The organism is Afipia sp. OHSU_II-C1 (genome assembly GCF_000497575.1).
Lineage (GTDB): Bacteria > Pseudomonadota > Alphaproteobacteria > Rhizobiales > Xanthobacteraceae > Afipia.
In genome coordinates, this window is sequence record NZ_APJI01000006.1 from 113,629 (window position 1) to 171,299 (window position 57,671).

The window sequence follows — 57,671 nt, forward strand, 5'->3', positions numbered from 1 at the left end:
TTGCTCGACGGGCGGCTCGCGCCGTCGATCGACGACGTGCTCGATCTCGCAGAGCCCGTTCTGAAGCACCGCATGGCGCTGACATTCTCGGCGCGCGCCGAAGGCCGCACCGTGACCGACGTTATCAAGCAGTTGAAATCACGGATCGGCTGATGGCACCACGGCCGCAACCCGCACTCCAGGAGATCGAAGCAGTCCGACGCGCAGATGGTGAAAGCCGTTCGCTCGCCGCGTCGCTGCCGCGTCTCGTGCTGGAAGCGCGGCGCATTTCGGCCAACGTCATCCACGGCCTGCACGGCCGCCGCCGGGCCGGCACCGGCGAGAACTTCTGGCAGTACCGCCGCTTCGTCTCCGGCGAAGCCTCGCAGAACGTCGACTGGCGCCGTTCTGCCCGCGACGATCATCTCTACGTCCGCGAGCAGGAGTGGGAAGCCGCGCACACCGTGTGGCTGTGGCCGGACCGCTCAAAGTCGATGGCGTTCGCCTCGAAGACCGCGCGCGACAGCAAGCTCGAGCGTGCCCTGGTGGTCACCTTCGCGCTGGCCGATCTCCTGGTGTCCGGCGGCGAACGTGTCGGCATTCCCGGACTGATGTCGCCGAGTTCGAGCAGCAACATCGTCGACAAGATGGCGCAGGCGATCCTGCACGACACCGCCACCCGATCCAGCCTGCCGCCATCGTTCGTGCCGTCCGCGCTCGCGGAAGTCGTGGTGCTGTCGGATTTCTGGTCGCCCCTCAGTGACATCCGCGCCATGCTCGGCGGCCTCTCCTCGTCCGGCGCGCATGGGACGCTGTTGCAGGTCGTCGATCCCGCCGAAGAAACGTTCCCCTATTCCGGCCGCATCGAATTCGTCGAGCCCGAGGGCGGCGAGGTCATCACCGCGGGACGCGCCGAGACCTGGGCCAAGGATTATACCGCGCGCGTCGCCGCCCATCGCGCCGCGATCCGCGAGGAATCCAGCAAGCTCGGCTGGCTATTCTCGACCCACACCACCGATCGCTCGGCCGCCGAACTGCTGCTGTATCTGCACAGCGGCATGATGGTCACCAAAGGCAGTGCCGGCCGCGTCGCTATAACAGCGGGGCGCACCTCATGATGGGCCTGCCGCTCTCGTTCGCCGAACCGTGGCTGCTGGCGGGCCTGCTGAGCCTTCCCGCACTATGGTGGCTGCTGCGCGTGATGCCGCCGCGCCCGCGCCGCATCGATTTTCCGCCGACGCGCCTGCTGTTCGATATAGCGCCGAAGGAAGAAACACCCTCGCGCACGCCGTGGTGGCTGACACTGCTGCGCCTGCTCGCCGCTGCGCTGGTGATCCTCGCCGCCGCCGGTCCGGTCTGGAATCCGAGCGAAGGCGTGACGCGCTCCAGCGCGCCGCTGGTGCTGCTGCTCGACGACGGCTGGAGCGCCGCGTCCAACTGGGATGCCCGCATCAGGACCGCGGACGAGCTGGTTACCAACGCGGAATCCGACCGGCGCGCTGTGGCGCTTGTGCCGCTGTCGGACGCCACCCGCGACATCACGCTGATGCCGGCCGGAACCGCGCGGGTGGCGCTACGCCAGTTCGCGCCGAAACCCTATGCCATCGAGCGCGTCGAGACGCTGCCGGCGCTGGCGCGCTTTCTTGCCAAGACCGGCGACAGCGAAATCGTCTGGCTTAGCGACGGCATCGATACCGGACGCGGCAGCGAGTTCACCGAAGGCTTCGCGAAAACGATTCAGGATCGCGCGCTCACGATCTTTGAAGGCGGCACTTCGCCCGCGCATGCATTGGTCGCGGCCGAGAATGCGGCCGCGAAAATGACCGTGAAGGTGCTGCGCGCCAGCAGTGGCGGTGGAGATATCGGACTTGTCCGCGCGCTGGACCAGAAGGGTTCGCCGATCGGCGAAGCGAAGTTTGCGTTTGGCGCGCAGGATCGCGAGACCGAGGCGAGCTTCGATCTGCCGGTGGAATTGCGCAACGACATCACCCGGCTTGAAGTCTCGGGTGAGCGCTCGGCCGGTGCGGTGCAGCTGCTCGACAAGCGCTGGCGCCGCCGCGCCATCGGCATCGTCTCCGGCGCGACCAGCGATACCGCACAGCCGCTGCTGGCCTCCACCTTCTATCTCACACGCGCGCTGGCACCGTTCGCCGACGTGCGGCTGGGCGAGCGCGGCTCGCCCGCGGTGGCCATCGGACAGTTTCTCGACCAGAAGCTGCCGATGATCGTGCTTGCGGACGTCGGGACCCTGACGCCGGACATCCGCGACCGCCTCAACACATGGATCGCGCAGGGTGGCGTGCTGGTGCGCTTCGCCGGGCCGCGTCTCGCCGCCGGCGACGACGATCTGGTGCCGGTGAAACTGCGGCGCGGCGGACGCAGCCTTGGCGGCAGTCTGACCTGGGAGAAGCCGCAACCGCTGGCGTCGTTCGCCGCCGACGGTCCATTCGCGGGCCTCACCGTGCCGAAGGATATTACGGTGACGCGTCAGGTGCTGGCCGAACCCGATCCGGCGCTGGCCTCGCGAAGCTGGGCGTCGCTCGCCGACGGAACCCCGCTCGTGACCGGCGAGCATCGCGACAGGGGCATGCTCGCCCTGTTCCACATCAGCGCGGATATGCGCTGGTCGGACCTGCCGTTGTCTGGCACCTTCGTCGAGATGCTGCGGCGAATCGTCGATATGTCCGGCTACACGGCCAACGTGGGCGCAGGAGTCGCCACTGAAGCCGGAGCGGAGACTGTTGCGCCGATCCGCACCCTCGACGGCTTCGGCGCATTCGGTCCGCCGCCTTCGACTGCAAAGCCGGTGCGCGCCGACTACCGCGACCGCGCCACGCTCGATCATCCGCCCGGTCTCTATGGCCCTGCCGACGGTCCTCTCGCTGTAAACGCGCTTGCTGCCGCCGACCGGCTCGCGCCGCTCGATACGTCCGCGTTGAAGGCACGCCGCGCGACCTACACCAATGCCGAGCCGCGCGACCTGCGCGGCATCCTGCTCTCCACCGCGCTAGCGCTGTTCCTGATCGACGCCATCATCGTCGCCATTCTCGGAGGCGGGCTGGCTGCACTGTTCCGGCGCCGCGCCGCAGCGGCAGCACTCGCCATCGCATTTGCGCTTGCTTCCGTCAGCGGCGTGCCCTCGTCGTCTTACGCACAGGCCCCGAAAGCTCCTGCGAAAAGCGCGCCCGCGAAACCTCCCGCAAGCAGCGCCGCCAATGACGACTTCGCCATCAAGGCTGTTGCGCAGACGCGCCTCGCCTATGTCCTGACCGGCAACGCCGATGTGGATTCGATTGTGAAGGCCGGCCTGTCCGGCCTGACGCTGTTTCTCGCACAACGCACCGCGTTGGAAGCCGGCGAGCCGGTTGGCGTCGATCCGGCGCGCGACGAACTCGCCTTTTTCCCGCTGGTGTACTGGCCGGTGATCACCGGCGCGCCGAAGCCGTCGCAGGACGCCATCAACAAGCTCGATGCCTACATGAAGCAGGGTGGCACGGTGCTGTTCGACACGCGCGACGCCATTGAGGCGCCGCCGGGTCCCGGCGGTGAATCTCAGACGCCTGGCATGCTGACGTTGCGTGAAATTCTCTCATCGCTCGACATTCCCGAGCTTGAGCCGGTGCCGCGCGAACACGTGCTGACCAAAACATTCTACCTGCTGCGCGACTTCCCGGGCCGCTTCAACTCAGGCCAGACCTGGGTCGAAACGTTGCCGCGCGTCGAGGACGAGGATGCCGCAGACCGTCCCGCACGCGGCGGCGATGGTGTCTCGCCGATCATCATCACCTCGAACGATCTTGCGGGCGCATGGGCGATGCGGGCCGACGGCCAGCCGATGCTGCCGCTGACGCCGGGCGATCCGCGCCAGCGCGAAATGGCCTTCCGCGCCGGCGTCAACATCGTGATGTACACGCTGACCGGCAACTACAAGGCTGATCAGGTACACGCACCGGCGCTGATCGAACGGCTGGGGCAATAATCCATGCAGTATGGCATTGCATTCGCCCCCCTCGTTCCCACACTCGTGTTGTGGATCGGTCTTGCCGCGATCGTCGTGATCGCGGCTGTCCTGATGATTGCGCGTGCGCGCGGCGCGGCGATACGCGTTGCCGCACTGGCGCTGATCCTGCTTGCGCTGGCCAATCCGTCGTTCACGCGCGAGGAGCGCGAACCACTCACCTCGGTCGCCGCCGTCGTGGTCGACAGGAGCCCGAGCCAGAATTTCGGCGAGCGGACACGCGAGACCAACGAGGCGCGCGAAGCACTGGTCGCCCGTCTGAAGGACATCAAGGGACTTGAAGTGCGCATTGTCGAGGCCGGGCAGGCCGACGGCGAAACCGACGGCACCAAGCTTTTTTCAGCGGTCACATCGGCGCTGTCCGATGTGCCGACCGACCGCGTGGCCGGTGCGTTTCTCATCACCGACGGACGGGTGCACGACATTCCCGCCAATGCTGCCGCCATCGGCTTCAATGCACCGGTACATGCGCTGGTGACCGGGCGCAGCAACGAGCGCGACCGCCGCGTCGCCATTGTCGCCGCACCCCGTTTCGGCATTGTCGGCCAGACCCAGACCATCACCTATCGGCTCGACGATCAGGGCGTGACCAACCAGACCGCCCGGGTCGTGGTCCGGCGCGACGGCGACGTGCTCAGCGAACGCGCGGTGCGCAGCGGCGAACAGGTCAGCGTGACCATCGAGATTCCGCATGCGGGACCGAACATTGTCGAGATCGAGGCCTCGAAGCTCGACGATGAACTGACACCGGTGAATAACCGCGCGGTAGTGTCCATCGACGGCGTGCGCGACAAGCTACGCGTGCTGCTGGTGTCCGGCGAACCGCATTCGGGCGAGCGCACCTGGCGCAACCTGCTGAAATCGGATGCCAGCGTCGATCTCGTGCACTTCACCATTCTGCGCCCCCCGGAGAAGCAGGATGGAACGCCGATCAACGAACTGTCGCTGATTGCGTTTCCGACGCGCGAACTGTTCCAGCAGAAGATCAACGAATTCCAGCTCATCATCTTCGACCGCTACGCGCGGCAGGGCGTGCTGCCGATCTCGTATTTCGACAATATCACGCGCTATGTGCGCAACGGCGGCGCGGTTCTGGTTTCGGCGGGACCCGATTATGCGAGCCCGACCAGCATCTGGCGCACGCCGCTCGATGCGATCCTCCCCGCAGAGCCGGTCGGCGTCAGCGAACAGGCTTTCACGGCGCGCCTGAGCAATATCGGCAAGCGCCATCCGGTGACGCGCGGACTTGAAGGCTCCGGCAGCGAGCCGCCGCACTGGAGCCGCTTCTTCCGCCTGATCGACACGCGCAACCCCGCCAACCCGCCGATCATGGAAGGCGCCGACGGCAAGCCGCTGTTGCTGCTGTCACGGCAGGGCGAAGGCCGCGTCGCGCTGCTGCTGTCCGACCACATCTGGCTGTGGGCGCGCGGCTATGAAGGCGGCGGCCCGCATCTCGATCTGCTGCGGCGGATGTCGCACTGGCTGATGAAGCAGCCGGATCTCGATGAGGAAGCATTGCGGCTGAAAGTCGAGGGCCGCGATCTCGTCGCGATGCGCCAGACCATGGCTGATACCGTGCAGCCGGTTACCATCACATCTCCGTCCGGCGTGACGCGCCAGGTGACGCTGAACGCTGGCGAACCCGGCGAATGGCGCGCCTCGATCAGCGCCGACGAGCTTGGCCTCTGGCAGGCCACCGACGGGTCGCTGAAGGCGCTGATCAATGTCGGCCCGGTCAACCCAAAGGAATTCGCGGAAGTCACATCGACAACAGAGGCGCTGCGTCCGCTGCTTCAGGCGACCGGCGGCGATGCGCGCCGCGTGGCCGACAGCGGCAGCATCGACCTGCCGCGCGTGCTGCCGGTGCGCGCCTCGACCGTGTTTCGCGGCGAAGGCTGGCTCGGCGTTAAAATGCGCGATGCGAGCGTTGTGCGCGGCATCGGCGTGCTGCCGATCTTCGCCGGCCTGATTGGTCTGTTGCTGCTGCTCGGCGCATTCGCCAGCACCTGGCTGCGCGAAGGCCGCTAGTGGGCCATTGGCCGACTGGGCCAATGAACAAGTTGGCCAAAAATCCAGAGGTGGCGTGCGGGAAGTTACGCGGCTGAACGCCGGGCCATCGCGACCGACAGCATCGAGATCAGCTCCGATAGCGGAACATGGATGCTGACCGGCTTCAGCTTGAGCTGGAAAGTCATGATCGCTTCGTGGCAGCGAAGCCCCTTCCCGCCCTTGACTAAGCCCAGATCCCGAATGAGCTTGTAGGTTTTACCGTCCGCCATTCGCACAAGACGGACGTTCTCAAAATACTTGAGCATTCACGCTCTCCTCGTGCGAATGAGAACAGCCGTTCGTTACGATTCGGTCAACCATGACAGCCATGTAACGGTCGGCGCTCTGTGTCCTTTTGGTCGCGCGCCGCCGCTTTCGGCCAGGCCCGGAGCCTCCTGTGTTGACACCCCGGCTTCGACCAGCGATGTTATATTATAACATTTGGAGCCGGCCTTATCGGGGCTGACCGGATGGGTGTGGGGCGTATCGGCTTATGAACTGGCTGCGATCGAAGGCAAAGAGGCTGTCGCTGCTGGCACTGTTCGCGCTGGCGCTGCAACTCGGCCTGTCGTTCGGCCATTGCCACCACGATGTCGCCGTTGCCGGTATCGCGGCGAGCCAGTCGCAAGCATCGACGCCCGATACAGACCACGACCAGGATGTCCATCGCGACCTGTGCGCCATCTGCGCAACCATGGCGATGGCCAACACCCTCGTCGCAGCAGTTCCGCCCTCGCTGACGATGCCGCTGACGGTCACGGCGCTCCGGACCGCCTTCCATTATGAAACCATCGCGGACGACGCCCGCCGCGGCGCATTCCGCTCCCGCGCCCCTCCGCAAGCCTGACTCGAATTGTTGTCCGATCCCGATGATCCCGCGCAGCGGTGATCGCGGGACATTCGAGGTGAGCCGCCCGGTCCCACACGATGGATCGGAGGCGGCATCAGGATCAAAGCATCATCATGTCGTACAAGTATCTTCGCGCCTCGCTGGCCGGCGGCTCCGCCGTCGCGATGGCGCTTCTCGTCAACGGCGCCGCGCGCTCGCAGCAGGGCGATCCTGCTACCGGCGAAACGCTGCCCGAAATCGTCGTGCAGGCGCCGAGCCCGATCCAGCGGCCGCATCGGCATAGCGCGCAGCCGGGCCGCACCACGGCCGCAGCGCCAGCCGCTGCCCCTGCGCCCAACCCCGAAACCTTTGCGGGCACACTGCCGATTGTCACCGATCAGTTTGCCACGGTCACCGTGGTGCCCAATGAGGAAATCCGCCGCAGCGCCGCCGCGACTCTCGGGGATCTCCTGAACAACAAGCCCGGCATCACCGGCTCGTCTTTCGCGCCCGGCGCATCGAGCCGTCCGATCATTCGGGGGCTCGACGTCAATCGCGTCGGCATTGTCGAGAACGGCATCGGCAGCAACGGCGCATCCGATCTCGGCGAAGATCATTTCGTGCCGATCGATCCGCTCTCAACCAATCAGGTCGAGGTCATTCGCGGACCTGCGACACTGCGCTACGGATCGCAGTCGATCGGCGGCGTGGTCAGCGCCAGCAACAACCGCATTCCCGAAACGCTGCCGTGCAGCGCGGTGCCGTCGATCCAGACTTACGGCTACAACGTCAAGGCGCCGCAACTCTCGCCGTCGAACCCCTGCGCCAGTTTCGAAACACGCTCGTCGCTCTCCAGCGTCGATCTCGGACGCGAGGGCGCGGTGCTGCTTGATGCCGCAGGCAACAACGTTGCGATCCATGCCGATGCGTTCGCGCGCAAGACTGAAGACTACAGCATTCCGAATTCGCCCTACCGCTTCGACCCGGCACGGCCGTTCACCGGCAAGCAGCCGAATTCATCGACACAATCCGACGGCGCGTCGATCGGCGGCTCCTATTTCTTCGCAGGCGGCTTCATCGGCGCAGCGATCCAGCAGAACAACAGCATTTATCACATCCCCGGCGAGGACGGCGAAGATCACCGCACCCGCATCAGCGCGCGGCAGACCAAGCTGACGGTGAAGGGCGACTATCACCCCGACAGCAAGGCGATCGACGTGATCCGGTTCTGGGCCGGCGCCACCGACTACAAGCACAATGAAATCGGCCTTGCCGATCCGGCTGATTTTTCAAGCGACGGCGTGCGCCAGACCTTCACCAACAAGGAGCAGGAAGGCCGCGTCGAAGTGCAGTTCGCGCCGCTCAATCTGCGCTTTGCGGCCTTGACCACTGCGGTCGGCGTGCAGGCCTCGCATCAGGAACTGACCGCGCCGAGCCCCGACGATCCGGGCAGCCCGCTCAACGGCCTGTGGGACCCGAACAAGAACACCAAGGTTGCGGGCTATATCTTCAACGAGTTCAAATTCAGCGAGATCACCAAGGCACAGGTGGCAGCGCGCGTCGAGCATGTGAATTTGAGCGGCACCACACCGGCTTTCATTCCGGAGCTGTTCGATCTTAACGTCAACCCGGCCGACATCGGCCCGGCGACACCGCGCAACCTGAACTTCACGCCGAAGAGCGGCAGTGTCGGCCTGATCCAGAATCTTCCCTGGAATCTCGCGGCCAGCATTACCGGTCAATACACCGAACGCGCGCCCAAGCCTGCGGAACTGTTCTCGCGCGGCGGCCACGACGCCACCACAACCTTCGATATCGGCAACCCCAATCTCGGCATCGAGACCGCGAAATCAGTTGAAGTCGGGCTGCGGCGCGCCACCGGACCGTTCCGGTTCGAACTCACCGGCTACTACACACGCTTCGACGGCTTCATCTATCGCCGCCTCACCGGCAATACGTGTGAGGATGTGACGTGTCAGGCCGGTCCGGGTCTCGAACTCAATCAGGCGATCTACTCGCAAAAGAACGCCAACTTCCGCGGCGCCGAATTCCAGTTCCAATACGACGTGTTGCCGCTGTGGGCCGGACAGTTCGGTGTCGAAGGACAGTACGACATCGTGCGCGCCACCTTCACGGACGGCACCAATGTGCCGCGCATTCCGCCGCAGCGGTTAGGAGGCGGCATCTACTACCGCGACGCCAACTGGCTCGCGCGCGTGAACCTGCTGCATGCCTTCGCACAGAACGACATCGGCGGCATCGAGACCTCAACACCGGGCTACAACCGCCTACGGGCCGAACTGAGCTACACCACCAAGCTCGCCAAGAGCGACTGGTGGGGCGCGCAGCAATTCACCTTCGGCGTTGTCGGCGATAACCTGCTCAACGAGGACATCCGCAACTCCGTATCCTACAGCAAGGACCAGGTCCTGCTGCCGGGCATCGGCGTGCGCATGTTCGCGAATGTGAAGTACTGAGCGATCTCACCCACATGGTCGTCCCCGCGAAAGCGGGGACCCATAACTCGGCGTCTCTGTTCTGCAAGGAAGCGCAACGGCCCGCGCACACCTCCACCTTTAGGGAGTATGGATCCCCGCTTTCGCGGGGATGACATCGGATGTGCGGCTCAGCGGGGAGAGGGAGCAAACGTCCAGTCCGGGCGGACGGCGCCGCTGACGCCTTCAAAAGCGCCCTCGACGAGTTCGTGCACCAGGAGCCGCGTGTGATCGACCGGACCCGGCATGGTCGCCCGGCCCTTCGGAATCCGCTTGAATCCAACGCGGCTGTAGTAAGGTTCATCGCCAACCAGCAGCACCAGCCGGTGTCCCTTCGCCTTCGCGTCCTTCAACGCGCGGTCGAGCAGTGCCCGGCCCACGCCGCGGTCGCGGAACGGCGGCTCGACAGTCAGCGGACCGAGCAGCAGCGCCGGCGTGTTGCCGATGCAGACCGGCAATTGCCGCACCGAGCCGACCATCAGCGTGCCGATCCGCGCGGTAAACGACAGATCGAGCAGATGATCGACATGCTCGCGCAGCCGATAGGCGCTGAGCGCGTAGCGGCCGGGGCCGAACGTACGCTCGTGCAGGCGCTCGATGGCCTGCTCGTCGCCGGGGGTTTCGGCCAGGATGGTCAGGGAAAGGTCGGACATGATGGACCGCGAATTAGCATCTGGCGTGGGCACGGTCTACGGCTCACCGGATCGACTGAGCTGAAATCTCCGCCCAATCACGGGTTCACCCGCCGTCATACCGGGATGCGCGTCCTTTACGCGCAGGCCCGGAATCCAGAACGACTGGATTCCGGCTTCGCTCGCTGGACGCTCGCGCCCCGGAATGACGGAGGCGGTTAAATCCAGTCCTCGGTCAAAGGCCGGTTATCCAGCACTTCGGCGATCCGCGCCCTTGTCCCTTGGGTGGTGTCGGATGGCAAATCCGCGACACTGAAAAAGCCGCAGGCCACGATCTCATGATTGGGCTCCGGCATCCGGTCCTGACGGTACTGGCGCACGACATAAACCGCGACATGATCGCGCGGCGACACCCGGCGGTTGAAGAACAGGCCATGCAGGAGCGGCTGGCCGGTCATCTCGATACGCCCCTCTTCGATCAGTTCGCGTCTCAGCGAACTCAGAAAGGTCTCGCCGGTCTCGACGCCGCCACCCGGCAGATGCCAGCCGGACACGTAGCTGTGCCTGACCAGGAACACGCGGTTCTCGCCATCGAGCACAACGGCGCGAACGCCGAGTGTCATGCCCCGGGCGAACCGCCAATAGAAATGAAACAAACGGCGGATCAAGGACTCAAACCGCGCGCGAAAGTCCTGAATGTTCATGGCGCGAGATTCCGTCCAGCGATCGTGTTATGTCAGTCTGTCCCCAAACGAACGGCATGAGGGCGCGAGAGTGATAGCGAACGAAAGCGTGATAGCATTTCGATTCCAGACGGTCACGTTTCAATGACGCCGTTCGTGCTCGCGCATCTGTCCGATCCGCATCTCGGCCCGATGCCGCGGCCGCGTCTGCGCGAACTCGCGGGCAAGCGCGCGATCGGCTATCTCAACTGGCGGCGCAAGCGGCACATGGTCCACCGCCGCGAAGTGCTCGGCGAACTCGTCGCCGACATGCACGCGCAGCAGCCGGACCACATCGCCGTTACCGGCGACCTCGTCAACATCGCGCTGCCGCTGGAATTTGCCGAAGCCCGCAGATGGCTGGAGAGCGTCGGCACGCCGGAGGATGTGTCGCTGGTGCCGGGCAATCACGACGCCTATGTGCGCGGCATCCGCGACCATTTTCCGCAAGCCTGGGCGGACTATCTTCGCAGCGACGGCGCAGCGAAGAACAGCGAAGCGACATTCCCCTATCTGCGGCGGCGCGGCCCGCTTGCGCTGATCGGCGTATCCACCGCAGTCCCCACCGCGCCCTTCATGGCGACAGGGCGGCTTGGACAGCAGCAGCGCAGCGATCTTGAAAAACTGCTGCCGCAGCTTGCTTCCGAAAAGCTGTTTCGCGTGCTGCTGATTCATCACCCGCCGAAAACATCGCCCGGCCGATGGGCAGCGCGGCTGCGCGATTCCGATGAACTGCTGGGTCTGGTTGCGCGCCACGGCGTCGAACTCGTGCTTCACGGTCATGATCATCGCCATGCCACCGTGTGGCTCGATGGACCACGCGGGCGGATCCCGGCGATCGGCGTGCCGTCGGCGTCCGCCATGGCGCACGGGCACAATCACCCTGCGGCGTACAATCTGTTTTCAGTGAAACGCGACGGCGATACATGGCGCTGCGATCATCGCGTGCGCGGCTTTGCCGACGGGATGAAGCTCGGCGAACTCAAACATGAGAAACTGATTTAGATTCCGCGCAGCGCCATCACCAGCGCGAAACCGAACAGCGCGGCAAGGCCCGCGGCGAAGCCAAACGCAAACGTCCAAACGCCGCTGCGGCGCTTCACCGGGGCAGACGCTGCGGCAGCAGGCGCCGGAGCCGGAGCCGGCGTCACCACCATCGCATGCTCGCGCTCGATCAGGCGGCGCGCGATGTAATCCGTCACCGCATCGACCATCACGGGAATGTCGTGCGACTCGGCAATCACAATGCGGCCGAAACGGGTGTCCTGCGTGAAACGATAGATGCGCTTGTCGCGGCCCATCGCGATATGCGCGACGGCGTCGATCCAGAGCCGCGGCGTATCGCCCTGGCTGATGCCGCGATCGAACAGATCGACGCCGGCGGGAATCTCGGAGAACAGCGAATCGAGCGCGTCGTTGAGAATTTCCAGGCGGGCGACTTCGGCGTCGCGCAGATCGACCACGACGCTGGTGCGGTCGGCGGCCTCGATGCGAGCCTTCCGCAAGGCGTCACGCAGCCGAAACGGGTTCGGTTTACCAGCCGAATCGCTCGGGACGCTCTGTTCCGCCATGACCTGAAAACCTTAGGGTTCGATAGGTTTGTTTCGACACCCTTAATCTATCAGTAACCCTGTTCCCGCGCCAAGGCCCCGGGCCCTTCCGCGTGCGGTTTCGCGGCGTTGTTCGTGTCCCAAAATGAAAAAACGGCCCCGTCCGGAAGCGGAACAGGGGCCGTAAATTGGGGCGGGCGACGAACCCCGCCCGGGAGTTGTCAGGTGTCAGGTATTCGAGCGGTTCGGCTCTTCCACGATGGAAAAACGAACACTGCCGCGATGACGGTTCTCCTCGGAGACGACACGCCAGGCGTCCTCGGCTTCCTTGCGGGTCTTGAAAGGACCCTGAACCTGTGCCGAGCCCGCCACAAGTTTGTGGAAGTTCATCGAGCCGAACTCTCCGCCGATCACCCAAAAAATGCTGCCGCCGCTCATGTGAGTCTCCGTTCGTTAGCTTGAGCGCAACCGACTGTTTTGTGAGCATGGTCTTTTCGGAAATCCATCCGCTTCCGGCCATGCCCGGCATTTCAGCCGCTTGCGCTTCTATCTCGTGTCTCGTCCTGGATACTATCTAATCACGTTGCCGCCGTTTGTAATGGAAATTTTGCATGAATCCAGTGCGGCAGTTCGCAGGTCCGCATCATTTTCGCAGCGCCTGCTTTGCAGACTCGCGAACAAGGGCAATAATAGTGGAGCGGATCTCGACTCCGAAGCTCCGCCGGAAGCACATACGAAAGTGCCTGCAAAATAAGGCGAACGTCGGTTTAACGATGTGATGGCGGATTGCGATTTCTCAATCGGACGAGAACCCGAACGGAACACTGAGCCGCCGGTAATCGTCCGGCAACAGTTCACGGCCGATCGGAAGTTCGGATCGCGCGGCACATGTCGGACGATGGCAGACGCGGCACGCAACGCCGATCGGCGTTGGTGCATCGGCGCGTGGCCCTGATTCATCGCTGGTATAAATCAGTTTTTCTGCATGTTCAGCGGCGCAGCCGATCGCAATCGCCCGCTCCACGCGCGGCGCGCCGAACGAACCGCCCCCGGCAGTAACCGTGCGGGCGATGGAGAAAAATCGCTGACCGTCCGGCAATTCCAGCCACTGCGTCACGATCTGGCGCGGCGTCTTGAAGACGCCGTGCACCGACCAGAGCGGACACGCGCCGCCGTGTTTTGCAAAGGGAAAACCCGCACCATCAAGCAGTTTGGAAATATTTCCGGCCGGATCGACGCGGATCAGAAAGAACGGAACCTTCTCGGATCCTGGCCTTTGCAGGGTCGTAATGCGATGCGCCGTCTGCTCGAAGCTGGTTCCGAACTGGCGCGCCAGCGCTTCCATATCGTAACGGCGCGTCGTTGCAGCTTTCACGAACGCGGAATACGGCATGATCAGCGCTGCCGCCGCGTAACTTGCGAGCGAGCGATGTGCCAATAGTTCAGCACTCTTGCTCGTGAACTGCCCCGCCTTCAGCGCCGCCCTGATTTCATCCTCGAATTCAAGATAGGCAAGCTGCTGCGCCACCTGAAAGGTGAAACTCGCCGTATCGAGCGAGTCGTCGAACAGGATTTCCTTGTGATGGCGATCCAGCCGTCGCACCGAACCCAGCATGACGTTGGGCGGCAGATGCCGAACGCGCAGATTGTGCCGCGTGCGCAATCGCTCGATCAGCCAGGCCTGATCTGCGGGACCGTCCAGAATGCGCTCGGCCGCATCGTCAATGTCCGCAAAGTTATTGCGGCGCGCGGCGAGAAAGCGCCGCACTTCGGCGACCGGATCGCTGGCATCCACGCCGTCGCTGCCCGACGCAGTCCCCGTCAGGCGAGGAACGCTGCGGTCCGCCAGCGCGAGTTGCTCTTCGCGGTAGGCGGTGTAGAGCCGCAGGAATGCCTCGGCCAGTCCCGGATAGCCGATGGCGATATCGCTGATTTCAAGCGGCGGAATATCGATGTCGGCGAACATCGGCTCCTTCAGAACCGCCTGCATGCGTGCGGTGTGATCGGCACCGCCATCGCCTGCTAGATCCGCCAGATCAATCTTGTAGGTGCGGGCGAGACGGAGCAGCATATCCGCCGTCACCGGCCGCTGATTGCGCTCCAGCAGCGCCACGTAAGGTGCGGAGATATCCAGATCAGCTGCCATGTCGGCCTGGGTCAGCCCCAGATCGCGCCGCAGCCGCCGCAGCCGCGGACCCATGAAAACCGAGCGGATTGTGGTTGTCGCCATGGCCATCGGCCCTACTTAATTACCCCTATTGTAAACTAATTACAGCATTACAAGGAAAGTTTGTAAAGTCTGACAAGCTATCTTCAATCCCTCTAGCGAATGGCCGCGCAATGCGTTGAAACAGGGACAACTTCACAAGGGAACACCACCATGAATTACCAATCGCGCGGAATCTCCGACCAAGCAATTCAAGGCCCGTCTTCCTACAAGGCGGAAATCACTGCGGCTGAGGCTCTCCTCAAGGACCATCCGGCCTGGAACGGCGTGACCGCCGAGGCGGTTGCCCGCATGCGCCTGCAGAACCGTTTCAAGACCGGCCTCGATGTCGCCCGCTACACCGCGGACGTGATGCGCGCGGACATGGCTGCGTACGATGCCGATCCGACCAAGTACACCCAGTCGCTGGGTTGCTGGCACGGCTTCATCGCCCAGCAGAAGCTGATCTCGATCAAGAAGCACTTCGGCGGCAAGACCGATCGCCGTTACCTCTACCTGTCGGGCTGGATGATCGCAGCGCTGCGCTCCGAATTCGGACCCCTGCCGGATCAATCCATGCACGAGAAGACCTCGGTGCCGGCGCTGATCGAAGAACTCTACACCTTCCTGCGTCAGGCCGACTCGCGCGAGCTCAACGATATCTTCCGCGAACTCGACGCTGCCCGTAAGGCCGGCGACAAGGCGAAGGAAACCGCGCTGATCGACAAGATCGACAACTTCCAGACCCACGTCGTGCCGGTAATCGCCGACATCGACGCAGGCTTCGGCAACGCGGAAGCGACCTACCTGCTCGCCAAGAAGATGATCGAGGCAGGCGCTTGCGCGCTGCAGATCGAAAACCAGGTGTCGGACGAGAAGCAGTGCGGCCATCAGGACGGCAAGGTCACCGTGCCGCACGAGGTCTTCATCGCGAAGATCCGCGCCTGCCGCCATGCGTTCCTCGAACTCGGCGTGGACAACGGCATCATCGTGACCCGCACCGACTCGCTCGGCGCCGGCCTCACCCAGCAGATCGCCGTCAGCCACAAGCCGGGCGATCTCGGCGACCAGTACAACAGCTTCCTCGACTGCGACGAAGTTGACGCGTCCAACGTCGGCAACGGCGACGTGATCATCAGCCGCAACGGCAAGCTGTTGCGGCCGAAGCGCCTGCCGAGCAACCTGTACCAGTTCCGCTCCGGCACCGGCGTCGACCGCTGCGTTCTCGACAGCATCACCTCGCTGCAGCACGGCGCTGACCTGCTGTGGATCGAAACCGAGCGTCCGAACATCGCGCAGATCGCCGAAATGGTCGATCGCATCCGCGAGGTGATCCCGAACGCGAAGCTGGCCTACAACAACTCGCCGTCGTTCAACTGGACGCTGAACTTCCGCTGGCAGGTGTTCGACGAATGGAAGGCGGCCGGCAAGGACGTCAGCAAGTACAACCGCGCCGACCTGATGAAGGTGGAGTATGACGACACGCCGCTGGCGATCGAAGCCGACAACCTGATCCGCACCTTCCAGGCGGATTCGGCCAAGCGCGCCGGCATCTTCCACCACCTGATCACGCTGCCGACCTATCACACGGCTGCGCTGTCGACCGACAACCTCTCGAAGGAATACTTCGGCGACCAGGGCATGCTGGGCTACGTGAAGAACGTTCAGCGTGCGGAAATCCGCCAGGGTATCGCCTGCGCGAAGCACCAGAACATGGCCGGCTCCGACATCGGCGACGACCACAAGGAATACTTCGCTGGCGAAGCGGCCCTCAAGGCCGGTGGTGCCCACAACACGATGAACCAGTTCGGCTAAACGAACGGCTCGACACAATCACAACAACGAAATGCCCGGCCTCAAAGCCGGGCATTTTCTTTTGCGGAAGCTGAGTGCCGCGTATCGCTCTTGCGTTCGGCCACGCAAGGGAATTGTAAACAACATCCAATTCGTCATTGCCGGGCTTGACCCGGCAATCCATCGCAGCACAAATCGACGAAGATTGTAGATGGATGGCCGGGTCAAGCCCGGCCATGACATTCAGGGGAAACTCTCATGCTGCGCTTTCCTTCCATGTTTGGCGTTCTGCTTGTCGGCGCTGCTGCGTTCGCCTCCCCCGCCCTCGCCCAATCCGGCGCACGCTGCCATGGCGGCCAGAGCTTCGATCAGTTTCTGGCGCAACTGAAACAGGACGTGGTCGCCGCCGGCGTGTCGCAGCGCGCGATTGCCGCCGCCTCGCCGTACATGGTCTACGATCAGGGTATCGTGAACCGGGATCGCGGTCAGCGCGTGTTCGGCCAGATCTTCACGGAGTTCTCCGGCCGCATGGCGTCCGAAGGCCGCCGCGTCAAAGGCCAGCAGCTGATCCAGACTTACGCACAGGCGTTCGCGCGCGCCGAGAAGGAATACGGCGTGCCGCCTGCGGTGATCACGGCATTCTGGGCGCTGGAGAGCGACTTCGGCGCGGTGCAGGGCAAGCTGCCGACGCTGCGCTCGCTGGTGTCGCTGGCCTATGACTGCCGCCGCTCCGAGATGTTCCGGCAGGAGACCATCGCCGCGCTGAAGATCATCGACCGCGGCGATCTTTCGCCGAACGAAATGATCGGTTCATGGGCCGGTGAACTCGGCCAGACGCAGTTCCTGCCGCGCCACTACTTCGACTACGCCGTGGACTATGACGGCGACGGCCATCGCAACATGCTGCGCAGCGCGCCGGACGTGATCGGCTCGACCGCGAACTACATCGCGAATGGACTGAAATGGCGGCGCGGCGAGCCGTGGCTGCAGGAAATCCGCGTGCCCGCGAACCTCCCGTGGGATCAGGCCGACCTCACCATCAAGCATCCACGCTCGAAATGGGCGGCTTGGGGCGTGACCTATGCCGACGGGCGTCCGCTGCCGAAGGACGAACTGCCCGCCTCCGTGCTGCTGCCGATGGGCCGCACCGGGCCGGCGTTTCTCGCCTATCCGAATTTCGCCGCCTACACCGAATGGAATAACTCGCTGATCTATTCGACCACGGCGGGCTATCTCGCCACCCGCATCGCGGGCGCGGGACCGATGCGAAAACCTGCAACGCCGGTTGCGCAATTGCCGTTCAACGAGATCAAGGAATTGCAGCAACTGCTGGCGCGGCAGGGCTACAACGTCGGCAAGATCGACGGCATTCTCGGCCAGCAAAGCCGCATCGCGATCAAGACCATGCAGGTCAAATACGGCCTCCCGGCCGATTCATGGCCGACCGCCGAATTGCTGACGCGCATGCGTGGCGGCTGATTGTCAACCGCCGGCACTTGCAAGCACAAAGAGAACATCTACATCGGGCCAGTCTGCTTCACGGCAAGATTTTCCCCGAAAGGTCCCCCATGTCATTCTATGACGGCTCCATTCCGGTCTTTGTCCACACACTGACGGCGATGTCTGCATTTCTCGCCAAGGCCGAAGGCTTTGCGAAGGAAAAATCAATCGATCCTGATGTTTTGCTGAACGCACGACTGCACCCGACCATGTATCCGCTCAAGCGGCAGGTGATGGCGGCGTGCGATGCCGCGGTGCGCGCATCTGCACGCTTCGCGCAGCTTGAACTTCCGTCATTCCCTGACACCGAGAATACATTTGCCGAGTTGCAGGCTCGAATCGAGAAGGTCCTTAGCAACATCAAGACGATCGAGCCGTCGAAATTCGAGGGCGCAGGGACGCGCGAGATTACGTTTCCTTCGGGACCCGGCACGACGCGAACGGTGACTGGCCAGGAATATCTCAACCACATGGCGCTGCCGAACTTCTTCTTTCACTGCACGACCGCTTACGACATCCTGCGCCACAACGGCGTTGAACTCGGCAAGCGCGACTTCCTCGGCGCGTAAAGATCACGAGGAAAGCAGCGTAACGCTGCTTTCCTTTCGTCCCATCGACGGCGTGAGGACGATTTGCATCGCCTTGCCTCCAAGGCGAGGGAAATCGTTCTTCGCGGCGCACGCCTGTGTTTTAAACACGGAACACATGACAGCTATTCAGCCCGCCTGAATCGGCACTTTTCAATCGGCCGTGACTTGCGTTTTCAGAGCAGGGATACTTACATGCACCTGCATCGAAATCGTCTTCAGGAAAAGCAGCCATGTCCGCTTCCAAACTCTTCGATCCCTACAAGCTCGGCGCCGTCACCCTCACCAATCGCGCCGTCATGGCTCCGCTGACGCGCAATCGCGCACTCGCAGGCTTCGTGCCCAATCCGCTTGCCATCGAGTACTACGGCCAGCGCGCGTCTGCCGGACTGCTGATCACCGAAGCGAGCCAGGTTTCGCAGCAGGGCCAAGGCTATCAGGACACGCCCGGCATCTACACCAAGGAACAGGTCGCCGGCTGGCGCAAGGTCACCGACCGCGTGCATGAACGCGGCGGCCACATCTACATCCAGCTCTGGCATGTGGGACGCATTTCCCACACCACGTTGCAGGAGAACGGCGGCGCGCCCGTCGCGCCTTCGGCAATCCGCGCCAAGACCAAGACCTTCGTCGGCGGCGCCTTTGCCGATGTCTCCGAGCCTCGCGCACTCGAACTGAGCGAAATCCCCGGCATCATCGACAACTTCAAGCGCGCAGCCGCCAATGCACTGGAGGCCGGATTCGACGGCGTCGAAATCCACGGCGCAAACGGCTACCTGCTCGATCAGTTCGCCAAGGACGGTTCCAACAAACGCACCGATGCCTACGGCGGTTCGATCGAAAACCGCGCACGCCTGATGATCGAAGTATCAAAGGCTGTGGCATCCGCTGCAGGCGCTGATCGCACCGGCATCCGTATCTCGCCGGTGACACCCGCCAACGATGTTTCCGACAGCAACCCGCAGCCGCTGTTCGATCACATCGTCGATCAGCTCAACGCCCTGAAGCTGATCTATATCCATGTCATCGAAGGCGCGACCGGCGGTCCCCGCGACATCGCGCCGTTCGACTATGATAGCCTGCGGAAGCGCTTCAGCGGCACCTACATCGCCAACAATGGCTACGACTTCAAACTGGCCACCGAAGTGCTGGACAGGAACAAGGCCGACCTGATCGCATTCGGCAAGCCGTTCATTTCAAATCCCGACCTCGTCGAACGTCTGAAGCTCGGTGCGCCGCTGAATGACTTTGACAAGGCGACGTTCTATGGCGGCGGCGCAAAGGGCTACACCGACTATCCCGCGCTCGGCCAGCAGGTCGCAGCCGAGTAAGCGGCTCACGCATCTGGAATCATAAAGGCCGGGCGATGTCCCGGCCTTTTCGCTTGGGGAATTCGGATGTCTATGCGGGAAGCGGATCCAGCCGCCCGGCGAGAAACCGCGTGGCGGCGCGCTCGGCCTCGCGCGCGTTCTTGAACACGCGGCCGTCGAGCGGATTGAATTTATGCACAGCCGCGAAGAACCGGAAACCGGAATTCTCGCGAACGACAATACCTGCGGCTTCCGAGCTGACTTCGATGATGTAGGTGTCCGACATGTTTCTTATCCCGTGCCCCTTGGGGTTCCTCACGCGCAATAACTCCGAAGAGCTGAAAAGGTTTCAGCCCTGAATTGTCCACCACATCACTCGTCGTCCTCATCGCTATGCACATCCCGGGCCAACACCTGAAGCCGGTATTCGGCCCAAAATGACGCAAAAGCGAACCTCCAGTGACTCCGGTCTGTGCAGACCGCCGAACCTGTAGGCGCTTCGCGCGACAGTTTTATAACTGGAATGTAGAGGCCGGAAGATCGTCGGCCATGCCGCGACAAAATAGCAATGCCGGTTCCGTTCAACGCGTCGAAACGGGACGAACGAAGTCGTGCAACCGTCACAGTTGCGAAGAATTACCTAACACGTTGAGGAAGAATCACCCGTCAGACGCTGACGGACTGCGCTTGTTGCCGGATAAGCTGCGGACGGCCCGCGTCGTCGATCGCAACGTAGGTATAGTTCCCGTCAGTCACGAGAATCAGTTGCGATTCGTTTCGGCGTTGCACCCACGCCTCGATATGGACGGTGATCGAGGTGCGGCCGAGCCGGACCGTGGTGCAAAAAACCGACACGACGTCGCCGACATTGACCGGCTTGCGGAAAGTCATGGCTTCGATCGCGACCGTGACGGCGCGGCTCTGCGAAACCTTGGATGCAAAAATGCCGCCCGCAATATCCATCTGGCTGAGCAGCCAGCCGCCAAAAATATCACCGTTCTGATTGGTGTCCGCCGGCATCGCCATGGTGCGAATAGACAGCTCGCCTTCCGGCGCGGCCGGTGCTGGCGCAGCGTGAACGGGCGTGTCTGCCATCGATGAAATCCGTCAAATGGTACCGAACGAGAGTCTACTCAGGCGAACGTATCCCACCCGGCATCCGGTTTAAAGCGGTCGCCGAATTTTGCCTCCAGGGCTTTCAGTGCAGCGGCGACGTTGGCACCGCCACGCGTGCGCGCATAATTGAGCGGCCCGCCGCGGAACGGCGCGTAGCCGGTGCCGAAGATCATCGCGCCGTCCACCACATCGCCGTTCTCGACAATGCCTTCGCGCAGACAGGCGACGCAGACATTCGACATCGGCAGGATGAGGCGGTCGATCATCTCCTCGGTGGGCTGCACCGGCGACGGCAGCTTCACCGCCTTGCCGTCCTTCCACTCGTAGAATCCCTTGCCGGTCTTGCGGCCAAGCTCGCCCTTCTTGACCTTGTCGCGCAGCCAGTCCGGCGCGGCGGGCAATGCCTTATCGCCGAACTTCGAACGCAGCATGTCGCCGACCGCTAGACAGATATCGAGCCCGACCTGATCGGCCAGCTCGATCGGCCCCATGGGCATGCCGAACTTCTCCGCCGCGGCGTCGATCACCGCCTTGTCCACCTTCTCGTCGAGCATCACCATCGCTTCCAGCATGTATGGCGTCAGCGCGCGGTTGACGAGGAAGCCCGGCGAACTCTTCACCGGCAGCGGCAGGCGGTCGATAGCGCCGACGAACTTCACGGCCGCCGCCAGTGCATGCGGATCGACCGCGTCGTGGCTCACCACCTCGACGAGTTGCAGGCGCGACACCGGATTGAAGAAATGCAGGCCCAAAAGCCGCTCGGGGTTTTTCAGCGTGGTGCGCAGATCCTGCAATGGAATGCTGGATGTGTTGGTCGCAAGGATCGCGCCGGGTTTCATGACAGGCTCGAGCCCGGCATAGACCTTCTGTTTCAGTTCGAGCTTTTCCGGCACCGCCTCGATAATGAGATCGGCATTGCGCACGCCTTCCCCGGTCATATCCGGCATCAACCGGTCGAGCGCATCGCGCAGATCGGTCTTTTTGCGGATGATCTTGCCGAACAGGTCCGCCGCCCGCTTGATCGCGCCGGCGATCGGTTCGGCCTTCATGTCGGCCAGCGTCACGCGCAGGCCCTGATAAGCACACCATGCGGCGATGTCGCCGCCCATCGCACCCGCGCCGATAACATGAACATGCTTCACGGTGTTGCGGCCGTCCGCGAGCTTCTTCATCTGCTCGCGCAGGAAGAACACGCGGATCAGATTCTGCGCGGTCGGCGTCACCATCAGATTGGCGAACGAGACTTGCTCCGCCGCCAGCATCGCCTTGCAGTCGCCGCCGTGCTTTTCCCACAGATCGATCAGCGCGTAAGGCGCGGGATAATGCTCCTTCGGCGCCGTCTTCGCCGCCTCGCCGCGCATGCGGTTCGCGAGCAGGCCGCGCACCGGGCCGAGATTCATCGCTTTCGCAAGCAGGCTCTGCCTGTGCGGCCGCAGCCGCCCGAAGATCGCGTCCTTTACGGCATTTCGGACATGACGCTCCTGCGTCACGGCATCGACCAGGCCCAGCGACTTCGCCTTGCGCGCATCGATGGTCTTGCCGGTCAGCATCATCGTCATGGCTTCGAGCGGACTGACGAGATGGGTGAACCGCGCGGTGCCGCCAAGCCCCGGATGCAGGCCGAGCATCACTTCGGGAAATCCGAAGCGCGCATTGTCGATGGCGATGCGCGTGTCGCACGCCAGCGCCACTTCGAGGCCGCCGCCGAGACAGAAGCCGTGGATCACCGCGACGCTCGGAACCTTGAGCGCTTCCAGCCGGTCGACCACCGCATGGGCACGCGCCATTCGGGGTTCGACCTCGCGCGGATCGGTCACGCCGCGAAACTCGTTGACGTCGGCGCCCGCGATGAAGCCCGACGGCTTCGCCGAGCGAATGACAATGCCTGCGGGGCGGTCCTGCTCCAGCGCGGCAATCACGGTCTCGAATTCTTCGAGCACGTTCGCAGACAGCGTGTTGGCGCTGGTCCCTTCGCGGTCGAACAGCAGCCAGGCGATGCCGTCGCCGTCGCGTGTCAGCTTGAAGTTCCTGTACGGCCCCGCCGCCGGCTCCGGTCCGAGTTCGAGGACGCGGTCCTTGAGAACATCCATGATGCGTGAGTCCATGTCCGTTCCCTTACACTGTCTCGATCAGCATGGCGCCGCCGAGGCCGCCGCCAATGCATTCCGTGGCGATGCCACGCCGGGTGCCAAGCCGCTTCATGGCGTTGACCAGATGCAGCACGATGCGGTTTCCGCTGGTGCCGACCGGATGGCCGAGGCTGATCGCGCCGCCATCGACATTGAGCCGCGCGCGATCGATTTCACCCGCTGCACCGTCGAGACCCAGCACCTCGCGGCAGAACTTGTCGTCGTTCCATGCCGCCAGACATGCCAGCACCTGCGAGGCGAACGCCTCGTTGATCTCCCAGGTCTCGATGTCCTGAAGCTTCAACTTGTTGCGCTTCATGAGCTCGGTCGATGACAGTACCGGGCCGAAACCCATGATGCTGGGATCGAGGCCCGCCCATTGGCTGTCGACAATAATCGCTTTCGGCTTGAGGCCGTATTTGTTGACAGCGTCCTCGGACGCCAGAATGATCCAGCAGGCGCCGTCGGTGATCTGCGACGAGTTGCCCGGCGTCACCTGCCCCCACGGCCGCTCGAAGGCGGGCTTAAGTCTTGCCAGCTTGTCCACCGACGAATCGGGCCGCACGCCATCGTCATGGTCGTAGAACTTGCCATCGCGCGCGAACGAGGTCTCGACCTCGCCTTTCAGGAATCCCTGCTCCTGCGCATTCGCCAGCCGCCGGTGACTTTCCACCGCATAGGCATCGGCCTGCTCGCGCGTCACGCCCATCAGATGGGCGATGACCTCGGCAGTCTGCCCCATGTTCAGATCGGTGATCGGATCGGTCAGCCCGCGCTCCAGCCCGATGATCGGCTTGAAATATGCCGGCCGTGCTTTCAGGAACGCGGTAATCCTCGAGAGGGTATCCTTCGCAGTTGCAAGCTTCGCGAACCAGCGCACGCCTGACTGCGGAAACACCAGCGGCGCGTAGCTCAGGGCCTCCGCGCCGCCTGCCAGGATCATGTCGGCCTTGCCAGCCTCGATATAGCGATAGGCGGTATCGATCGACTGCATGCCGGAGCCGCAATTGATCTGCACGGTGAACGCCACCATGCGCTCACCCATGCCGAGGCGAAGCGCTGCGACACGCGCCGGATTCATCTCGTCGGCGATGACATTGACGCAGCCGAGAATGACCTGATCGAACGCGCCCGGCGCGAACGGCTGCCGGGCCAGTAATGGCCGCCCGGCCTGAACTGCGAGATCGACCGGGGTGAATGGCCCCGGACCGCCTTGTGCTTTCAGGAACGGCGTGCGTGCACCGTCAACGATATAAACCGGACGCGCCATCAGCTTGCCGCGCGGTCCGGCGACGTCTGTTTGAGATCTGGTTGTTTCAGATCCTGCCGCTTCCTGTAGATCGGCGACAACGCTTCGGGCGCGAAATCATCGACTTCGATCACCAGCGCAACCGCATCGTGCGCCGCCTTGAGCTTTGCGCCTTCGTCGGCGGTGATGACGCCTTTCTTCACGGCTTCGCTCCAGTCTCGGATTTTTGCGGCATGCATTTTCTTCTCGATCGGCTCGTTGGCGGTGACCAGCAGGAACGCGCGCTCAAGCCGCGCCAGCGGCCCGTCGTCATTGGCATGATAAAGTCCTGCCGTCAGCCGGTCACGCACCGCGCCCGGCGCGAGGATCAGTTGCGCGCAGCGGCTCACAACCTTGTCCGACGGGCCCAGCGGATTGGCGCCGAGCGGCTGAATCAGGAATTTCAGGATCACGCCGACGAAGCGGTTCGGCAGATTGGCGATCACTTCCGCAAGACGGTTCTCGATGGTGCGGATGCCGTTGGCCATCACCCATTCGAGCGCGGCGAAATCGGCTTCCTGACGGCCCTCCTCCTCCCAGCGCTTCAGCGCCGCCGACAGCAGATACAATTCGGAGAGAATGTCGCCGAGCCTTGCCGACAGCATTTCCTTGCGCTTGAGCGCACCGCCGAGCGTTAGCAGCGCCATGTCGGAGCACAGCGCAAACGCTGCCGAGTAACGCGAGAGTTGGCGGTAGTAACCGGTCGCGGCGCCAGCCTCGGGCGCCGGAGCAAACGTGCCGCCGGTCCAGCTTCGGCCCCAGGCCCGGAATGTATTGGTGATGGCGTGGCCGACATGCTTCCAGAACGACGCGTCGAAATCGGCCAGACCCTTTTTCTGGTCGGGATCGCCGATCGCATTCATTTCGCTGAGCAGATAAGGGTGCGCGCGCACCGATCCCTGCCCGAACACAATGAGATTGCGGGTCAGGATGTTGGCGCCCTCCACCGTGATGGCGACCGGCACCGAGCGGTAGAGATTGCCCATGTAGTTCTGCGGCCCGTCGATCACGGCCTTGCCGCCATGAATATCCATCGCGTCATCCACCGTGATGCGTAGGCGCTCGGTGGCGTGCAGCTTCATGATGCCCGACACGACGGCCGGATGAATGCCCTGATTGAGCGCGGCGCAGGTCAGCCGGCGCGCGGCGTCGAGCTGATAGGCCGTGCCTGCGATGCGCGCCAGCGGCTCCTCGATGCCCTCGAACTTTCCAATCGGGACATGGAATTGCTCGCGGATGCGCGCATAGGCCCCGGTGGCGCGCGCGCAATACGCAGCGCCAGCGGAGGACTGCGACGGTAGCGAGATGCCGCGGCCTGCGGCTAGCGCCGTCATCAGCATCTTCCAGCCCTGACCGATGCGCTCCTGTCCGCCGATGATGAAGTCCATCGGAATGAAAACGTCCTTGCCCCAGTTCGGACCGTTCTGGAACACCTGCATCGCCGGAAGATGGCGATGACCGATGCTGACACCCGGCAAATCAGTCGGAATCAGCGCCACCGTGATGCCGAGTTCTTCCTCGCTGCCAATCAGGTGATCTGGATCGTAGGCCTTGAACGCAAGACCAAGCAGCGTCGCCACCGGCCCGAGCGTGATGTAGCGCTTGTGCCAGTTCAGCCGCAGGCCGAGTGTCTCCTTGCCGTTGAACGTGCCCTTACAGATGATGCCGGTGTCGATCATCGACGCGGCGTCGGAGCCGGCTTCCGGGCTGGTCAATCCGAAGCAGGGAATCTCGCGGCCCTCAGCAAGGCCCGGCAGCCACTTGTCCCGCTGCTCCTTGGTGCCGAAGTGCATCAGGAGTTCACCCGGCCCGAGCGAGTTGGGCACCATCACAGTGACCGCCGCGGTCACCGACCGCGACGAAATTTTCCGCACCACTTCCGAATGTGCATAGGGCGAGAAGCCGAGGCCGCCATAGTCCTTCGGGATAATCATGCCGAGGAATTTGTTGCGCTTGATGAACTCCCAGACTTCGGGCGGCAGATCGCGCCATTCCCAGTTCACCTTCCACTCGTCGACCATCTCGCAAAGCTGCTCGACCGGGCCGTTCAGGAAGGCCATCTCTTCGTCGGTGAGCTTTGCCGGAGCGAAGGCCAGGAGCTTCGACCAGTCGGGATTGCCGGTGAAAAGATCGGCGTCCCACCAAACGTCGCCGGCCTCGAGCGCCTCGCGCTCGGTGTCGGACATCGGCGGCAGCGCCTTGTGCGCCCACGCGAAGATCGGACGGGTGATGAGATCGCGGCGGAAGGAGAAGCTCATGGGACGATCCTTTTGTGGAAAGGCCAGCGTAACCACGGGGCTGAAATGCTAGGGCATGAACCCGAAATGCGGGAGTGGATTTCGTTTAGATCATGCCTCAACGCTAGTGATCCGGTTCTGACATTCGTATCACATCTTTCGCAGGCCCCTTTACGAATGTCAGAACCAAAGGATCACTAGAAATCATAATTTGCTAGTGTCCTTCGTATCCGACGTTTGCACGGGAGGCGCCGCAAGATGAAGCAAACGTCGGATACGGGACACTAGCGGCGGCAATGCTGAAAACCAGCTTCGGCGGTGTGTCGCGTTTGAAGCGAAAGCCCCCAAAAATACCTACGTTTCAGTAACCTGCACGGCGGCGCAACGTTCCGCGCCGGCCAGCTAAACAATCGGCAAGACTTAAAAAATCACCAAGACTTGAGCCAAAATGCCGCTACCGCGGCCGGATCATCTCGAACATCACGTCGGGCCGGATCTGGGCATAGTCGCCCATTCGCCCGGCGCGCAGGATCGGATAGGCCTCGGCGGTCTGGTAGACGCCGTCCCTGATCAGGCTCTTGTCGATATGGACTGCGACAACTTCACCGAAGGTGACCCAGGCGTCGGCCTTTTTACCGTCGGCGCCCTCGAGCTGGATCATCTGGGTCAATTTGCACTCGAACGAGACGAGACTCTCGCCGACCCGCGGCACGTCGACCTTACGCGACGGGGCTTTGGTCAGTCCCGAAATCGTGAACTCGTCGGTCTCGTGCGGCACGCTCGCCGACGTCATGTTCATCTGTTCGGCGACGTGCTTGGTCACCAGATTCCAGGTGAACTCCCTGGTCTCCTGGATGTTGGCGACGCTGTCCTTCCAGCCGGTCGAGGAAAAGCCGATGATCGGCGGCACATAGCAGAACGCATTGAAGAAGCTGTAGGGCGCGAGATTGACGTGTCCCTTGGCATCCTTCGATGAAATCCAGCCGATCGGCCGGGGACCGACGATGGCATTGAAGGGATCGTGTCGGAGGCCGTGACCCTGGGAAGGTTCGTAATAATGAAAATCAGCCATGACCTGCTTTGCCTTGCCTGGTGGAGTGGATTTGACATTTCGCGCCCCGCTGGCAGCGAGTCCCCAAAGCGAATGTCAAATCCTAAACTCCACCAGAAACTTATATTTTGCTAGTGGTTCTTTGATTCTAACATTCGCAGGAATGCCTGCTGAAACGCGATGCGAATGTTAGAATCGGACCACTAGCGCTGGCCACCCGAGAGGTCGGGGGTGCCCAGCGTAAGGCCAGCGATAATAAAGTCTATCATTTGATCGAGGCTCGGCCCCGGCTTTTTCGCGCTCTGTTCGATCATCTGCGGATGGAAGAACCGCAGCATCCCGGCGCAGACGCACTTGGCGGCCAGCTCGACATCCTTGACGTTGAACGCGCCGCTTTTGGCGCCGTCCGCGATCACTGTACCGATCGCCGTGACGATGCGCTGGATATGCGCGTCGCAGACGTCCCAGCTCTCCTCCATCGCGATGGCGACCATCTCGTGGATCTTGGAGTCGCCGACGAAGCGCTCGGCGTTCATGATGCTGACGGTTGCCAGAAGCTCGTGCATCCTCTCGCGTGGCGGATTTGACTTGGCGGCGATCGCATCCGCTGCATCCTCGACCTCGGCCATCAGCCGCCGCGCCACGCCTTCATGGATCGACTTCTTGGAATCGAAGAAGCGATAGATGTTCGCCGGCGACATCTTCAGCGTCTTGGCGATATCCGCGACCGTGGTCTTGAGATAGCCGACATCGCGAAACAGGCGCTCCGCAGTCGCGAGAATGCACGCCTTCTTTTCGGAATCGGCATCGTTGTCGTGAAGCAGAGTCATGTCAGTGTCATACCAAGGTTCAATTTATTCGGCAGCGGTCGCCAGCGGCGGCGCGTGCCGGATCTGGCCCGGCTGCGCGGGCGCCGGAACCACGCCCTCACCCCGTTCGTCCAGACTCTTCCTGAACCATAGCGCATAGAGGCCGGGCAGGAACAGCAGGGTCAGGAATGTTGCAACGAACAATCCACCCATGATGGTGATGGCCATAGGGCCCCAGAAGGCCGACCGCGACAGCGGAATCATCGCCAGAATCGCAGCCAGCGCCGTCAGCACCACCGGCCGCGCGCGGCGAACCGTCGCTTCGACGATGGCTTCGCGCCGGGTCAGGCCATGCTCGACGTCGGTTTCGATCTGATCGACCAGAATCACCGAGTTGCGCATGATCATGCCGGCCAGCGCGATCAGGCCGAGCAGCGCCACGAAGCCGAACGGACTGCCCGCGACGTTGAGGCCCAGCGAAGCGCCGACGATGCCGAGCGGCGCGGTCAGGAACACCAGCACCAGCCGCGAGAAGCTCTGCAGCTGGATCATCAGCAGCGTCAGCATGCCGATCACCATCAGCGGGAACAGCTTGTTGATCGACGCATTGCCCTTTTCGGACTCCTCGATGGCGCCGCCGATCTCGATGCGGTAAGCCGGTTGCAGGCTCTTGCGGATGCCTTCAAGCTTCGGCCAGATCGCGTTGGTGACGTCCGGCGCCTGTACGCCGTCGACAATATCGGCGCGCACGGTGATCGCCATGTCGCGGTTACGCCGCCACAGGATCGGCTCCTCGTGGGCGTATTCGATCTTGGCGATCTGCGACAGCGGCACGGCAACGCCGCCCCGCGAATAGATCGTCAGATCGCCGACACGGCCGAGATCAAGCCGCTCCGACGGAACGGCGCGGGCGACAACACCGACCTTCTCGATGCCGTCGCGCAGCGTCGTCACCTGCACGCCGGAAATCAGCATCGCCAGCGACTGCGAAATGTCCTGCGGCGTCAGGCCGAGCGCACGGGCGCGATCCTGATCGACGGCAAGCTTGAGGTAGGGGGTCTGCTCGTTCCAGTCGAGATGCGGATCGACCACCTTGTCGTTGCCGCGCATGACCTCGCGCACCTTATAGGCGATGTCGCGCACAGTCGTTGTGTCCGGGCCGACGACACGGAACTGAACCGGGAAACCGACCGGCGGGCCGAAATTGAAGCGGTCGACGCGCACACGCGCTTCAGACAGCGCGCCATCGGCTACGGCCTTCTCCAGCCGCGCCTTGATGCGCTCGCGCGCCGCGACGTCCTTCGACACGATCACCGTTTCCGAGAACGCCTCGTTCGGCAATTGCGGATTGAGGCCGAGCCAGAAACGCGGCGAACCCTGACCGACATAGGTCGTGTAGGTGGCAATGTCCTTGTCATCCTTGAGCAGCGCTTCCGCCTTCTTCACACTTTCCTTGGTGACGTTGAACGCGGTGCCTTCCGGCAACCGCAGCTGGAGGAACAGCTCCGGCCGTTCCGACAGCGGGAAGAACTGCTGCTGCACATGACCGAAGCCGACGACCGACAGCACGAACACCCCGATGGTCGCCAGCACGACGGTCCCGCGGCGGCGCACGCACCATTCGATCACGCGGCGCAGGCCGCGATACATCCGCGTCTCGTAGATCGCGTGCGGATCATGGTTATGCTTGCCATGGTTGAAGTTTGGCAGCAGCTTGACGCCGATATAGGGCGTGAAGATCACCGCGACGAACCATGACGCGATCAGCGCAATCGCCACCACCCAGAAGATGCCGCCGGCATATTCGCCGACCGACGAATTGGCAAAGCCGATGGGGAGGAAGCCAACGGCCGTGACCAGCGTTCCCGTGAGCATCGGAAACGCGGTAGATTCCCAGGCAAAGGATGCCGCCTTCACGCGGTCCCATCCCTGCTCCATCTTCACCACCATCATCTCCACCGCGATGATCGCGTCGTCGACCAGAAGGCCGAGCGCGATAATCAGCGCGCCGAGGGTGATGCGGTGCAGGTCCATGCCCATAGCATTCATCACGATGAAGACGATCGCCAGCACCAGCGGCACCGACAATGCAACGACGATACCGGTGCGCCAGCCGAGCGCGAGGAAGCTGACGAACAGCACGATCGCCAGCGCCTCCACGAACGAATGCACGAACTCGCTGACCGCGTGCTCGACCACCTTCGGCTGATCGGCGATCTGCTCGATCTCGATGCCCTGCGGCACGGCGGTCATGAATTCCGCGGTCGCTTTCTTGATGTTCTCGCCAAGCTCGAGAATGTTGGCGCCCTTCGCCATCACCACGCCGATGCCGATCGCGGGCTTGCCTTCCTGGCGCACCTGATAGGTCGGCGGATCGACGAACCCATGAGTGACCATGGCGATGTCGCCGAGGCGGAACACGCGGCCATTGCCCTCGACCGGTGTCTCGGCCACGGCCTTGACGCTGTCATAGGCGCCGGTGACGCGCAGCGGCACGCGCTGCGACGACGTTTCAACCGTGCCCGCCGGAACCACCGCGTTCTGCTTGGCCAGCGAATCGAACAGCGCCTGCGTGGTGATTCCGAGCGTCGCCAGCTTGGCGTGCGAGAATTCAACGAACACGCGCTCGTCCTGCGTGCCGTACAAATTGACCTTGGTGACGTTCTCCGTCTTCAGAAGGCGCTGGCGCAGGCCTTCGGCCACTTTCTTGAGCTGGGCATAGTCCGTGCCCTCGCCCGTCAGCATGTAGAGAATCGAATCGACGTCGCCGTATTCGTCGTTGATGTTCGGACCGATCAGGTTCGGCGGAAGATCGTTCCTGATGTCACTGAGCTTCTTGCGGAGCTGATAGAAAAGCTGCGGCACTTCCTTCGCAGGCGTGTAGTCCTTGAAGGTCAGGGTCATCGCGGTGAACGAAGGCTTGGTGTAGGTCTGCACCTTCTCGAAGTACGGCAGTTCCTGAAGCTTCTTCTCGATCGGATCGGCGACCTGCTCCTGCATTTCCTTGGCCGTCGCGCCAGGCCACATCGCGTTGACGATGACCACCTTGATGGTGAACGACGGATCTTCCGCGCGGCCGAGCCGTTCGTACGAGAAGAAGCCCGCGATGCCGAGCATCACGATGAAGAACAGGATCAGCGTCGGGTGCGCCACGGCCCAGGCGGAAAGATTGAATCGCTTCATCGGACCCTCGGTATGTCTGTGCGTTAAATCAGAACGACAGCGACGAAACGACACGGACCTTCTGGGCCGGATCGAGCTTTTGCACGCCGAGCACCACGACCTTGGCGCCTTCCTCGACACCGCTGGTGATGATGACGTCGTTGGTCTCATAGGCCTTCACCGCCACCGGCTTCAGCGAGACAGCGCCGGTCTTGGCGTCGGCGACATAGAGTGAGGGTCCGTCGCCTTGACTGAAAAGCGCCGACAGCGGAAGCCGCGCCACGCGCTCGGTCGCGGGATCGGCCAGTGTCAGTGTCGCCGTCATGCCAAGCGACACCGCCTCATCCGCACCCGGCAGCGAAAACTTCGCCAGATAGGTGCGCGTCGCAGGATCGGCGTTTGGCGCGATCTCGCGCAGCTTGGCGACATATTTCTTGTTCGGCTCGGACCAAAGCGTCACGCTGGCCTCGCCGGTCTTGGCAAAGCTGACCATGGTTTCCGGAATCGCGACCACGGCTTCCTTTTCGGCGGAACGCGCCACGCGGATCGCAGTCTGGCCTGACGCCACCACCTGTCCCGGCTCGATCAGCGTCGCGGTAACCACGCCGCGCGTATCGGCGACAAGATGGGCGTAGGACAGGCTGTTCTTGGTGAGTTCGACCGAACGCTCCGCACGGTTGAGGCGCGCCCGCGCCTCGTCGCCGGCCGCCTTGACCTGATCGAGCTGCGCTTCGGTGGACCAGCCCTTGGCGCGCAGTTCCTTGGCGCGGCCCTCGGCGGCGCTTGCCTGCGCCAGCACACCGGTCGCGGCGCGGAATTCAGCCTCGGCCTGCTCGGCCTGCAATTTGAGATCGACCTCGTCCAGCGTCGCCAGCGGCTGGCCGACATCGACCATCTGCCCGACCTCGACAAGGCGCTTGGCGACCTTGCCGGGAACCCGGAAACCCATGTCGGTTTCGATGCGGGGGCGGATCGTGCCGACGAAGCTCCGCTCCGGCGACTGCGACTGATAATGAACCGTCGAGACCAACACCGGGCGGCCTTTTTCGCCCTCCTGGGCCTGCTCCTTGCTGCAGGCGCCGAGCGCCAGAGCTGGAATAATCAAGGCGAGAATGGCCAAGCCATTGCGTTGGCTTGCGAATTCGGAGATGCGGCGCATCGGAAGCTCCCTAGGGATTATCCCGAGAGCTTCTAGTAACGACTGACGATTGTCAATATTCGTCAGTAGTCAGAATGTCGCACTGCAAACATTTGGCCTCAAAGGCGTTTTCGGGACCGCCACGGAACCGCCTTTTTTGTCCATCCCCGGATACCGGTGATTTCAAGCCCTTTCCGCAGGGTCGCGGTGAATCGGATCGACCCACAGAACGGTCTCCGGCTTTTCCACCGGTTCGATGTCGAGATTGATCGCGACAGCCTCGCCGTCGCTGCGCACCAGCACGCATTCGAGCACTTCATCCGGGCTCGCATTGATCTCCTGATGCGGCACATAAGGCGGCACGAAGATGAAGTCGCCTGGCCCGGCTTCCGCAGTGAACTGCAGATGCTCGCCCCAGCGCATGCGCGCCTTGCCCTTCACAACATAAATGACGCTTTCCAGATGACCGTGATGGTGCGCACCAGTTTTGGCATCCGGCCTGATCGTCACGGTTCCCGCCCACAGCTTCTGCGCTCCGACGCGCGCGAAATTGATCGCGGCCTTGCGGTCCATTCCGGTGGTGGATGGGACATTCGTGTCGAGCTGATTGCCCGGAATGACGCGCACGCCATCATGCTTCCAGCGCTCGTCGTCGTGCGCGTGGGAGTGATCGTGCGGATGATGATGATCGTGCGATCCGGACATGTCTTTCCTCTGGTCTTTATGCTGTGAGCACTGGCGCGCGATGTTGCCGGCACGTCACCAGATATGTCAGGTGTCGTCAACGTATCGGTGCGTCTTGCCAAGTCCCGCCCCGTGCATGGCACGACCGCTCAATATGACTTGGGCAACCCCAGCACTTTCTCGCCAATGAAGCTGAGAATGAGCTGCGGGCTGATCGGCGCAATGCGCGGGATCATCACTTCGCGCAGATAACGCTCAACATGATATTCCTTGGCGTAGCCGAAACCGCCGTGGGTCATCACCGCCTGCTGGCAGGCGTCGAAACCCGCCTCGCCCGCGAGATATTTTGCGGCATTCGCGGCGGGGCCGCACGGCAATCCCTGATCGTATTGCCAGGCCGCCGACATCGTCATCAGCCATGCCGCTTCGAGATCGATCCAGTTCTTCGCCAGCGGATGCTGGATCGCCTGGTTCTGCCCGATCGGCCGGTTGAACACGATGCGCTGCTTCGCGTAGGCCGCCGCACGATCCAGCGCGAGCTTGCCGAGACCGACTGCTTCCGCCGCGATCAGCACCCGCTCGGGATTCATGCCGTGCAGGATGTATTCGAACCCGCGGCCTTCCTCGCCGATGCGGTCCTCGACCGGGATCTCGAAATCGGCAAAGAAGAGCTCGTTGGAGTCGATCGCCTTGCGGCCCATCTTCTCGATCTCGTGCACCTTCACCCGCTCGCGATCGAAGTCCGCATAAAACAGACTGAGGCCGTGGGTCGGATTCTTCACTTCCTCCAGCGGCGTGGTGCGCGCAAGCAGAAGAATCTTGTTTGCGACCTGCGCGGTGGAGATCCAGACCTTCTGGCCGTTGACGACATACTTGTCGCCCTTCCGAACCGCGCGGGTTTTAAGCTGCGTGGTGTTGAGGCCGGTGTTCGGCTCGGTCACGCCGAAGCAGGCTTTCTCGCGGCCCTCGACAATGCCGGGCAGCATGCGTGCCCGCTGCTCATCGTTGCCGAACACCACCACCGGATTGAGACCGAACACATTCATATGGATCGCGGAGGCGCCCGACATGCCGGCGCCGGATTCCGAGATCGCGCGCATCATGATCGCAGCTTCCATGATGCCGAGACCCGCACCGCCGAAATCCTCGGGAATGCAGATGCCGAGCCAGCCCGCCTGCGCCATCGCCTCATAGAATTCGTGCGGAAAGCCGCCCTTGCGGTCTTTCTCCAGCCAGTAGATGTCGTCGAAGCGGGCGCAGATTTTCAGGATCGCATCGCGAATGGATTCCTGCTGCGGGTTCAGGGCGAAGTCCATTGTGATTGATCCTCCCGATTGCTAGAAATCCTTACGGCCTAAGCAGCCCTCCGGACAATCCCAAAAAGAACAGGCGAGCCGTGCGTATCGACATCTCGAAATTTTCCGCGACCATGTTTGGCATGGTGCTCGGCATCGGCGGGCTCGGCGCCGGCTGGCGCGCTGCATCCCATGTCTGGGGGGTGCCGGGCATCATTGGCGAAACACTTGCCCTGACGGCCTCCGCCATCTGGCTGATCTGGTTTTCGGCATACGTCCTGAAATGGATTCAGACGCCCGAAGCCGCGATGGCCGAGATCGTTCATCCCATCCAGTCCTTCTTTGTCGTGCTCATTCCCATGACGACGATGATCGCCGCCTGGTCGATCGCGCCTTATCTGCCGCGCATTGCATTCGGCCTGTTTATCTGCGGCGTGGCCGGACAGCTTGCTTTTACTGTCTGGGGCGTCGGCGGGCTGTGGATCGGAGGCCGGACCACCGAGACCACAACGCCGGTGCTTTACATGCCGACCGTTGGCGGCAGTTTCGTCAGCGCCATTGCCTGTGGTCTGTTCGGTTATCCCGATGCGGGATTGCTGTTCTTCGGTGTCGGCTTCTTTTCCATCATCGTGATGGAATCGGTCATCCTCACGCGGCTGCTCGCACACGGGATTCCGGTCGCATTGCGGGCCACGATGGGAATTCACCTCGCTCCGCCCGCGGTTGGCTCGGTCGCCTATCTCGCCGTGACCAGCGGACCGCCGGACCATCTCGCGCACATGCTGTTCGGCTACGCACTGTTTCAGGCCCTGGTGATGCTGCGGCTGATTCCATGGCTACGCGAACAGCCGTTCTCGCTCGCCGCATGGGCCTACAGCTTCGGCGTCTCGGCCCTGCCGCTTGCTGCGCTGCGCTTTGTCGAACGCGGAGAAACCGGTATCATCGCGAACCTGGCGCTGCCGATCTTCGCTCTCTCCAACCTGATCATCGGCTGGCTTGCGCTGCGCAGCCTGCTGATCGGATGGCGCTATGTCTTCACACTGGCTGGATCGAAAGCGAAATCGGAAAAGGAGGTTTTGCCATGAATTCGGATCACGACATCCTCACCGCGCTCAACCGCGATTATATCAACTCAGTGCAGACCTGCGACGTCAAACGCTTCGATGAAATTCTGGCGCCGGACTTTTACTGCTCGAATCCCGATCGCTCGCTGGTCGATCGCGCTGGATTCCTGGAGCAGACGGCCAGGCCGATCGCGATCAGGAATCTCAAGGCCGAGGACGTGCTGATCCGGATCATCGGCGATGCGGCGATTATTCACGCACGCACCAGTTACCTGATGCCGGACGGCAGCGCAGGCGGCGGTCGTTACACCGACGTCTGGGCGAAGACCAGCGGCCAGTGGCTGGCCGTCTCGGCGCATGTGACACGCTGAACAGCTAGCGCGAGAATTTCGCTTCCATCGCCCGGCGGAATGCGACGGCATCGTCCTTCATGTCGATTTCCACGTCGGCCCATCGAACCACCGCGCCATGCGCGACATCGTTGGTCAGCCTGACGCGATGCGCGAGGCCGATCGGCAGTGCAGCGGTCTTGAGGCTTTCAGCCGCAGGCATCAACTTGCCCCAGACGGTGTAGCCGCCCTCGCCGTCGAGCATTTCGCCCGCACGCAGATTCTTTTTCGCGACGGCCGCGACATCACCACGGAAACCTTGCGGCTGGCCGGTCGGTTCATTGCGCAGCGCCGCTGACAGCACCGAGATGTTCAGCTCAAGCCCGATCAGATGATACGGCTTGTACATCGCGGCATAACGCCCCGAGGAATCCGTCTTCAATCCATACTGCCGGAAGCAATCCGCCGCGTAGTCATTCGGCGCTTCCAGCACCACATAGACGCCCCAGCGCAGATCGCGGAACACGGGACGGCCATCCCGCTCCAGTGATGAAACGACTTCGACCACGCCGGACTTTTCCAGCACACCGCCCTTATCCTTCGGGCGCATCACATGCGGCAGATCATCGACGCCGCAGGGCGGAAACAAAAGGCCGGTCGACGGCACATCGAGGCCGGTGGCATTGGCAATGGCAGCCATCTCGATGGCGGACTTGGTGCCGTCCAGAAACGAATTGAACATCTGCGGATTCATGCCGGCCGACTGCGCCTCGGCTGCGGTCAGACCGTAGTGACCCCACACACCGGCGGGCGTCACGTCATGATAGATCGGCAGATACTTGGTGCCCTTGCCTGCGGCCACGACCTTGAAGCCGGTGGCGCGCGCCCAGTCCACCATTTCTGCGGTCAGCGCAGGCTGATCGCCATACGCCAGCGAATAGATCACGCCCGCCTTGCGCGCCTCATCGGCCAATAGCGGGCCGGCGAGCACGTCGGCTTCGACATTGACCATGACAATATGCTTGCCAGCGGCAATCGCCGCACGCGCGTGACGAATCCCGACCGACGGATTGCCGGTGGCCTCGACGATCACCTCGATATTGCCGCCGGTCGCGGCCGCCCCGTCCTTGGTGAAGGTGGTGGCGGCGATCCGCGCATCGTCCCAGCCGACCGTGCGGCAGGCGTCACGCGCGCGCTCCGGATCGAGATCGACAATCACCGGCACCTCAAGGCCCGGCGTATGCGGTACCTGAGAGAGAAACATCGAGCCGAATTTTCCGGCGCCGATCAGCGCGACACGCACGGGCTTTGCCGCCACGCGGCGCTTTTCAAGAAGGTGATGCAGATTCATGGAGACGAACTCTCGGAAGAAAGATGGCCGTCACCTTGTCATTGCGAGCGAAGCGAAGCAATCCACTCTCGAATTGACTGGATTGCTTCGTCGCAAATGCTCCTCGCAATGACGAGGAGTGCTATTCCGCCGCCTGACGATGGCTGCGCGCGTAGCGAACCAGCGCGTCGTCATCAACGGTCTGGATCGGCGTGAAATCGCGATGCGCGATGAACTCCGGCCGCGTCGGCGTGCGGATGTAGTTCGAAACCGAATTCAGCGTCAGATAGACGATCTTGCGCGGATACGGCGTGATATTACCCGCCGAGCCGTGCACCAGGTTGCCGTGGAACATCAGCATGCCGCCCGGCTTGCCGGTCGGCGCGACAATGCCGCCCTCCTTGACGAGGCGCGTTACGGTCTCCTCATCCAGCGTCCAGAGCGGATAGGACGTGGTCGCAAGATCGTGCGATGCCTTGAGATCGCCGGCGTTTTGGCTTCTCGGCACCAGCATCAGGGGGCCGTTGATCGGCATCACCTCATCGAGGAAGACCGCGATGTTCATCGCCAGCGGCTGCGGCATGCCGTCGTCGCGCTTCCAGGTGCCGTAATCCTGATGCCATTGCCAGACGTCGCCGGTGAACGCGGACTTCGCGTTGATCTTGTACTGATGCATGTAGACCTTCTCGCCGAAGATCTGCTCGACCGGCTCGATCATGCGCGGATGCGCGCCGAGCAGGCGAAACGCCTCATTGTAAAGATGCGCGGCAAAGGCGGTGCGCGGCGCCCCGCTCTTCTCGCGCCAGACCTCGGGGCGCTGCTCCTCATAGATCGACACGGCTTCACGCCGCAGAACATCGACTTCCTCGGCGTTGAAAAGCTCAGGCAGGAACAGCCAGCCTTCGGTACGGAATTGCTCGAGCTGCTCGGGGGTCAGTTTCACGACGATCCTCCTTGTTTGTTTTCAGGTCGTTTCCCGGATCTTGTTTTTTGTCCCGGAGCGCTTGCTGCGCCCCCGGCCGCCGGCGGTGCGAACCACCCCACGGTAAGTCAGTATTGCATTCTGAATTCAGTATTCTAAACTCAGGATGCGGCTTGCACCCCACCCTGTCAAGCAGCAACCATGCTGCCGCGCAGCGATGATTCCATCGGAGGAGAAGTGCTCGAGTCCCTGGCCCCGCCGAAAAGTCTGGTCGATCAGGTCTATGAGGTGATCCTCGATGCCCTGTGCGACGGCACGTTCAAGCCCGGCGAGCGTCTCACCCAGGAGAGCATCGCCGCGCGCCTGAATGTCTCCCGGCAGCCGGTGACCCACGCGCTGGCGGTGTTGAAGGCGCAGGGATTTCTTGCGCAGGGGCGTCAGGGATTGACCGTCACCGCCGTCGATCCAGATTTCTTCGAGGCGATCTACCAGATTCGCTCGGCGGTCGAGCCGCTGGCCGTCAAGCTGGCGACGCCGCGCCTCACCAAGGAGTCGATCGCACGCGGACGCGCGCTGATCGAGTATGGCCGCAAACTGGTGGCCGCCGGCGACAGCCGCGCCAGTCTTCAGGCAGACATAGACTTCCACTCATTCATCTACGATCTCTCCGGCAATCCCCTGATCGCCGAGACGATGCGGCTGCACTGGCGCCACCTGCGCCGCGCGATGGGCGAAGTGCTGCGCCATCCGGGCACGTCGATCAGCGTCTGGAAGGAACACGGCCGCATTCTCGAAGAGATGATCCGCGGCGACGGTGATGCCGCTGCCGAACTGATGCGCCGCCATCTGGTCGAAGCCTACGAACGCACGGGAAAGAGCGGCGAGAAACTCGCGTAACCGTTCAAGTCACGCCTCCTGATCCGCCTTCAGAAGCGAGCAGCCGGTGATCTTGATACTACCGTCCGGCTGCTGCTCCAATGTGTAGAGCGCTTCCCAAGCCACTCCGTCGCTATCGACGATATGAACGTGTTGAACGATCGCATCGCCGGACCCCGCCGACTTGCCGAACTCGACGCGTTTCGGGCGAACGAGCGGCGCATAACTTTGCCGGACCATGCTCATGAAAATATCGGGCCGGGTGAAAAGTCCCTGGATGGCCGGCGCCGCGTAGGAATAGGCCGCCGCCGCATCGTCCCTGCCGATGGCTTCGAGCTGTGAACTGATGACGGCCTGCGCAGGCCCGGCATCGTCCCCCGCCCGGAGGTCGGGCGCGAAGCCTACAAGCAATGCGATGATCAGAACAAATGCGCGCATGGGTGATCCTGACCGGCTTGCGATCCTCGCAGGAATCGCACGCCATGAACAGGATACGCGTCAGCGGCGTTCAGGGTTTCAGGAACAATACTCGCCTAGACTGGCTCCAGGCCCAGCGCCTTCGCGCTCGCCATCCAGATCGGCAATTCGTTCTGATACAGGGCATTGGTTTCCTTGAACCCGAGCGCCGGCTCCAGCACGAAGGTGGCGAGAACTTCTTTCACCTTCGGATCGGTGTTGGCCGCCACGCAGAGTTGCGCCAGCCGGTCGACGATCGGCTGCGGCGTCGCCTTCGGAAGCGCCCAGCCGGTGAAGCCACTGACGGTGAAAAACTTCGAGGTTGCACCCTGTTCAGGCAACGTCTTGACGTTCGGAAGCGCGGCGACCTTCTTCGAATGCACCGCGAACGGGACACCGAGATTGCTTTGCAGCACGGGTTGCGCGGCCGTGTAGCTGCCCATCGCGACATCGAGCGTGCCCTCCATCAGCCCGGTCCACATCGGCGCTTCGCCGCGATAGTGAATCGGCTCGATGTTGAGGCCATACTGTTGGTTGAGTTCGTTGATCGTCATGTGCGGGGCAGAGCCCGCGCTGTAGGTGCCGAAGTTCACCTTTCCGTTCTTGCGCGCGAAAGCGACGAAATCGTCCAGCGTTTTGACATCGGACTTCAGGCTCGCAACCAGCGGCAGCCCGGCGCCCGGAATGATACTGACGAGCGTCAGGTCCTTGTCCATGTCATAGCCGGGGGTCTTCATCATCGCCCGGTTCATCACATAGGTGGTCGAGATGGAGCAGAGGATGGTGTGCCCGTCGGGCTCGGCGCGCGCGACTTCCGCCGCGCCGATCGAGCCTGACGCGCCCGCCTTGTTCTCAATGACAACGGTCTGCCCCACCTGCTTGCCAATGAACTCGCCGAATGCACGGGCGAGCAGGTCGGTCTGGCCTCCGGCCGGGTAACTACAAATCATGCGGATCTGCCGCGACGGCCAGGCGGCCTGCGCCGAAGCCCCGCGCAAGATGAAAGGCGTCGCGGCGGTTGCCGCACCTGCTGCTATGAAATGACGACGGCTGAATTTCTTCTCTGACATGATCACCTCCCTAAAATCTTAGGAGGGCATCTCATTGGTCCCTCCTGAATTTTTCCAGAAGGCTAACCCATCGCCGCGGCTTGTCCACGGCGAAAGACGGGACAGATTGGCGCATTGCCGCGCGATATCATCCCGCGCTCAATCTGCGTGCGGAAATTCAACCCGTCTCTTCTCACATCGCCACAATCAATAGCCACGCTGGCGATCGACAACGTTTTGCAGCGGTCGTCCTGCCTCAAAGCCCAGTATCTGCGCGGCAACATATGAGGCGATAGAATCGGGATCGGTATCAGCGGCATTGTGCGGAGAAATAGTAACTGCGGGGTGCGCCCAAAGAGGACTGGCGGATGGCAACGGCTCCCGTTCGAACACATCAAGCGTCACGGCTTTCAGCGTCCCGTCGTCAAGACAGGCGATGATGTCGCTCTCGTTCTGAAGTCCGCCACGGCCCGCATTGATGACGACGGGGCCTCCAAGAGGGCCGTCACTTGCAAGCTGCACGAAAAGCTCGCGCGCCAGAAAGCCTCGCGTTTCGGAGGTCAGCGGCAGAAGAACCACAAGAATATCGGTTCTCGCCAGAAAAGCGGCGAGCTGACTTGATCCCGCATAGCACTGAATGCCATCGATCGACTTTTCGCTTTTGCTCCAGCCTGCGACCTGAAAACCCAGGTCGCGAAGCGCAAACGCGGTGTGCCGGCCCAGCACTCCCATCCCGAGGATGCCGACGCGAACGGCCCGGGCCGGCCATTGAAAGCGGGGAGCCCAGACACGCCTTGCCTGGCAGTCGGCGAGATAAGCCTGCTGCCGATGATGCATCAGCGTATGCATGACGATGTACTCTGTCATGCGAGACGTCAGATCGTCATCCGCGACGCGGACGAGGGGAACGGCGGGAAGCCGGGGATCTTGCAGGACCGCATCCACGCCCGCTCCCAGATTGAAGATCGCTTTGAGATGCGGGAAAGTTTGAAGAAGACCTGGCTCCGGCTGCCATACAGCCGCATAATGCACCGAGCCGGGGTCAACTGCGTCAGCCGGAAACAGGGCAACATCCCGGTCCTTGAGCTGCTGATTGAACCGTAACTTCCAGCGATCGGGAGCCCAGTTATCAGTCCCGCCGCTGATCAACAGCGCTAACGCACCTTTCGACATCTGAAACTCCAACAGCGCTGTGAGACATTCAGCTACACGCGAAGCGCTGCCTGAGATCGATATCTCAAGCTTCTGGAACGCCCGGCATCCGGGTTATAAGGAGCTAATTGATTTTATCATAGCTTTCGGCGAAGCCGGAAAGCACGAAAGCAAGGTTCACATTTTCCTTGTTGAGGTTCTGAAAAATCACGGAAAGCCGTTTTCCTGCTTTCATCGCGCTCAACAATTCAGCCGAGATCGTCGTCGCGGCGTAACACCCCTTCAGATCGCACGTCTGGATGACGAGCGCCTGCGGCTTGCTCTCGTCGATCTGCAGATTGACGCCGCCCGGAAGAAACAATCCCACCGGCAGCTGAATCATCATCACGGGCTGGCGGGTTTCGGGAGGCACCTTCACATTGACGGAAGCCACCAGTTGTCCGGTTTTTGTAATGAACAGACTCTGCTCGACCTCGCAGAGCAGAGCTGTTTTCCTGCCATCGCTGGAGCAGCGCGACGTCCAGACCGGTTGAGGCGGCGCATTGCCATCGGCAGGAGTTGCCTGCGCCGTCGTGCCCGGTGCGGCGGGTGCCGCCGATGACTTCGACGGTGTGGCTGGCTTCGTTGGCTTTTGTTGAGGTTGCTGGGCTTCAGCCGAATTCATCAGGGCAATACTGAAGATGCTCGCAATCAGAAGAAACGCTCGCATTATCTTGCTCACCATCTCACCGCCGGACTCTCTTCTCGCAATCATCGTGCAGGCTACCACGCAACCTTCATACCGGCCATGCCGGAGTAAGCCAGACTTTGCGATGCCACCTGAGTTGCCAGCGAACTGAACAGCGACACCTTGCTGTCGACGGCAAGTTCACTTCCGACAACGATTTGAGCCGAGTCCGCCAATGCGGACGTTCCCACCGTGTTGAACAGAAAGCCCGGCGCGACAACAAACGACGCGGTGATGTGCCGGTCAGGTATAAACTCGTGGACCCAGGCAGCCCGCAGATAGGGCGTCCATGTCGTGCCGTTTTCGAGCGTGAGCTTGCTGTCGAACTGGACACCAAGAGAAGACGGCAGGGACGTCGTCGACTGCGGCTGATAGGTCAGCCCCAAAAGGCCGGCAGGGCCACCGTAGGTGGGTGTTTCGGTGTAGCCGCGTTGCCATATATTCGCGAACTGTATCGCCCCGAAGGGTGTCACAGCTACGCGCCCGACCGTCTGCCGCCATCCGAGTTCGAAGCGTCCGGAGATCTGATCGCTGGCAAACCGTCCCGAGACGAATTCGCTCGGCAACCCCGCCGCACTGATCGAGCGCGTTGCGCGATTGTCGAACCGGCCGTAGCCCAGGCTGCCGCTGAAATACAGCGGACCGTCGCGGTATGCGCCATAAACACCCAGATGCCCGCCTTCGATGCGGCCGGTCGTCGAGCGATCGGGTACGGAATAGGTCGAGCCGCTGCCGCCGACGCTGAATCCGAAAACCGCATTGTCGCCGAGCTGCCGTTCAACGCCGAAGCCGCCGCCGACGCTGGTCACCGCAGCGCCGGGCGTTCCCAGCGCCGCGTTGCTGTCGATCGTCTGCCGCGAACCAAAAGGCGCAGCCCAGGCCCGCCAGCGGTCCGAGAATGCCAGAGGCGCGGGCTTGCGGAAGGCGGAGTTTGCAATCACGTCAGCGGGCGACACGGCAGCGTAGGCCAATGTCCTGTCATCGAAGACAACGCCATTGCTGCTTGCAGACCCCGCAACCCACGCGCTCATCTGATCGAACATCAGGGATGTGAAAGCCGTGCCTGCACTGAACGAGGCCTGTTGGGTGGCTGCCGTACCGCCTCCGCCCACGGCATTGTAGAAGGCCGACAGCGCCTGCTGATCCGGCAGATCAAACAATGCGGATGCAATCGGAGCGAATCCCGGCGAGTTGCGCGCGGTCTGGATCGCGTTGATGGCGTTGCCGATCGACGCAAATTGCGATGGAAGACCGACAGGATTGAACGAGACGCTGTAACCCAGCACGATGTCGTTCGGATTGGGATAGAGCAGTCCGTACGTAACAATCGCCGACGACGCCACATTGAGGCTCAAGCCCGGATGAGAGACGCCTCCGCCCGTGGAGACAATCGTCATCTGGTGATCGCCGGGCAGAACGAGGTACTTGTTGAGGAAGTTGATCGCGACCTTTCCGGAAATCGATCCGGTGCCCGTTGCATTGATCCGGTCGGCGGTATTCGGTCCAAAATCAAGATCGAGCTGATAGGTCGCGCCTGACGACTGAACGATGTTTCCGGTCACTGCGCTCGTGAACACATTGTTGATCGCACCCGGAGACATCGTACCGTCGTTGGTGAAGAAGTTTCCGGTGCCGACCATGACATTGGCGCCCATATTGAAAAGCGCGGCCGCCTTGTTGTTGAACGCATTGAGGCCGGTGCCGAGATCCACCGAGCCGGTCATGATGCCGAAGTTATCGACCGTGTCGTTGCCGGTCGTCGCCGTCATCGCGTTGCCCGCTATCTGATTGATCGATGTGATCCTGCCGTAGTTGGTCAGAGTGTTTGTCGCGCCGTCGAGGAAGCCGACACCCGCACCCGTCCCACTGCCGCCGGTGATCGTCGTCCCGGCTGTGACAGTTAGCTCGATATTGCCGTTGCCCGTGCCACCGGCACTCTGGAGCAGCAAAGCGACCGAGTTCAGGCCAATGGCAGCCACGTCGCGGTCCTGTACCAGCGAGACGCTTGCGCCGGTGCCGGTGCCTCCCGCCGTGCCCTGGAACATGGGATCGAGGCCGAGCAGATCGCCGGACTTGCCGACAACGCCGCCGCCGCCGCCGACGCTCTGCACGAAGACACCGGCGGCATTGTCGCCGGTCATGATGATAGAGCCGTGGTTTTCCACGGTGACTGTGCCGCCGTTGCCATTACCCTGCGCCTGAAGGGCGAACGTCGCCGCTCCGTCAGCCGTCGCGATGCCGCCACCGCCGCCGACACTCTGTGCGAAGAGGCCGACCGACCCCGCGCCCGTCATGATGATGGTTCCGGTCGACGTGTTGGTGATGGTCACGTCACCGCCGCGGCCAACCGACCCTGTCCCGCCGCCGATCGGCACGACAGCACCGATCGTTGCCGCGATCGCCGAGCCGCCCGAACCGCCGCCGCCGCCGACACTCTGCGCAAAGATCGCGACCGAGTTGATCCCTGTTGTGGTGATGGCGCCGTTATTGGTGACAGTGACGGTGCCGCCGTTACCGCCGTTGCCGCCCGTACCGCCTACGGCAACCGTGCCGCCACCCACATTGCCTGAGACCGTCAGCGCAGCACCGCCGTTGCCGCCGCCGCCACCGACGCTCTGCGCGAAGATCGCGGTCGAGCCCGCGCCTGTTGTCGTGATCGTTCCGGTCGCGCGATTGGTGATCGTGATGTCGCCGCCATCGCCGCTCGAACCGCCGCCGCCGCCAACGCCGATACCCACCGGCGCAACGGCGCCGTAGCTTCCGGACGTGCCGCCATTGCCGCCGCCACCGCCGATGCTTTGCGCGAAAATGCCGAGGGAGATCGCGCCGTTGGTGCGGATCGATCCATAGTTATCGATGGTGATGGCGCCGCCATTACCTGACGATGCACCGTTGCCGCCGACCGAAATCGAGAGTCCGATACCGCCCGACACGACATTGCCGCCACCACCGCCGCCACCGCCGACGCTCTGTGCGTAGATGCCGTAAGCCATGTCGCCCGATGTCGTGATGGTTCCTGTCGCGGAGTTGGTGATGGAGACCGCGCCGCCATCGCCGCTCGAACCACCCGATCCGCCAAATGCCATCAAACCGTTGGCCGCTGCACCGCTGCCACCGCCCCCGCCGACGCTCATGGCCATGATGCCGTTCGCGCCCGCTCCGGTTGTTGTAATGGCGCCGGTGTTGGACACGGTGACAAGACCGCCCGAACCGGAATTTCCACCGGTGCCGCCGATGGCAAGCAAACCAGATGAAGCACGTGCCGAACCGCCTCCGCCGCCGATGCTTTCCGCCATGATGGCGTGCGACTGTGCGCCGCTGGTCGTGATGGATGCGTGACTGGTCACAGTCACCGCGCCGCCATCACCGCTGCCGCCGCCATCGCCACCGACCGTGATGATGCCAAGCAGATCGCCGCCACCGCTGCCACCGCCGCCGCCAATGCTCGATGCATAGACGCCGCGCGAATTGCGTCCGGTGGTGACGATGTTGCCGCCGGACTCAACAGTGACGGTTACCGTTCCGCCGCTGCCGCTGGAGCCGCCTGCACCGCCAATGCCAAGCAGACCGACGATGCCGGGCGATGCATTGCCGCCGCTGCCGCCGCCGCCGCCGATGCTTTGCGCCATAATGGCGTCGGAGTTGACGCCGCTCGTCGTGATCGCGCCCGAACTCGTGACGGTGACTGTGTTGCCAGCGCCGGAGTTTGCGCCGGTGCCACCGATGGCGATCTTCGGGCTGAGCGGCGTCGCATTGCTGATCGGAATGAGGATTGTGCTCGGATCGACAGGAAGCGGCGTGAGGCCACCACCGAGGCCTACCGATCCATTGCCGCCCTCGCCGCCGCCGCCGCCGATGCTCTGTGCGAGAATGCCGACGGAGTCATCGCCGGTGGTGGTGATCGCGCTGTGATTGTTCACATTCACAGTGCCGGCATCGTTGCCCGTGCCGCCGTTGCCGCCCACCGAAATCGCGATATTGACGTTGGTGCCGCCACCGGGCGACGGACACACGGGAAGTCCGCAGGCCGCGCCCAGAGCGAATGCCAGCGAATTCGCCCGCCCGCCAACACCGCCGCCACCGCCGATGCTCTGCGCAAGAATGCCGTGCGCCCCATCGCCGGTTGTCGATATCCCGCCGGTCTGCTCAATCGTAACGTTGCCGCCGACATTGCCAGACCCGCCATTGCCGCCGACCGCAACCGATGCGTTGACCGTGTTGCCGGGGCTGCCTGCGGCAAATCCGACAACGGCGCTGATCGTTCCGCCGCCATTGCCGCCGCCACCGCCGATGCTCTGCGCCTGAATGCCGTAGGCACCATCGCCCTGTGTGCTGAGCAAACCGTTGTTGGTGACATTGACCGTGCCGCCAATGCCGCCCGTGCCGCCCGATCCGCCGATCGATACGCCCATGTTGACGCTCGTCGCCGTGCCACCCACACCGATCGCTGTGGCGACGGAAAATCCGCCGTTGCCGCCACCCCCGCCAATGCTCTGTGCGAGAATGGCCGTGGAGTCCGCTCCACGCGTCGAAATCTGGCCGGTGTTGTTGACGGTGACAGCCTGGCCGATGCCGCCGAGGCCACCCGTACCGCCGAGCGCGAAGTTCACGTTGAAAGAATTGCGCTGGGCGAAGCCGCCTGCAAATGCGAACCCACCGCTGCCGCCGCCGCCACCGATGCTCTGTGCGAGAATTCCGAAGGATTGAGCACCTGACGTCGAGATGTTGCCATTGCGGGTGACGCTCACGATGCCGCCGTCGCCGCCCGCACCGCCCGTGCCTCCGATGCCCAATGCGAGGCTCAGATTGGTGTTGCAACCGCAATCGGGCGCAGCGGTCAAGGAAGCCGCAGCGCCAAAGCCGCCTGTGCCGCCACCGCCGCCGACACTCTGCGCAAAGACCGCTGCCGAGGTGTCGCCAACGGTCGTGAGCGCGCCGGTGCTGTTGACCGTGACGGTGTTGCCGTCGCCGCCGCCACCGCCCTTTCCGCCGACGGACGCCGTAAGCGCTCCCGACATCGCGGCGGTGTTGAACGCAAGGGCCATGCTCTGACCGCCGTCACCGCCACCGCCACCAATGCTTTGGGCCATGATCGCGTTCGAGCCCTTGCCGCTGGTGTAGATGTTGTCCACGCTGGTGACGCTGACCGTACCCGCCTGCCCCGCCGTGCCAGCCGAGCCGCCAACGCTGACGCCGACATTGACAAACGTTCCACTCGTGCCCGCCGACAGCGCTCCGCTGAAGCCGCCGCTACCGCCGCCGCCGCCGACGCTTTGCGCATAGATCGCGGAGGCATCATTGCCCGCGGTGCGCATGGTCAGGGTCGTGCCGAGCGTCGCTCCGACATTGCTGTTGACCACGACACTGCTCGCGTCCTGGCCGCCGCTGCCGCTGCCGCCCACACTGACACTCCCGGCGCCGGGACCGGTCGTCATCGTTCCGGAAACACTGAATCCGCCATCACCGCCGCCACCGCCGATGCTCTGGGCCTGAATGGCGCGTGCACGATCTCCATCCGTCGAGACCGTTCCGGTATTTGTCACCGTCACCGAACCCGCTGTTCCGCCGAGACCGCCCGAACCGCCGACACTGACACCCACCGCTCCGGTTTGCGCACCGGCGGCGGAGATGCTGAATCCGCCATTGCCGCCACCGCCGCCAATGCTTTGCGCGAGGATCGCGGTCGATCCGGCGCCGTGTGTCACAACCTGGCCGTTGCTCGAGACGCTGACATTGCCGGCGTTGCCACCGCCCGCGCCGCTACCGCCTACACTGACGGCCGCCGCACCGGTGACACCGGCTCCCGCGGAGAATGCACCGGATACGCTAAAGCCACCGTTGCCGCCGCCACCGCCGATACTTTGCGCGATGATCGCCTGCGCGTTCTCGCCATTGGTCGTGATGTTGCCGGTGCTCGAAACCGACACCGCAGCGCTTGTCTGCCCGGCGCCGCCACTGCCGCCAAGACTGATGCCCACCGAAGCAGCGCCCGGCAGGCCCGGCGGCGCAAAGCTGAATGCGCCGGTCACGGAGAAGCCGCCGTTGCCGCCGCCGCCACCGATGCTCTGGGCCACGATGCCGCGCGACTGCGAACCAAACGTCGTAATCGCTCCGTTACTTGTCACCGACACGATGCCAGCGGTACCGCCGCCGCCGCCACTGCCGCCAAGACCCACCGCCGCCGAGATGAGACCGCCGCTGCCTGCAACCGAGAAACCGCCGTCGCCACCGCCGCCGCCAATACTCTGCGCGATGATGCCGTTAGAATCTCTGGCCGATGTTGTGATCGATCCGGTGTTGCTCACCGTCACATTGCTGGCTGCACCGCCGCTGCCGCCCTTGCCACCCAGTCCGACTGAAACGCTGACGCCTGACAAACTGGCTGCAACCGCGAACCCTCCATTGCCGCCCCCTCCGCCGATGCTTTGTGCGGAAATGCCACTCGATTGCCGGCCACTTGTGGAGATAGTTGCAGCGGTCGTGACGGTCACAGCCGCACCTGCGCCGCCGCTTCCGCCGGTGCCACCAAGAGCAACTGCGGCCGAGAAATCCGTCGGCCCGGACGCACTGACGGCGAATCCGCCATTGCCGCCGCCGCCACCCACGCTTTGCGCGAGAATGCCGGATGCGTAGTTGCCAGACGTGTTGATGTTGTAGGCCGGACTGCCGCTCGTACCTTGCACGATCACAGTGCCGCCGGCACCGCCAGATCCGCCACTGCCGCCCATTGAAAGACTGAGCACGCTTGTCGTGAACGCGACGGAGTTGCCACCATTGCCGCCGCCGCCACCGACGCTCTGCGCCTGAATGCCGACCGAATTGACGCCCTGCGTGGTGATCGAGCCGCCGTTGCTGACGGTGACATTGCCGCCGATGCCGCCGCCGCCACCCGTGCCGCCGAAGGAGAACGAGCCACCGGCTGTGCCGCCATTGCCGCCGCCGCCACCAATGCTCTGGGCAAGAATGCCTTGCGAGTCCGCGCCCTGGGTGCTGAGCGTTCCCGTATTGCTGACGGTGACTGTGCCGCCGGGCGTGGTCGAGGCGCCGTTGCCGCCAAGCGATACGAGGCCGCCGGAGTTGCCGCCGTCGCCACCGCTGCCGCCGACGCTCTGGGCAAAGATCGCGATCGAATTCGCAGCGCTGGTGGTGATGGCGCCGCTGTTGGTCACCGAGACGTTGCCGCCGTTACCGCCGCTCGATCCGCTGCCGCCGAGCGACACGAGGCCGCCGGAGCTTCCGCCACCTCCGCCACCACCGCCAATGCTCTGCGCGAAGATGCCGTAGGATCGCGCCGAATGCGTTGTGATCGAGCCTGCGTTATTGACCGTGACCGTGCCGCCATCGCCGGCGCTCGCGCCGCTGCTGCCGAACGCGACGACGCCGTAGGAACTTCCGCCGCTTCCTGCGAAGCCGCCGATGCTGGCGGCGTAGATGCCGTTGGAATAGGTGCCGAAAGTTTCGATGGCAGAGCCCGCAAGGGTCGTCACGTTGACAGTGGAGCCGTAAGCTGCGCCGCCACCGCTGCTCGATCCGCAATAGATTCCGGAGCAGTCCCCCGCTGAGCCACCCGCGCCACCGCGGCTTACCGCGCTGATGCCGTTTGCATCCGAGCCGCTGGTCCGTATCGATCCATTGAGCGTCACCGACACCGCGCTGGCATGGCCGCCTTCGCCGCCGTTACCGCCGCTTCCGCCGACACCGGCAGAGTCGCCGCCATTGCCGCCGTCTCCGCCGACACTGGCAGCAACAATGCCCGCTGCACCGTTGCCGGTGGTCGAGATCGCGCCGGTCGCCGAAACCGTAACGGTGCCACCCGCACCACCATCGCCACCGCCACGCCCGTTGCCTGCGACGTAAGCATCGCCGCCGCTGCCGCCATTGCCACCGCGCGATGTGACGACAATGCCCGCTGCATTGGTGGTGACAACCGCGCCGGAACTTCCCACCGATGGATTCGCGCCCGGCTGCGAATAGGTCAGGGTCAGATTATTGGCGTCATTGCCATTGTCGCCGGGTTCGGTCCCAATCCCGACACCGCCATCGCGACCGTTGCTGCCGTCATCAGCACGCGCGGTCAGGCTCAACCCGGATACGCCGCTCGACGGCGCAACGTTCGTTGTCAAGGAATTAATGTTGAGCGTGGTAACGGAGTTGCCGTCATAGCTGACCCCGCCCGAGATGTTCCCAGTGCAGTTGACGACGCCGTCACAGGCGGCTGAGGCCGGGGCGACTGGCACACACAGAAAGGCGCAGCCGAAAAAAGCCGCCAGCAATCCCCGTGCTGATCCGCCGCCCGAGCCCAAAATATCCCCAACGTCGCGTGACGTCCCTGTGTTGACAGGTAGGCCCCGTCAAGCAGCGTGATTCTAGTCATTTCAACGGATTCTGTCGTCTCAACGCGCGCACGCTGCGATTATTTTGATCCGGCGTCGCGCGGTGATTCCCCGCGCCGGATTTGATGAGATGCCTCGAAAATCCGCGGCGCAGTCGCGGCCCCACACCACGGCATCATGCAAGAAGGCTATCGGGCGGATGACGGCAAAGAGCGAAGGCCTGACCCGAACGAATCTGTGATGCATCCTCGTTCCACAACGATGGATGGCAAATTCGTCTGATTTCGGGGCTTCTGCGGGAATTGGTAGCGAGAGGGACTCGCTGCTCCAATCCGGAATTGGAATAATACCCTTTGAAATCAAATAAATAGCTGGAATGGAGGAGCGATACGCCCCGTGATACATCTCACTGAGATGTATCACGGGGAGCCGCTCGCCCACTCAGGCATGGTCCATGGCTCGTCCCGGCTATCTAAGCCGCCGCGACAGGGTTTATGCGACACTTGGTCCCCCAATCACCGAGCGTAGCCTTACCGAAGCACCGCCTACGCGCGCGGACCTCACGTTTTACGGGACACGTCACTTAATGGCTGACTGGCGTGACAATGGGACGGTCGCGCAAAGAACGCGGATAGAATTCTTGGACATGTGAGCGATGTTCGTGGTCGTTACGGCCGAAAGGGATCGCTTAGCTCCGAACAATCGGCAGCAATCGAGGCTCTCGAACCGGAAGTGATCAAGAAAATGCGCAGGCTTCTGATGGAGGCGAAAGATAAAGCCGACCACCGAGAGCTGGTGATTCTAAAGCCTTAGATTGCGCCGCAACGTTAAACAGTTCGACAGGACACAAATCTTTGCCCCCAGATTCGTAGTCTGGGCTGAACCACTGAATCTATTGAGATCCGTTACTGTAACAACCCCTCGTTCCTGCGATAACTCTGGAAATGCGCATAGCCAAGCTCGCGAGTCAGGTGATCGTCCACCATCAGATGTGTCACGATGGCTTTGAGCAACAATGACCGTGCAAACACGAAATCAGACAGTCTAAGGCGGAAGAAGGGAGTTTGGTCTGCTCGCTAAGTTGGTCTCCTAGACTTAGCAGGAGACCAACATGATCAAGGCGGAACTGACGAGCGAATTGAACAAGAGTGCGAACCTGGATATTCCCGCATCTCTTCGGGCCTTACTCGACGAAGCAACAAGGTTTGTTCAAACACAGTTTGATGCAAAGACTCATCAACCTGCAGTTTCCTTTTCAGGAAAGGGGCTCGATCGCCGCCGACTGATCCGGGTGCTGGACTACATCGAGACAAATCTTGAAAACGATCTTGATCTTGATCGTATGGCTTCGGTTGCATGCCTTAGCCGGTTCCACTTCTCCCGAAAGTTCAAGCAGGCTGTCGGGTGTTCTCCCCTTCGCTATGTCAGCAAGCGGCGTTTCGAGCGGGCCAAGGCCTTGCTCAGCCAGGGCGATCGATCCTTGATCGATATTGCGCTTTCGTTCAGATTTTCCAGTCAGGCCAATTTCACGCGCGCGTTCAAGCGCGCGACGGGACTGGCTCCCGGCCAGTATCGTCAGCAATTCGGCTGGCGGCAGGGACTTTCGATTGCCGAAGCTGTGGTGTGGTAACGACGGCAAACCTGTTCGCTGAATGCGGACGGAGAATATCGCAACGCCTGGTTTGTCGGAAATTTATCCGACAGACCGAACTGCGGCCTGACTTTCCAAATCATGTCGAAGACCCCACCCGATTTCGAAAGTCAGCGCCGAGACAGCGCTAGATGATTGGACGGATCGAACTTACTGGGACCGCTGTGGATGTCCGTCCGCCAATGCGTCTTCCAGACACCGGATGATCTCATCGCCGCTCGCGGGCTTGCTGAGATAGCAACAGGCGCCCGCCTCCATGACACGCTGCCGCATGGATTCCGTCGGGAAAGCCGTCATGAAAACGATCGGAAATCGCCGACCCGTCGCGATGAGGAGCGCCTGCATCTCATCGCCTGTCATCACACGCATCTGGATATCGGCAATCATGCAATCCGGATCGAGCGAATCTTGGAGGAAATGAACGCCGGATTGATAGGTGCGCACGTTATACCCAAGCGAGCGCACCAGACTCGCCAGGGAGGTGCGAACCCCCTCATCATCGTCCACAATCGCTATAGTCGGTGCTTTGGGCATGAGCAGGCATCCTGACCACCATACAACACACGAGCGGCCAATTGGATCGTGCGACGGCAATCCCTTCCTTTATGCACGCATGCCCGGCGGTCGGAAACTATACTCAGGTTTGGTCCTCACCTCCGCCCTTGCGAGACAGCCCGAGCGCTTCCGCCTTCCTCACAAGATCCGCCAGCGATTTGACGTTCATCTTACGCATCACATTGCCGCGATGGATTTTGACTGTGATCTCGCTGAGGCCCATGAGGCCGGCGACCTGCTTGTTCATCAATCCGGATGTCACATGCCCCATGACCTCGCGTTCGCGGGCCGTCAGCGCGGCATATTCGGCGAGGAGCTCACCCTTTGCCGTGGCGATGCTGCGGCGCTGAACATCGCGTTCCAGTGCTGCTGTGACGGCATCCAGAATGTCCTGATCTCTAAACGGCTTCGCAAGGAAGTCTATGGCACCCGCCTTCATGGCCCGTACCGACATCGGGATGTCGCCGTGCCCTGTCATGAAGATGATTGGAAAATCGAGTCCCTGACGGGCCAGTTGGCCCTGGAGATCAAGCCCGCTCACGCCGGGAAGCCGGACGTCCAGAACAATGCAGCCCGGGCCGCCCGGCATTGCACCAGCCAGCAGTTCGGCCGGAGAGCCGAACAGGCACGTCGAAAGGCCCACGGAGCGAAACAGACTGTCTAGTGAGGCGCGAATGGCCGCGTCGTCGTCCACGATGATAACCGTGGCCGGTGAAGGCCGCGTCTGCGTATTCTTGCTGTCGATCGGTAGCTTCATGGCGGAGCTGGAGCTTGGATGGCCGGCAGCCTCAAACGAAAGGTCGCCCCAAGGCCGGATGAACTCTCGGCAGTCATCTGCCCCCCATGAGCTTCCATCGTCGTGCGGCAGATCGCAAGCCCCATTCCCATGCCTCCGTGCTTCGTCGTGAAGAAAGGCTCAAACAGCCGCGTGAGATCGTTCGTCGCGATGCCAGGACCGGTGTCCGTGATCGCAATGACGATGTCGCTGCCATCTGTCGTATCCGCAGCAACAGAGATATGGCGAGGCGTACTTTGTCCAGCCATCGCCTGGGCCGCATTGATAAACAGGTTCACAAAAACCTGCTGAAGCTGAACTCGATCGCCGCAGATTTGAGGCAACTCGTGCGATGCAGTGAATGACAGGGCAACCTCGCTCTTCGCCAGCTCACGCTCAACCAGCAAGGCCGCGTCCGCGATGATGTCGCAGATCTTCAACATATCCTTCCGCGCCGGGACCTTCTCGACAAAACCACGGATACGGGTGACGATCGCTCCGGCGCGCCTGCCCTCATCTACGACTCTGCACATCGCAGCGGACACTTCTGCCAGATCGGGAGTATCCCGCTGAAGCCACCGCAAACCGGCTTCGCCGCTGGTCACAATTGCTGCAAGCGGTTGATTGACCTCATGAGCGATGGATGCACTGAGTTCACCCAGGGTTGCGGCGCGTGCAGCGCGGGCAAGCTCCGATTGAGCCGCCAAAAGAGCGTCCTGCGCCCGCCTGCGCTCGGTCACATCGATGACGAAAATCAGCACATTGCAGTCATCGTCGGGCGGGAAAGTAATCGTAAAAATTGCCGGGATACGATGACCATCAGCCCCGATCATCTCGGTTTCCCCTTCATAGAAGGGCGCTTTCGTTGCGAAGGACAGCAATGCTTGGACAAAAGTCCGGTCGCAGTTCGGCAGGATCCGATCAACGCACCCTGCATAATCCGAAGAGCTCTCGGCCCCTACCATCGCTTCGAGCGCCGGATTGACCTTCCTGTTCTTCGCCAGCAGTCTGGCTTGCTGAACGAAGCCGGGATGCCGCGTCAGATAATCGGCCAACTCAGCGCCATCGACCTCAAGAGAGTTCAGTGCCCGCCGAACCTCGGTCCAGTCCTCTTCCGCGACACCGATACGGCTTGCATCGAACATCCGCCGATAACGCCGCTCGCTTTGCACCAGGGCGTCATGCGCTGCGATACTCTCCGTGATATCGGTATAGCTCTCCAGCACGCCGATCGGCTCACCGTAACGGTTGCGCTGCAAGACCCATCGTGCGTCCACTGTCAGTGTCTCACCCGCTCTCGTTCGTTGCTTGACCTTGCCCTCCCAGTGCCCTGCATAGAGGAGCACGGCCTCAATCGCACTCCTCTCGGCCGAATAGACCGTCTGCAGCAGATCGTCCGCCACCCGGCCTATCGCGAGTTCGCCGGACCAGCCGTAGGTCTCTTCCGACGCCCTGTTCCAGAAAGTGATGATCCCTTCCCGGTTTCTGACAAAGATCATGTCATGTGAAAGGTCGAGCAGGCGCGCTTGATCAGACAGCCGCTTGATTGCCGTCTGGTTCTGCAAGACGAGCGCCAGCGTAATGCTGATGGCGGCAAAGCTCATGAGCAAGCGTAACGCAGCAGAATCGAGAGCAAGATGGTGGGCCGATAGATAGGCTGAAATCGTGAGGATGACAGAGCCTGATGCGGCAACGAGAACATCGGCGCGCTGCATCGTCCTCGCCGCCAGGAGGATAACGACGACGTAACCGACAGCAACGGCGCCCTCAAGCGGAGTGAGAGTATCGACAAGGAAAACCACGCCCGCAAGGACGGCTGCCGATATCCGATACGCCGCACGGCTCATCGAGAAATCCATCGCCTGCTCATAGGCGGCCCTCACCAAGATTCTTGCAATTCGACATCGAGATTGATGGCAATATAACAGCCGCCCTAGGCCGCATGAAGGTTCGACCCCCCAAGATAGTTCCACCGCATACCAAGGTATGATGCGGCCAAACCTACAACCTAAATCCATCAACCGCCCGTAGAATGGCGGCTGGCGGGCGATGAAATACCTTGCCATCACGGTTTTTGAACAGCCGTGAGGCAAGGAAATTCATCATGGTGCTGCAATCGCTTCCGGCGACGCAACAGGCAACCGGGGTTGACCCGCGGTCGATCGAGGTCCTCCGGATCAATCACACGCCGGCGAAAAATTACACCAGTCGGGCAGCGTCCGGCGACGTCATTCTCGCCCTTCAGAATCTGGATATTGCGCTCTCGATCAAGACAGACCAGCCGATCGTGACGGAGACAGCCGAAGCGACCCGGGATTCAGTCATCCAGCGCCTCACCGAAGCGCTCGTCGCAGCGGAAGCCGCGCACGACACCTATTCCGGCATTTGCGCTGATGCGCTGCGTCTTGCAATCGTCACTTATCAGGCGACCCGGCAGGCAGAACAGCCGTCCAATCGGGGCCGCAACGCGCGATCCCTTCAGAAATGGCGCCTCAAGCGCGTGCTCGAATTCATCGACCACAATCTTGCGAAAAAGATCGGTCTGGAAGACCTGGCCGCCGTCGCCGGTCTGAGCAGGATGCACTTCGCTGCTCAGTTCCGGGTCGCGACCGGGCAGCGCCCCCACGAACTCCTGCTGAGACGCCGGATTGAGAGAGCCGAAGATCTGCTAAAACAAGGTGACATGCCGCTGGCGGAGATCGCGCTGGAGGTCGGCTTCCAGACGCAGGCGCATTTTACGACAACGTTCAAACGTTTTACCGGCGACACGCCTCATCAATGGCGCTGCGCTCATCTCGCGATGCGTAGCCCCCTGCCTGCCAAGCGCGAAGAACTCTCGTAACCGGCTTCAGTACGCAGACATCAAGCGCGCACGGAGCGACCCCGCAGAGACGTCCGACGGACGTGGGCGCTGCGCGCGCCGCACGAAACTCTGCCTCGTTGACGCGGATGCCGCTGACCAAGGTCAGAGCATCCGATTGGCACCAAGAAATTCATGGGCGGGCAACTCTCGGACAAAGGAACGGCTTGGGGGCAGCACGCCCCGAGAATCGCGAAAGACAGGGCGCCTGCGCTAACTTTTGGAGCCGGTCATTTTGCCGGCTCCACCAAGTTCGGTATTTTTCCGCCGGTCCCGGCAGGCGACCACTAAGCCTGCTTGAGCTTGGTCACCGTTGACTGCGGCACGCCGGCGAAGTTGTTGCCCAACAAGTAGCGCGGGCTGGATTGCACCCACTTGTTGAGTTCAATCTCCTCGAACTTGCCGTTGTCCCAGGTCTGCACGATCTCGAGATCCTCGTTGCCGATGTTCCTGAGGGCGTGCCCATAGCCCTGCGGGATGTAGGCCACGTCTCCCGGGTTGAACTCGGCGATCTTGCTGCGTCCGCCCGAGCCGAACATCACCACTTGCGCCTTCCCGCGCAGATAGTAGTGCCATTCGTTGGCGTTCACGTTCCAGTGCAGCTTCTTCATGCCACCGGGCTTGATGGTCATCACGCCGCCAGACATGGTCTTGGAGACCGGCCATTCATCGACCGTTGCGAGCCGGAATGTTCCGCCATCGAAATCGCGCACGGCCCGGTTGTCGTGCAGCAGACTGAATTTGTGCGTCGACTCCTTGGGCCAGGGCGCGTCGAGCGCGTCCGAGATCGGCACTACCGGCCCTGCCTGAATGTAAACCTCACCCTTTGGGAAGGCGTCGAAAACGTCTTTCGGCAGGCCGAAGTCGAGGGCCAGGAGATCCTTCGGCGTCACGTCGATCCAGTCAGTGATGGAAAACGTGCCGTGTTCGGAGAACGCGCCGTTATCAAAGGACAGGATGAAGTGGCAGGGCTTGTCGCCGATGGTCTGAATCGAGTGACCATGGCCCTTCG

44 protein-coding genes (2 of these 44 only partly in view) are annotated in these 57,671 nt (G+C 62.5%); 16 read left to right on the forward strand and 28 right to left on the reverse strand.

Translation table 11 applies throughout. The annotated features are described in order from the left end of the window. The 4 genes in view from I554_RS0105730 to I554_RS0105745 are tightly spaced (at most 3 nt apart) and all read left to right on the forward strand, a layout consistent with a single transcriptional unit that may run on beyond the window. Positions 1–153 carry the end of a MoxR family ATPase gene (locus I554_RS0105730; RefSeq protein WP_024575999.1) on the forward strand. It extends 852 nt beyond the left edge of the window, so only the last 153 of its 1,005 coding nucleotides appear in the window; its start codon lies beyond the left edge, outside the window; its stop codon occupies positions 151–153. After that, the gene (locus tag I554_RS0105735) at positions 153–1,097 is read left to right on the forward strand and encodes a DUF58 domain-containing protein (RefSeq protein ID WP_024575998.1); all 945 of its coding nucleotides are present in this window, start codon (positions 153–155) and stop codon (positions 1,095–1,097) included. The genes I554_RS0105730 and I554_RS0105735 overlap by 1 nt, the downstream gene beginning before the upstream one ends. Beyond that, positions 1,094–3,958 (forward strand): DUF4159 domain-containing protein, encoded by a 2,865-nt coding sequence (locus I554_RS0105740; protein ID WP_024575997.1) that lies wholly within the window; start codon positions 1,094–1,096, stop codon positions 3,956–3,958. Before I554_RS0105735 ends, I554_RS0105740 begins: the two co-directional genes overlap by 4 nt. A 3-nt stretch (positions 3,959–3,961) precedes the next feature. Then, a complete protein-coding gene (locus I554_RS0105745; RefSeq protein ID WP_024575996.1) occupies positions 3,962–6,025 on the forward strand; it encodes a membrane protein in 2,064 nt (687 codons plus the stop codon). 65 nt (positions 6,026–6,090) lie between these two features. Here the strand turns inward: I554_RS0105745 and I554_RS0105750 are convergent, their stop codons facing one another. Beyond that, entirely contained in the window at positions 6,091–6,312 is a 222-nt protein-coding gene (locus tag I554_RS0105750; RefSeq protein ID WP_024575995.1) for a hypothetical protein, read from the reverse strand. Between the two features lie 227 nt (positions 6,313–6,539). Here I554_RS0105750 and I554_RS0105755 point away from each other — a divergent pair, with 227 nt between their 5' ends. Next, positions 6,540–6,893 carry a DUF2946 family protein gene (locus I554_RS0105755; protein WP_024575994.1) on the forward strand — a complete coding sequence of 118 codons (354 nt, stop codon included), beginning with the start codon at positions 6,540–6,542 and terminating at the stop codon, positions 6,891–6,893. Positions 6,894–7,009: 116 nt separating this feature from the next. Further along, positions 7,010–9,352: a TonB-dependent receptor gene (locus tag I554_RS0105760; RefSeq protein WP_024575993.1), complete on the forward strand. Its 2,343-nt coding sequence runs from the start codon at positions 7,010–7,012 to the stop codon at positions 9,350–9,352. 149 nt (positions 9,353–9,501) lie between these two features. Here I554_RS0105760 and I554_RS0105765 read toward each other — a convergent pair whose 3' ends face one another. Continuing rightward, positions 9,502–10,023: an N-acetyltransferase gene (locus I554_RS0105765; RefSeq protein ID WP_024575992.1), complete on the reverse strand. Its 522-nt coding sequence runs from the start codon at positions 10,021–10,023 to the stop codon at positions 9,502–9,504. Positions 10,024–10,220: 197 nt separating this feature from the next. Beyond that, positions 10,221–10,706 carry an NUDIX domain-containing protein gene (locus tag I554_RS0105770; protein WP_024575991.1) on the reverse strand — a complete coding sequence of 162 codons (486 nt, stop codon included), beginning with the start codon at positions 10,704–10,706 and terminating at the stop codon, positions 10,221–10,223. Positions 10,707–10,829: 123 nt separating this feature from the next. On the opposite strand from I554_RS0105770, the gene I554_RS0105775 reads away from it, so the two are divergent. Continuing rightward, the gene (locus tag I554_RS0105775) at positions 10,830–11,729 is read left to right on the forward strand and encodes a metallophosphoesterase (RefSeq protein WP_024575990.1); all 900 of its coding nucleotides are present in this window, start codon (positions 10,830–10,832) and stop codon (positions 11,727–11,729) included. Here I554_RS0105775 and I554_RS0105780 read toward each other — a convergent pair. The 3 genes from I554_RS0105780 to I554_RS0105790 form a co-directional block, all read right to left on the reverse strand. Further along, entirely contained in the window at positions 11,726–12,295 is a 570-nt protein-coding gene (locus I554_RS0105780; protein WP_024575989.1) for a hypothetical protein, read from the reverse strand. The two genes, I554_RS0105775 and I554_RS0105780, sit on opposite strands and share 4 nt — an antisense overlap. A gap of 207 nt (positions 12,296–12,502) precedes the next feature. Continuing rightward, entirely contained in the window at positions 12,503–12,712 is a 210-nt protein-coding gene (locus tag I554_RS0105785) for a hypothetical protein (protein WP_006018959.1), read from the reverse strand. Between the two features lie 358 nt (positions 12,713–13,070). Continuing rightward, entirely contained in the window at positions 13,071–14,504 is a 1,434-nt protein-coding gene (locus I554_RS0105790; protein ID WP_024575988.1) for a helix-turn-helix transcriptional regulator, read from the reverse strand. A gap of 150 nt (positions 14,505–14,654) precedes the next feature. Between I554_RS0105790 and I554_RS0105795 the strand changes: the two genes are divergently transcribed. The 4 genes from I554_RS0105795 (at position 14,655) to I554_RS0105810 (ending at position 19,692) form a co-directional block, all read left to right on the forward strand. Beyond that, positions 14,655–16,295, forward strand: a complete 1,641-nt coding sequence (locus I554_RS0105795; RefSeq protein ID WP_024575987.1) for an isocitrate lyase — start codon at positions 14,655–14,657, stop codon at positions 16,293–16,295. A 237-nt stretch (positions 16,296–16,532) separates the two neighbouring features. Further along, positions 16,533–17,753, forward strand: coding sequence for a lytic murein transglycosylase (locus tag I554_RS0105800; protein ID WP_024575986.1), 1,221 nt, complete (start codon positions 16,533–16,535; stop codon positions 17,751–17,753). Between the two features lie 89 nt (positions 17,754–17,842). Next, complete coding sequence (locus tag I554_RS0105805) at positions 17,843–18,343, forward strand: DUF1993 domain-containing protein (protein WP_024575985.1); 501 nt, start codon at positions 17,843–17,845, stop codon at positions 18,341–18,343. A 251-nt stretch (positions 18,344–18,594) separates the two neighbouring features. Further along, a complete protein-coding gene (locus I554_RS0105810) occupies positions 18,595–19,692 on the forward strand; it encodes an alkene reductase (protein ID WP_024575984.1) in 1,098 nt (365 codons plus the stop codon). A gap of 70 nt (positions 19,693–19,762) precedes the next feature. Here I554_RS0105810 and I554_RS0105815 read toward each other — a convergent pair whose 3' ends face one another. The 11 genes from I554_RS0105815 to I554_RS0105865 form a co-directional block, all read right to left on the reverse strand. Beyond that, entirely contained in the window at positions 19,763–19,957 is a 195-nt protein-coding gene (locus tag I554_RS0105815) for a hypothetical protein (protein ID WP_024575983.1), read from the reverse strand. 380 nt (positions 19,958–20,337) lie between these two features. After that, on the reverse strand, positions 20,338–20,766 hold the full coding sequence (locus I554_RS0105820; protein WP_024575982.1) for an acyl-CoA thioesterase: 429 nt from the start codon (positions 20,764–20,766) through the stop codon (positions 20,338–20,340). Between the two features lie 38 nt (positions 20,767–20,804). Further along, complete coding sequence (locus I554_RS0105825) at positions 20,805–22,892, reverse strand: 3-hydroxyacyl-CoA dehydrogenase NAD-binding domain-containing protein (RefSeq protein WP_024575981.1); 2,088 nt, start codon at positions 22,890–22,892, stop codon at positions 20,805–20,807. 10 nt (positions 22,893–22,902) lie between these two features. Then, positions 22,903–24,186, reverse strand: a complete 1,284-nt coding sequence (locus I554_RS0105830; protein WP_024575980.1) for an acetyl-CoA C-acetyltransferase — start codon at positions 24,184–24,186, stop codon at positions 22,903–22,905. After that, positions 24,186–26,462, reverse strand: a complete 2,277-nt coding sequence (locus I554_RS0105835) for an acyl-CoA dehydrogenase (RefSeq protein ID WP_024575979.1) — start codon at positions 26,460–26,462, stop codon at positions 24,186–24,188. Before I554_RS0105835 ends, I554_RS0105830 begins: the two co-directional genes overlap by 1 nt. Positions 26,463–26,895: 433 nt before the next feature. After that, a complete protein-coding gene (locus I554_RS0105840) occupies positions 26,896–27,513 on the reverse strand; it encodes a flavin reductase family protein (protein ID WP_024575978.1) in 618 nt (205 codons plus the stop codon). Positions 27,514–27,695: 182 nt separating this feature from the next. Beyond that, positions 27,696–28,322 (reverse strand): TetR family transcriptional regulator, encoded by a 627-nt coding sequence (locus I554_RS0105845; RefSeq protein WP_024575977.1) that lies wholly within the window; start codon positions 28,320–28,322, stop codon positions 27,696–27,698. 24 nt (positions 28,323–28,346) lie between these two features. Then, positions 28,347–31,484 carry an efflux RND transporter permease subunit gene (locus I554_RS0105850; protein WP_024575976.1) on the reverse strand — a complete coding sequence of 1,046 codons (3,138 nt, stop codon included), beginning with the start codon at positions 31,482–31,484 and terminating at the stop codon, positions 28,347–28,349. Positions 31,485–31,512: 28 nt separating this feature from the next. After that, the gene (locus I554_RS0105855) at positions 31,513–32,622 is read right to left on the reverse strand and encodes an efflux RND transporter periplasmic adaptor subunit (RefSeq protein WP_024575975.1); all 1,110 of its coding nucleotides are present in this window, start codon (positions 32,620–32,622) and stop codon (positions 31,513–31,515) included. A gap of 162 nt (positions 32,623–32,784) precedes the next feature. Next, the gene (locus I554_RS0105860; RefSeq protein WP_024575974.1) at positions 32,785–33,306 is read right to left on the reverse strand and encodes a cupin domain-containing protein; all 522 of its coding nucleotides are present in this window, start codon (positions 33,304–33,306) and stop codon (positions 32,785–32,787) included. Between the two features lie 128 nt (positions 33,307–33,434). After that, a complete protein-coding gene (locus I554_RS0105865) occupies positions 33,435–34,601 on the reverse strand; it encodes an acyl-CoA dehydrogenase family protein (RefSeq protein ID WP_024575973.1) in 1,167 nt (388 codons plus the stop codon). 80 nt (positions 34,602–34,681) lie between these two features. Between I554_RS0105865 and tehA the strand changes: the two genes are divergently transcribed. Together tehA and I554_RS0105875 are read left to right on the forward strand one after the other, a co-directional pair. Then, positions 34,682–35,665: a dicarboxylate transporter/tellurite-resistance protein TehA gene (gene tehA, locus I554_RS0105870; protein WP_029659745.1), complete on the forward strand. Its 984-nt coding sequence runs from the start codon at positions 34,682–34,684 to the stop codon at positions 35,663–35,665. After that, positions 35,662–36,015 (forward strand): nuclear transport factor 2 family protein, encoded by a 354-nt coding sequence (locus I554_RS0105875; protein WP_024575971.1) that lies wholly within the window; start codon positions 35,662–35,664, stop codon positions 36,013–36,015. The genes tehA and I554_RS0105875 overlap by 4 nt, the downstream gene beginning before the upstream one ends. A 4-nt stretch (positions 36,016–36,019) precedes the next feature. Here I554_RS0105875 and I554_RS0105880 read toward each other — a convergent pair whose 3' ends face one another. Further along, on the reverse strand, positions 36,020–37,324 hold the full coding sequence (locus tag I554_RS0105880) for a Gfo/Idh/MocA family oxidoreductase (protein ID WP_024575970.1): 1,305 nt from the start codon (positions 37,322–37,324) through the stop codon (positions 36,020–36,022). Between the two features lie 121 nt (positions 37,325–37,445). Then, positions 37,446–38,246, reverse strand: a complete 801-nt coding sequence (locus I554_RS0105885) for a phytanoyl-CoA dioxygenase family protein (RefSeq protein WP_024575969.1) — start codon at positions 38,244–38,246, stop codon at positions 37,446–37,448. A gap of 216 nt (positions 38,247–38,462) precedes the next feature. On the opposite strand from I554_RS0105885, the gene I554_RS0105890 reads away from it, so the two are divergent. Continuing rightward, positions 38,463–39,122: a GntR family transcriptional regulator gene (locus I554_RS0105890; protein WP_024575968.1), complete on the forward strand. Its 660-nt coding sequence runs from the start codon at positions 38,463–38,465 to the stop codon at positions 39,120–39,122. A 9-nt stretch (positions 39,123–39,131) separates the two neighbouring features. Here the strand turns inward: I554_RS0105890 and I554_RS0105895 are convergent, their stop codons facing one another. From I554_RS0105895 to I554_RS25940, 5 genes are all read right to left on the reverse strand, one after another. Next, a complete protein-coding gene (locus I554_RS0105895; protein ID WP_024575967.1) occupies positions 39,132–39,539 on the reverse strand; it encodes a DUF4864 domain-containing protein in 408 nt (135 codons plus the stop codon). A 95-nt stretch (positions 39,540–39,634) separates the two neighbouring features. Further along, entirely contained in the window at positions 39,635–40,627 is a 993-nt protein-coding gene (locus tag I554_RS0105900; RefSeq protein WP_024575966.1) for a tripartite tricarboxylate transporter substrate binding protein, read from the reverse strand. A gap of 186 nt (positions 40,628–40,813) precedes the next feature. Next, a complete protein-coding gene (locus I554_RS0105905) occupies positions 40,814–41,779 on the reverse strand; it encodes a glyoxylate/hydroxypyruvate reductase A (RefSeq protein WP_024575965.1) in 966 nt (321 codons plus the stop codon). Positions 41,780–41,882: 103 nt separating this feature from the next. Continuing rightward, the gene (locus I554_RS0105910; protein WP_029659743.1) at positions 41,883–42,467 is read right to left on the reverse strand and encodes an invasion associated locus B family protein; all 585 of its coding nucleotides are present in this window, start codon (positions 42,465–42,467) and stop codon (positions 41,883–41,885) included. Between the two features lie 53 nt (positions 42,468–42,520). Beyond that, complete coding sequence (locus I554_RS25940) at positions 42,521–50,608, reverse strand: autotransporter outer membrane beta-barrel domain-containing protein (protein WP_152527651.1); 8,088 nt, start codon at positions 50,606–50,608, stop codon at positions 42,521–42,523. Positions 50,609–51,929: 1,321 nt separating this feature from the next. On the opposite strand from I554_RS25940, the gene I554_RS25945 reads away from it, so the two are divergent. Continuing rightward, complete coding sequence (locus I554_RS25945) at positions 51,930–52,448, forward strand: AraC family transcriptional regulator (protein ID WP_024575962.1); 519 nt, start codon at positions 51,930–51,932, stop codon at positions 52,446–52,448. 171 nt (positions 52,449–52,619) lie between these two features. Here I554_RS25945 and I554_RS0105930 read toward each other — a convergent pair whose 3' ends face one another. The 3 genes from I554_RS0105930 to I554_RS0105940 all read right to left on the reverse strand — a co-directional run bounded on the left by I554_RS0105930 (position 52,620) and on the right by I554_RS0105940 (position 55,658). Next, positions 52,620–53,003 (reverse strand): response regulator, encoded by a 384-nt coding sequence (locus I554_RS0105930; RefSeq protein ID WP_024575961.1) that lies wholly within the window; start codon positions 53,001–53,003, stop codon positions 52,620–52,622. 103 nt (positions 53,004–53,106) lie between these two features. Continuing rightward, entirely contained in the window at positions 53,107–53,781 is a 675-nt protein-coding gene (locus tag I554_RS0105935) for a response regulator transcription factor (protein WP_024575960.1), read from the reverse strand. Further along, positions 53,778–55,658 (reverse strand): ATP-binding protein, encoded by a 1,881-nt coding sequence (locus I554_RS0105940; RefSeq protein ID WP_244432719.1) that lies wholly within the window; start codon positions 55,656–55,658, stop codon positions 53,778–53,780. Before I554_RS0105940 ends, I554_RS0105935 begins: the two co-directional genes overlap by 4 nt. Positions 55,659–55,903: 245 nt before the next feature. On the opposite strand from I554_RS0105940, the gene I554_RS25450 reads away from it, so the two are divergent. Next, positions 55,904–56,641, forward strand: coding sequence for an AraC family transcriptional regulator (locus I554_RS25450; RefSeq protein WP_024575958.1), 738 nt, complete (start codon positions 55,904–55,906; stop codon positions 56,639–56,641). Between the two features lie 305 nt (positions 56,642–56,946). Here I554_RS25450 and I554_RS0105955 read toward each other — a convergent pair whose 3' ends face one another. Further along, positions 56,947–57,671: the 3' portion of a cupin domain-containing protein gene (locus I554_RS0105955; protein WP_024575957.1), read on the reverse strand. It continues 463 nt past the right edge of the window; 725 of the gene's 1,188 nt are visible here — the last part of the coding sequence; its start codon lies off the right edge, out of view — the gene reads right to left on this strand; its stop codon occupies positions 56,947–56,949.

What these genes read in the sequence shown, in the direction of transcription:
- I554_RS0105735 (WP_024575998.1), top strand. Translation starts at nt 153, where the DNA reads ATGGCACCACGGCCGCAACCCGCACTCCAGGAGATCGAAGCAGTCCGA.
- I554_RS0105740 (WP_024575997.1), top strand. Translation starts at nt 1,094, where the DNA reads ATGATGGGCCTGCCGCTCTCGTTCGCCGAACCGTGGCTGCTGGCGGGC.
- I554_RS0105745 (WP_024575996.1), top strand. Translation starts at nt 3,962, where the DNA reads ATGCAGTATGGCATTGCATTCGCCCCCCTCGTTCCCACACTCGTGTTG.
- I554_RS0105750 (WP_024575995.1), bottom strand. Translation starts at nt 6,312, where the DNA reads ATGCTCAAGTATTTTGAGAACGTCCGTCTTGTGCGAATGGCGGACGGT.
- I554_RS0105755 (WP_024575994.1), top strand. Translation starts at nt 6,540, where the DNA reads ATGAACTGGCTGCGATCGAAGGCAAAGAGGCTGTCGCTGCTGGCACTG.
- I554_RS0105760 (WP_024575993.1), top strand. Translation starts at nt 7,010, where the DNA reads ATGTCGTACAAGTATCTTCGCGCCTCGCTGGCCGGCGGCTCCGCCGTC.
- I554_RS0105765 (WP_024575992.1), bottom strand. Translation starts at nt 10,023, where the DNA reads ATGTCCGACCTTTCCCTGACCATCCTGGCCGAAACCCCCGGCGACGAG.
- I554_RS0105770 (WP_024575991.1), bottom strand. Translation starts at nt 10,706, where the DNA reads ATGAACATTCAGGACTTTCGCGCGCGGTTTGAGTCCTTGATCCGCCGT.
- I554_RS0105775 (WP_024575990.1), top strand. Translation starts at nt 10,830, where the DNA reads ATGACGCCGTTCGTGCTCGCGCATCTGTCCGATCCGCATCTCGGCCCG.
- I554_RS0105780 (WP_024575989.1), bottom strand. Translation starts at nt 12,295, where the DNA reads ATGGCGGAACAGAGCGTCCCGAGCGATTCGGCTGGTAAACCGAACCCG.
- I554_RS0105785 (WP_006018959.1), bottom strand. Translation starts at nt 12,712, where the DNA reads ATGAGCGGCGGCAGCATTTTTTGGGTGATCGGCGGAGAGTTCGGCTCG.
- I554_RS0105790 (WP_024575988.1), bottom strand. Translation starts at nt 14,504, where the DNA reads ATGGCGACAACCACAATCCGCTCGGTTTTCATGGGTCCGCGGCTGCGG.
- I554_RS0105795 (WP_024575987.1), top strand. Translation starts at nt 14,655, where the DNA reads ATGAATTACCAATCGCGCGGAATCTCCGACCAAGCAATTCAAGGCCCG.
- I554_RS0105800 (WP_024575986.1), top strand. Translation starts at nt 16,533, where the DNA reads ATGCTGCGCTTTCCTTCCATGTTTGGCGTTCTGCTTGTCGGCGCTGCT.
- I554_RS0105805 (WP_024575985.1), top strand. Translation starts at nt 17,843, where the DNA reads ATGTCATTCTATGACGGCTCCATTCCGGTCTTTGTCCACACACTGACG.
- I554_RS0105810 (WP_024575984.1), top strand. Translation starts at nt 18,595, where the DNA reads ATGTCCGCTTCCAAACTCTTCGATCCCTACAAGCTCGGCGCCGTCACC.
- I554_RS0105815 (WP_024575983.1), bottom strand. Translation starts at nt 19,957, where the DNA reads ATGTCGGACACCTACATCATCGAAGTCAGCTCGGAAGCCGCAGGTATT.
- I554_RS0105820 (WP_024575982.1), bottom strand. Translation starts at nt 20,766, where the DNA reads ATGGCAGACACGCCCGTTCACGCTGCGCCAGCACCGGCCGCGCCGGAA.
- I554_RS0105825 (WP_024575981.1), bottom strand. Translation starts at nt 22,892, where the DNA reads ATGGACTCACGCATCATGGATGTTCTCAAGGACCGCGTCCTCGAACTC.
- I554_RS0105830 (WP_024575980.1), bottom strand. Translation starts at nt 24,186, where the DNA reads ATGGCGCGTCCGGTTTATATCGTTGACGGTGCACGCACGCCGTTCCTG.
- I554_RS0105835 (WP_024575979.1), bottom strand. Translation starts at nt 26,462, where the DNA reads ATGAGCTTCTCCTTCCGCCGCGATCTCATCACCCGTCCGATCTTCGCG.
- I554_RS0105840 (WP_024575978.1), bottom strand. Translation starts at nt 27,513, where the DNA reads ATGGCTGATTTTCATTATTACGAACCTTCCCAGGGTCACGGCCTCCGA.
- I554_RS0105845 (WP_024575977.1), bottom strand. Translation starts at nt 28,322, where the DNA reads ATGACTCTGCTTCACGACAACGATGCCGATTCCGAAAAGAAGGCGTGC.
- I554_RS0105850 (WP_024575976.1), bottom strand. Translation starts at nt 31,484, where the DNA reads ATGAAGCGATTCAATCTTTCCGCCTGGGCCGTGGCGCACCCGACGCTG.
- I554_RS0105855 (WP_024575975.1), bottom strand. Translation starts at nt 32,622, where the DNA reads ATGCGCCGCATCTCCGAATTCGCAAGCCAACGCAATGGCTTGGCCATT.
- I554_RS0105860 (WP_024575974.1), bottom strand. Translation starts at nt 33,306, where the DNA reads ATGTCCGGATCGCACGATCATCATCATCCGCACGATCACTCCCACGCG.
- I554_RS0105865 (WP_024575973.1), bottom strand. Translation starts at nt 34,601, where the DNA reads ATGGACTTCGCCCTGAACCCGCAGCAGGAATCCATTCGCGATGCGATC.
- I554_RS0105875 (WP_024575971.1), top strand. Translation starts at nt 35,662, where the DNA reads ATGAATTCGGATCACGACATCCTCACCGCGCTCAACCGCGATTATATC.
- I554_RS0105880 (WP_024575970.1), bottom strand. Translation starts at nt 37,324, where the DNA reads ATGAATCTGCATCACCTTCTTGAAAAGCGCCGCGTGGCGGCAAAGCCC.
- I554_RS0105895 (WP_024575967.1), bottom strand. Translation starts at nt 39,539, where the DNA reads ATGCGCGCATTTGTTCTGATCATCGCATTGCTTGTAGGCTTCGCGCCC.
- I554_RS0105900 (WP_024575966.1), bottom strand. Translation starts at nt 40,627, where the DNA reads ATGTCAGAGAAGAAATTCAGCCGTCGTCATTTCATAGCAGCAGGTGCG.
- I554_RS0105905 (WP_024575965.1), bottom strand. Translation starts at nt 41,779, where the DNA reads ATGTCGAAAGGTGCGTTAGCGCTGTTGATCAGCGGCGGGACTGATAAC.
- I554_RS0105910 (WP_029659743.1), bottom strand. Translation starts at nt 42,467, where the DNA reads ATGCGAGCGTTTCTTCTGATTGCGAGCATCTTCAGTATTGCCCTGATG.
- I554_RS25945 (WP_024575962.1), top strand. Translation starts at nt 51,930, where the DNA reads ATGATCAAGGCGGAACTGACGAGCGAATTGAACAAGAGTGCGAACCTG.
- I554_RS0105930 (WP_024575961.1), bottom strand. Translation starts at nt 53,003, where the DNA reads ATGCCCAAAGCACCGACTATAGCGATTGTGGACGATGATGAGGGGGTT.
- I554_RS0105935 (WP_024575960.1), bottom strand. Translation starts at nt 53,781, where the DNA reads ATGAAGCTACCGATCGACAGCAAGAATACGCAGACGCGGCCTTCACCG.
- I554_RS0105940 (WP_244432719.1), bottom strand. Translation starts at nt 55,658, where the DNA reads ATGGATTTCTCGATGAGCCGTGCGGCGTATCGGATATCGGCAGCCGTC.
- I554_RS25450 (WP_024575958.1), top strand. Translation starts at nt 55,904, where the DNA reads ATGGTGCTGCAATCGCTTCCGGCGACGCAACAGGCAACCGGGGTTGAC.